The sequence below is a fragment of the Photobacterium sp. ABD4_091 genome (assembly GCF_056160145.1).
On the sequence record NZ_JBSWWQ010000004.1, the window covers coordinates 346,030 to 403,700 of the forward strand.

General features: G+C 44.7%; 46 protein-coding genes and 1 pseudogene (2 of these 47 only partly in view). 19 read left to right on the top strand and 28 right to left on the bottom strand.

The features are described 5' to 3' along the window. Positions 1–747: the 5' portion of a GGDEF domain-containing protein gene (locus ACXAGQ_RS26000; protein ID WP_475257856.1), read on the bottom strand. It extends 393 nt beyond the left edge of the window; only the first 747 of its 1,140 coding nucleotides appear in the window; its start codon is at positions 745–747; the stop codon falls past the left edge of the window. A 259-nt stretch (positions 748–1,006) separates the two neighbouring features. On the opposite strand from ACXAGQ_RS26000, the gene ACXAGQ_RS26005 reads away from it, so the two are divergent. Then, entirely contained in the window at positions 1,007–1,807 is an 801-nt protein-coding gene (locus ACXAGQ_RS26005; RefSeq protein WP_475257857.1) for a LysR family transcriptional regulator, read from the top strand. Between the two features lie 250 nt (positions 1,808–2,057). On the opposite strand, the gene ACXAGQ_RS26010 is transcribed toward ACXAGQ_RS26005, so the two are convergent. From ACXAGQ_RS26010 to ACXAGQ_RS26020, 3 genes are read right to left on the bottom strand one after another with little or no spacing between them, the layout of a single operon-like run. Beyond that, entirely contained in the window at positions 2,058–3,239 is a 1,182-nt protein-coding gene (locus ACXAGQ_RS26010) for an OmpP1/FadL family transporter (protein WP_475257859.1), read from the bottom strand. A gap of 35 nt (positions 3,240–3,274) precedes the next feature. Beyond that, on the bottom strand, positions 3,275–4,336 hold the full coding sequence (locus ACXAGQ_RS26015) for a tetratricopeptide repeat protein (protein ID WP_475257861.1): 1,062 nt from the start codon (positions 4,334–4,336) through the stop codon (positions 3,275–3,277). A 15-nt stretch (positions 4,337–4,351) separates the two neighbouring features. Then, positions 4,352–5,716 (bottom strand): anaerobic sulfatase maturase, encoded by a 1,365-nt coding sequence (locus ACXAGQ_RS26020; RefSeq protein WP_475257862.1) that lies wholly within the window; start codon positions 5,714–5,716, stop codon positions 4,352–4,354. Between the two features lie 260 nt (positions 5,717–5,976). On the opposite strand from ACXAGQ_RS26020, the pseudogene ACXAGQ_RS26025 reads away from it, so the two are divergent. Together ACXAGQ_RS26025 and ACXAGQ_RS26030 are read left to right on the top strand one after the other, a co-directional pair. Next, positions 5,977–6,678, top strand: a pseudogene (locus tag ACXAGQ_RS26025) (formylglycine-generating enzyme family protein); the annotation flags it as partial. A 76-nt stretch (positions 6,679–6,754) separates the two neighbouring features. Beyond that, positions 6,755–8,455, top strand: a complete 1,701-nt coding sequence (locus tag ACXAGQ_RS26030) for an alkaline phosphatase family protein (protein ID WP_475257864.1) — start codon at positions 6,755–6,757, stop codon at positions 8,453–8,455. Positions 8,456–8,551: 96 nt separating this feature from the next. On the opposite strand, the gene ACXAGQ_RS26035 is transcribed toward ACXAGQ_RS26030, so the two are convergent. Both ACXAGQ_RS26035 and ACXAGQ_RS26040 read right to left on the bottom strand, forming a co-directional pair. Beyond that, positions 8,552–9,358 (bottom strand): hypothetical protein, encoded by an 807-nt coding sequence (locus ACXAGQ_RS26035; protein ID WP_475257865.1) that lies wholly within the window; start codon positions 9,356–9,358, stop codon positions 8,552–8,554. A gap of 557 nt (positions 9,359–9,915) precedes the next feature. Beyond that, positions 9,916–11,199 (bottom strand): phytanoyl-CoA dioxygenase family protein, encoded by a 1,284-nt coding sequence (locus tag ACXAGQ_RS26040; RefSeq protein WP_475257866.1) that lies wholly within the window; start codon positions 11,197–11,199, stop codon positions 9,916–9,918. Here ACXAGQ_RS26040 and ACXAGQ_RS26045 point away from each other — a divergent pair. After that, positions 11,198–12,205: a LacI family DNA-binding transcriptional regulator gene (locus ACXAGQ_RS26045; protein ID WP_475257868.1), complete on the top strand. Its 1,008-nt coding sequence runs from the start codon at positions 11,198–11,200 to the stop codon at positions 12,203–12,205. The genes ACXAGQ_RS26040 and ACXAGQ_RS26045 overlap by 2 nt on opposite strands. Positions 12,206–12,549: 344 nt before the next feature. Here the strand turns inward: ACXAGQ_RS26045 and ACXAGQ_RS26050 are convergent, their stop codons facing one another. After that, positions 12,550–13,929, bottom strand: coding sequence for an MATE family efflux transporter (locus ACXAGQ_RS26050; protein ID WP_475257870.1), 1,380 nt, complete (start codon positions 13,927–13,929; stop codon positions 12,550–12,552). 51 nt (positions 13,930–13,980) lie between these two features. On the opposite strand from ACXAGQ_RS26050, the gene ACXAGQ_RS26055 reads away from it, so the two are divergent. After that, a complete protein-coding gene (locus ACXAGQ_RS26055; protein ID WP_475257872.1) occupies positions 13,981–14,877 on the top strand; it encodes a helix-turn-helix transcriptional regulator in 897 nt (298 codons plus the stop codon). Here ACXAGQ_RS26055 and ACXAGQ_RS26060 read toward each other — a convergent pair. Together ACXAGQ_RS26060 and ACXAGQ_RS26065 are read right to left on the bottom strand one after the other, a co-directional pair. Beyond that, positions 14,813–17,107 carry an ATP-binding protein gene (locus ACXAGQ_RS26060; protein ID WP_475257874.1) on the bottom strand — a complete coding sequence of 765 codons (2,295 nt, stop codon included), beginning with the start codon at positions 17,105–17,107 and terminating at the stop codon, positions 14,813–14,815. The two genes, ACXAGQ_RS26055 and ACXAGQ_RS26060, sit on opposite strands and share 65 nt — an antisense overlap. A 39-nt stretch (positions 17,108–17,146) precedes the next feature. Next, entirely contained in the window at positions 17,147–17,989 is an 843-nt protein-coding gene (locus tag ACXAGQ_RS26065; RefSeq protein WP_475257876.1) for a phosphate/phosphite/phosphonate ABC transporter substrate-binding protein, read from the bottom strand. A gap of 302 nt (positions 17,990–18,291) precedes the next feature. Between ACXAGQ_RS26065 and ACXAGQ_RS26070 the strand changes: the two genes are divergently transcribed. Further along, positions 18,292–18,663, top strand: coding sequence for a DUF2237 family protein (locus ACXAGQ_RS26070; protein ID WP_475257877.1), 372 nt, complete (start codon positions 18,292–18,294; stop codon positions 18,661–18,663). Between the two features lie 99 nt (positions 18,664–18,762). Here the strand turns inward: ACXAGQ_RS26070 and ACXAGQ_RS26075 are convergent, their stop codons facing one another. Together ACXAGQ_RS26075 and ACXAGQ_RS26080 are read right to left on the bottom strand one after the other, a co-directional pair. Then, positions 18,763–19,269, bottom strand: a complete 507-nt coding sequence (locus ACXAGQ_RS26075; protein WP_475257879.1) for a prepilin-type N-terminal cleavage/methylation domain-containing protein — start codon at positions 19,267–19,269, stop codon at positions 18,763–18,765. 698 nt (positions 19,270–19,967) lie between these two features. Continuing rightward, on the bottom strand, positions 19,968–20,204 hold the full coding sequence (locus tag ACXAGQ_RS26080) for a zinc metallopeptidase (RefSeq protein ID WP_475257881.1): 237 nt from the start codon (positions 20,202–20,204) through the stop codon (positions 19,968–19,970). Between the two features lie 304 nt (positions 20,205–20,508). Between ACXAGQ_RS26080 and ACXAGQ_RS26085 the strand changes: the two genes are divergently transcribed. Then, the gene (locus tag ACXAGQ_RS26085; protein WP_475257883.1) at positions 20,509–21,921 is read left to right on the top strand and encodes a GGDEF domain-containing protein; all 1,413 of its coding nucleotides are present in this window, start codon (positions 20,509–20,511) and stop codon (positions 21,919–21,921) included. Positions 21,922–22,681: 760 nt separating this feature from the next. Here ACXAGQ_RS26085 and glgC read toward each other — a convergent pair. Continuing rightward, positions 22,682–23,938 (bottom strand): glucose-1-phosphate adenylyltransferase, encoded by a 1,257-nt coding sequence (glgC, locus tag ACXAGQ_RS26090; protein WP_475257884.1) that lies wholly within the window; start codon positions 23,936–23,938, stop codon positions 22,682–22,684. Positions 23,939–24,538: 600 nt separating this feature from the next. After that, entirely contained in the window at positions 24,539–24,700 is a 162-nt protein-coding gene (locus ACXAGQ_RS26095; protein ID WP_475257885.1) for a LysR family transcriptional regulator, read from the bottom strand. A 607-nt stretch (positions 24,701–25,307) separates the two neighbouring features. Between ACXAGQ_RS26095 and ACXAGQ_RS26100 the strand changes: the two genes are divergently transcribed. Continuing rightward, the gene (locus ACXAGQ_RS26100; protein ID WP_475257886.1) at positions 25,308–25,799 is read left to right on the top strand and encodes a VOC family protein; all 492 of its coding nucleotides are present in this window, start codon (positions 25,308–25,310) and stop codon (positions 25,797–25,799) included. 77 nt (positions 25,800–25,876) lie between these two features. On the opposite strand, the gene ACXAGQ_RS26105 is transcribed toward ACXAGQ_RS26100, so the two are convergent. After that, positions 25,877–26,188 carry a hypothetical protein gene (locus ACXAGQ_RS26105; RefSeq protein WP_475257887.1) on the bottom strand — a complete coding sequence of 104 codons (312 nt, stop codon included), beginning with the start codon at positions 26,186–26,188 and terminating at the stop codon, positions 25,877–25,879. Between the two features lie 85 nt (positions 26,189–26,273). On the opposite strand from ACXAGQ_RS26105, the gene ACXAGQ_RS26110 reads away from it, so the two are divergent. After that, positions 26,274–26,843, top strand: coding sequence for a TetR/AcrR family transcriptional regulator (locus ACXAGQ_RS26110; RefSeq protein WP_475257889.1), 570 nt, complete (start codon positions 26,274–26,276; stop codon positions 26,841–26,843). 170 nt (positions 26,844–27,013) lie between these two features. On the opposite strand, the gene ACXAGQ_RS26115 is transcribed toward ACXAGQ_RS26110, so the two are convergent. Then, positions 27,014–27,547 carry a porin family protein gene (locus ACXAGQ_RS26115; protein ID WP_475257891.1) on the bottom strand — a complete coding sequence of 178 codons (534 nt, stop codon included), beginning with the start codon at positions 27,545–27,547 and terminating at the stop codon, positions 27,014–27,016. Positions 27,548–27,835: 288 nt separating this feature from the next. On the opposite strand from ACXAGQ_RS26115, the gene ACXAGQ_RS26120 reads away from it, so the two are divergent. The 3 genes from ACXAGQ_RS26120 to ACXAGQ_RS26130 all read left to right on the top strand — a co-directional run bounded on the left by ACXAGQ_RS26120 (position 27,836) and on the right by ACXAGQ_RS26130 (position 29,380). After that, positions 27,836–28,156, top strand: coding sequence for a PepSY domain-containing protein (locus tag ACXAGQ_RS26120; protein ID WP_475258079.1), 321 nt, complete (start codon positions 27,836–27,838; stop codon positions 28,154–28,156). Between the two features lie 88 nt (positions 28,157–28,244). Continuing rightward, positions 28,245–28,628 (top strand): DUF2784 domain-containing protein, encoded by a 384-nt coding sequence (locus ACXAGQ_RS26125; protein ID WP_475257893.1) that lies wholly within the window; start codon positions 28,245–28,247, stop codon positions 28,626–28,628. Continuing rightward, positions 28,625–29,380 (top strand): alpha/beta hydrolase, encoded by a 756-nt coding sequence (locus ACXAGQ_RS26130; protein ID WP_475257895.1) that lies wholly within the window; start codon positions 28,625–28,627, stop codon positions 29,378–29,380. The genes ACXAGQ_RS26125 and ACXAGQ_RS26130 overlap by 4 nt, the downstream gene beginning before the upstream one ends. A 15-nt stretch (positions 29,381–29,395) precedes the next feature. Here the strand turns inward: ACXAGQ_RS26130 and ACXAGQ_RS26135 are convergent, their stop codons facing one another. The 9 genes from ACXAGQ_RS26135 to ACXAGQ_RS26175 form a co-directional block, all read right to left on the bottom strand. Next, positions 29,396–30,295 carry a LysR family transcriptional regulator gene (locus ACXAGQ_RS26135; protein WP_475258081.1) on the bottom strand — a complete coding sequence of 300 codons (900 nt, stop codon included), beginning with the start codon at positions 30,293–30,295 and terminating at the stop codon, positions 29,396–29,398. A gap of 70 nt (positions 30,296–30,365) precedes the next feature. Further along, on the bottom strand, positions 30,366–31,619 hold the full coding sequence (locus tag ACXAGQ_RS26140) for a BatD family protein (RefSeq protein WP_475258083.1): 1,254 nt from the start codon (positions 31,617–31,619) through the stop codon (positions 30,366–30,368). A gap of 11 nt (positions 31,620–31,630) precedes the next feature. Then, positions 31,631–33,331 carry a VWA domain-containing protein gene (locus ACXAGQ_RS26145; protein ID WP_475257896.1) on the bottom strand — a complete coding sequence of 567 codons (1,701 nt, stop codon included), beginning with the start codon at positions 33,329–33,331 and terminating at the stop codon, positions 31,631–31,633. Continuing rightward, positions 33,324–34,418 (bottom strand): vWA domain-containing protein, encoded by a 1,095-nt coding sequence (locus ACXAGQ_RS26150; protein ID WP_475257897.1) that lies wholly within the window; start codon positions 34,416–34,418, stop codon positions 33,324–33,326. Before ACXAGQ_RS26150 ends, ACXAGQ_RS26145 begins: the two co-directional genes overlap by 8 nt. Further along, a complete protein-coding gene (locus ACXAGQ_RS26155) occupies positions 34,411–34,986 on the bottom strand; it encodes a DUF4381 domain-containing protein (RefSeq protein WP_475257899.1) in 576 nt (191 codons plus the stop codon). Before ACXAGQ_RS26155 ends, ACXAGQ_RS26150 begins: the two co-directional genes overlap by 8 nt. Before the next feature lie 2 nt (positions 34,987–34,988). Continuing rightward, entirely contained in the window at positions 34,989–35,951 is a 963-nt protein-coding gene (locus tag ACXAGQ_RS26160; RefSeq protein ID WP_475257901.1) for a DUF58 domain-containing protein, read from the bottom strand. Between the two features lie 10 nt (positions 35,952–35,961). Next, positions 35,962–36,948: an AAA family ATPase gene (locus tag ACXAGQ_RS26165; RefSeq protein WP_475257903.1), complete on the bottom strand. Its 987-nt coding sequence runs from the start codon at positions 36,946–36,948 to the stop codon at positions 35,962–35,964. Positions 36,949–37,058: 110 nt separating this feature from the next. Continuing rightward, positions 37,059–39,302 (bottom strand): multiheme c-type cytochrome, encoded by a 2,244-nt coding sequence (locus ACXAGQ_RS26170; protein WP_475258084.1) that lies wholly within the window; start codon positions 39,300–39,302, stop codon positions 37,059–37,061. A gap of 139 nt (positions 39,303–39,441) precedes the next feature. After that, positions 39,442–40,989, bottom strand: coding sequence for an arylsulfatase (locus ACXAGQ_RS26175; protein ID WP_475257904.1), 1,548 nt, complete (start codon positions 40,987–40,989; stop codon positions 39,442–39,444). 371 nt (positions 40,990–41,360) lie between these two features. Here ACXAGQ_RS26175 and ACXAGQ_RS26180 point away from each other — a divergent pair, with 371 nt between their 5' ends. The 5 genes from ACXAGQ_RS26180 (at position 41,361) to ACXAGQ_RS26200 (ending at position 48,973) form a co-directional block, all read left to right on the top strand. Beyond that, entirely contained in the window at positions 41,361–42,926 is a 1,566-nt protein-coding gene (locus ACXAGQ_RS26180) for an arylsulfatase (protein ID WP_475240612.1), read from the top strand. Between the two features lie 481 nt (positions 42,927–43,407). Next, a complete protein-coding gene (locus tag ACXAGQ_RS26185; protein ID WP_475257906.1) occupies positions 43,408–44,346 on the top strand; it encodes a LysR family transcriptional regulator in 939 nt (312 codons plus the stop codon). 377 nt (positions 44,347–44,723) lie between these two features. Further along, positions 44,724–46,412, top strand: a complete 1,689-nt coding sequence (locus ACXAGQ_RS26190; RefSeq protein ID WP_475240607.1) for an NAD-dependent malic enzyme — start codon at positions 44,724–44,726, stop codon at positions 46,410–46,412. Positions 46,413–46,687: 275 nt separating this feature from the next. Continuing rightward, on the top strand, positions 46,688–46,900 hold the full coding sequence (locus ACXAGQ_RS26195) for a hypothetical protein (protein WP_475240604.1): 213 nt from the start codon (positions 46,688–46,690) through the stop codon (positions 46,898–46,900). 585 nt (positions 46,901–47,485) lie between these two features. Beyond that, positions 47,486–48,973, top strand: coding sequence for an alanine/glycine:cation symporter family protein (locus ACXAGQ_RS26200; RefSeq protein WP_475240601.1), 1,488 nt, complete (start codon positions 47,486–47,488; stop codon positions 48,971–48,973). Positions 48,974–49,087: 114 nt separating this feature from the next. On the opposite strand, the gene pepT is transcribed toward ACXAGQ_RS26200, so the two are convergent. From pepT to ACXAGQ_RS26215, 3 genes are all read right to left on the bottom strand, one after another. Continuing rightward, on the bottom strand, positions 49,088–50,329 hold the full coding sequence (gene pepT, locus ACXAGQ_RS26205) for a peptidase T (RefSeq protein WP_475257907.1): 1,242 nt from the start codon (positions 50,327–50,329) through the stop codon (positions 49,088–49,090). An 83-nt stretch (positions 50,330–50,412) separates the two neighbouring features. Continuing rightward, a complete protein-coding gene (gene dcuC, locus ACXAGQ_RS26210) occupies positions 50,413–51,774 on the bottom strand; it encodes a C4-dicarboxylate transporter DcuC (RefSeq protein ID WP_475257909.1) in 1,362 nt (453 codons plus the stop codon). Between the two features lie 191 nt (positions 51,775–51,965). Continuing rightward, positions 51,966–52,826, bottom strand: coding sequence for a MurR/RpiR family transcriptional regulator (locus ACXAGQ_RS26215; RefSeq protein WP_475257911.1), 861 nt, complete (start codon positions 52,824–52,826; stop codon positions 51,966–51,968). Between the two features lie 688 nt (positions 52,827–53,514). Here ACXAGQ_RS26215 and ACXAGQ_RS26220 point away from each other — a divergent pair. Continuing rightward, on the top strand, positions 53,515–55,500 hold the full coding sequence (locus ACXAGQ_RS26220; protein ID WP_475257912.1) for a bifunctional metallophosphatase/5'-nucleotidase: 1,986 nt from the start codon (positions 53,515–53,517) through the stop codon (positions 55,498–55,500). A 104-nt stretch (positions 55,501–55,604) separates the two neighbouring features. Here ACXAGQ_RS26220 and ACXAGQ_RS26225 read toward each other — a convergent pair whose 3' ends face one another. Then, positions 55,605–56,540: a LysR family transcriptional regulator gene (locus ACXAGQ_RS26225; RefSeq protein WP_475257914.1), complete on the bottom strand. Its 936-nt coding sequence runs from the start codon at positions 56,538–56,540 to the stop codon at positions 55,605–55,607. A gap of 128 nt (positions 56,541–56,668) precedes the next feature. Here ACXAGQ_RS26225 and ACXAGQ_RS26230 point away from each other — a divergent pair, with 128 nt between their 5' ends. Next, positions 56,669–57,671, top strand: partial view of a B12-binding domain-containing radical SAM protein gene (locus ACXAGQ_RS26230; RefSeq protein WP_475257915.1) — the 5' portion only. 26 nt of this gene lie beyond the right edge of the window; the window shows 1,003 of its 1,029 coding nt (coding positions 1–1,003); it begins with the start codon at positions 56,669–56,671; the stop codon falls past the right edge of the window.

The window sequence follows — 57,671 nt, forward strand, 5'->3', positions numbered from 1 at the left end:
ACCAAGTGGTTGCTGCTTAGTTCCCTGATTCAACAACGCCATATGCTCTTGCAGGTATCGTCGGTTGTGTAAACCAGTTACTTCATCAATATATGAGTAGCCATTGAGGATGATATTTTTGGCGGCTATTTCTCGGTTTTGGATAATAGCCTTAGCCATCCAGGTTTGTTTCTTTTGTTCATGATTGTAATCGCGAACAAAGCAGCGGTAGTTATTGATTGATATATAATTCAACCAAACATACATGGCTCCTAATGAAAAATAGTAGTTTGCATAAAGTACCATACCAGAATGAAAAATCTCGACCATCATATTCGCTTGCAATATATAGATGGTATAAACCAATAAAGAAAAAGAAGGTGGAAATACCAATAATTTGGCAACTAGGGTAATCATTATCAAACTGATAATAGAGATATCTGAGAACATAGAAATTGATAATGTATGTATAGTTGCAACTATACTCATCATCACCAAAATGCTTAATTTCTGATACACAACTGATTGCCCTGAAATCCCCCCAGATAGCAATAACCCCAGACCAAGAACAGGGAATCCGTAGAGAAACAGTTGTTTTACATGTACTCTTTCTATCTCCTTGTCAATAATGAGGCTTTCATCTAACCAAAAGTCTGTCACCTGTGACAACACTATCGATATAATGACAACAGCGATAATGACCTGAAAGAGGTACTTCCCATTATGCTGCTGTATATTTTGTTCTAACTGCGTTCTTCTATAAAACATAAATAAAAAAAATGCCCTTACATCGTAAATATAAAGGCAAATCCCTAGCATATTGGTTATTAGTATCCGTTTAAAAAGAGAAATAAAACTTTTAGAAAAGCCTCATTAGCCACCTCTTCTCATCGATGAAGCCATTATATCAACATCACTATTATCTTTGGAATTACCGTTATTCCAATAAGTTATCACACCAGTCTGCTTTCATTTTACCTAAGATTATTAGATAATCTTGTTATGGAATAATAGAAATTATTGATTTATGAATGATTTGAATGCGCTCCATGTTTTTCTTGCACTAATGCAAACTCACTCTACGACACGAGCTGCCCAAAAACTTGGCAGGTCACAATCCTACGTTTCTAAAGTTTTAGCCCAACTTCGTGAAGACTTGGATGATCCGCTTTTCGTCCGTACCGCCGAAGGACTGTCCCCCACCAGCTATGCTGTTTCCATTGAGCCAAGGCTTCGCTCAGCGTTAGATCTAGTCAGTGTTGCCTTAGAGCCTGAAGAGTTTGATCCAAAATTACTCGACAAAATCACCTTGCATATTATCGAGCCATACCTAATCACTATTGGCAAAGATATTATTGACGCGATCCGCAAGGAAACCGATGCCGTTATCGATATACGGCAATGGAGCCCGCTTAGCGAAACCATGATCCAAGAAGAAGTTGTCGATATTGGCATTCACCTTTTGAACAATAAACCGCAAACTCTACACCAAAAGGCCCTTTTCAAAGGTCGCGCATACTTTGAAGGCAACACCGATGGTGAATACGTTAAGTACATTATTTCGGGTATCAACGAGTTTGAAAACCGCTATGAGATGATCGATCCTTCAATAGAAACCAAAATTTTCACTGATAATCATATTCTTACTACGCAATTAATGGATACCTGCTATACGCTCCGTTATGCACCGGATAAGAACCAACAAACCGATTACGATATAGACCTCACGGTTGCTATTATCACCAAAGCGTCACGCCGACAATCCGAAAAGATCCAATGGCTTACTAACTTGCTGGTACCACTGATAGAGACGTTTGAAGGTTATTAGCCAACATTGTAGCACGCTATTCTTGTTGGAATTTCGGCTATCACCAAAATCGCTTTTATCAAGCATATAATCTCTTCACCTTTTACACAGCTTTTCGATATTAGTGATGAACCATTCAAAACAAGTAAAACGACTTGCACAGCAGCACCTTAAGCAAGTACGAAAGTCAGTATTAACAAGGCACTTTAAAAACATTGAAAAAGCCAAATCATCATGATTTGGCTTTTTTGTATGAAGAGGTTTTTCAGCTTTAGTAAGTAAAACTCACACCCAAGAAGTGAATACGGCTATCGAAGGTACCATTAATGTCATTCAGTCTAGGAAGGCTAAAGCTTCGGTTGATATCTACTTCACCCAAGTCAGCATATTCATAGAACATATCAACAGTCACATCATTCCATTTTGTTGCTGCACCCACCGAGTAACGATATTGTTCGCCAACAGGCACATCTACCCATTGCTTGGTTGGATCATCTTGCGGTGATGTTTCATAAGAGAAGCCTGCTTTCAGTCGCCACTGACTGTTTAGCTGGTAATCAGCACCAAGCGCGAACTTCCACACATCATCCCAATCACGATCGATAGTCACTGGACCAAAAGGGGAATCTAAGCCAAAGTCCATGACGGTATTATCCCACTCACTCCACTGGTGCCACTGCACCGAAGCCAATAAATCCAGTTGTGGGTTTAATGCATAGCTGGCACTGATATCGAAGATAGCAGGAACCGTTATATCAGTACGAAGGCTGTTTATTGGTCCGTTTTCAATAGGCCCTGACACACGAGTACCAAACTCATGATCCAACTTGGTTCGGTAACTAGCGCCTATTGCTAGCTGCTCATCATGTTGATACATCACGCCGAAGTTAGCACCAAACGCCCAGTCAGTGTCCTTATCAATATCAAGTAGACTTGTAGATTGCTCCAAGGACGCCCAGCTCAGCTGAACCCCAGCGCCAACTGACCATTGCGGGTTAATTTGATAACTAATGGCAGGGTTGATCTGCATCGCCGTTAACGTAATTTCGTCTAGTGCCGCCTTTCCTGCCCAATCCGTACCATATGACAAACTCGAGCCGCCAACGGCACCAAGGGCAATGCCGACATGGAGATCATCAGTCACCTGGCGGGCATGGAAGGCGCCAGCGGATGGCAGCACCGAATGGGCTTTGCCATCGCCATTATCACCGTTGTCCCGGTATTTCATTTCGAGATCAAACCCAAGCAAGTTGAACGTCGTGAGGCTCTCACCCATTCCGCTCATTGTCGCCGGGTTGACCCACATCGCCGCTGCCGAACCCGTATAGACACCATCCCCCGCACCCGCTGTGCCCGCATTCGCAGTTACTGCTTCTTGCAGGAAAATGCCACTCGCATTAACCGGCAAAGACAATACTGACACCACTGCCAGCGCTGATTTTAATGGTCGCATTTGCTCCCTCTTTATTATTTATAATTGTGGGACTATTAACCCCGTTTAGATTTTAGTTCGTCTATAACAAAGGCGGGGGCGACTTTACTCAGTGATTCCAAACATGCGTCAGCATTGAGATGATCATTCCTTACATAAATATCACAGACGGCATACAGCTGCTCTGGTGCCCCAGATATTTCATAGGCTTTTTCAAACGAAACTGTTGCTTCATCGACATTAAAAGCTTCTTGCAATACGCCATTCAAATACCAAAAGTAACTATTTTCTGGTGAGAGTTCAGTGGCTTTTCTTATCGCATCTGCAGCTTGTTTTTTTTCATCAAGCCTGACCAAAGTCAGCGCTTGGGAATAAAACAAGTTTGCTTCATCTGGCAATGCTTTTTGTGCCTGCCCCAGTACCTTGTTCGCTTGCTGGTCATCCCCTTGGGCTCGATAGTTATCTGCTAAGCCTAACCAAGCCTGAGGGTTTTTCTTATCGTTATCGAGTAAGGTGTTATAGATGTGGTGTGCTTCATCAAATTCCTGATGCCAGCGATATATATCTGCCAACAGCAACTGGGATGATTGATCGGTCTTCCCTTTGAGGTATTTGATTAACTCCGTCGCCGCCGGCTCCATTAACGCCTGTTGCTTAGCATCCATTTCGCCGTAATTTCGGATCAAGTTTGTGGTTGCGGCCAACTGGACATGCTGGTCACTATCTTGAAGCAACGACGAGAGCAACCGCCAGCGGTGGGCAAACTGATAAGGCTCAGCACCTACTACTGCTGCTTCTCTTACCTGCGGGTTGTCATCTTGAAGGCCACGCGCAACGGCAACCAAGCTATTCTGATTCGGATATCGTGCTAACTGCCGCAAGGCATCGGCTCGCTTTTCATCATCTTGGCGGTGATCCTGCGCGATCATTACCCATTGTTGGATCTGCTTCGCTTGTTTTTGTTGATCTGGCGTTAGCTGCTTATTACTCGATGTTTGATCCATTTGTTGGTCAGTGATATTCGGCTCAAGCAAATTTGTTGCAGCATACGAAGGTATTGCAAACATCGGCAAAGCAAACGATGCGCCTAAAACCAATGCAATCAATGATTTCTTCATTTCCTTTCCCCCTAATTAAAATCGAGTTGGGAATATTGGCTGACGAGATGACATGCTCGGCATGCCTTGTTTGTGCACCGCTTTTTTCAGAACTGTTTTCTTCAATTCGGCATCAGAATATTTTCCGTGGGCGACTGGATGGCCAGTAGTTCGCAAAATAAGCGCCATGGCTTTGTCCGCATGCGAGAAAAACTTCTTCCAGCCGGCACACAAATAGTTAAGGCCTGGCTCGCCTTCTTTGGTTCGAATAAATCGGTTTTTCGGGCACTCACCAAAGCAAGCAAACTTATAGTCACACTGCTGACATTGGCTGGTTAAAGTACGAGATTTCGCAAAACCAAATTTCTGCTGTGCTTCTGAGTAAGCCATAACATCGATTTTTTGATGATGGATATTGCCTACTCGGTAATCTGGGTAGACGTAATGGTCACAGGTGAAGACATCACCATTGGGTTCCATTGCCAAGCCTTTACCGCAGATTTCACCCAGAGTACAAAGTGGATTCTTTCGCCCCATCCAGGTTTCAACACTGGCTTCAAAATACTGAACGAATACTTTGCCGATATCATGCTGTACCCACTCATCAAAGACAGCAATCAAGAAGTCGCCCCACCCTTCGGCAGAAACACACCATGGCTCAACCACTGAGTTCTTGTGCCATGGATTTAAACGCTTGTCGCCTTGGCGCAGCTGCTCGTGCGGGTTCCATTTCTGTGGTGCTGTAGTACGGAATGTCTTCTGCTCGACAATAGGGATGAATTGGATCTGCGGTGACCTTACTTCATCACGTAAGAAGCGGTATACCTCTAACGGGTTCTTGCTCGTTAAGTTGTTCACGCAGGTCAGCGTAGCGAATTTCACTTGGTGCTTGTGCAATAGCTCAACGGCAGCCATGACCTGCTTGAAGGTGCCACGCCCCGCCCTGTTAGTCCGGTAAGCGTTATGCAGCATTTCTGGGCCATCAATGCTGAGCCCAACTAAGAAATTATTCTCGGCCAGAAATTCGCACCACTCATCATTAAGCAAAGTGCCGTTGGTTTGCAGGTCGTTTGAAATCAAGACACCTGATGGCTGGTACTTCTTTTGTAGTTCAACCACCTTACGGAAGTAATCAACACCCAGCATGGTCGGTTCACCACCCTGCCATGAGAAGATAATTTCAGGGGTGTTCTGGCCTTCGATATATTGGCGGATGTAGGTTTCCAAGGTGTCCTCATCCATCATAGGAGAACAGCCTTTTTTATACTCAAGCAAATCCTGCTTACTCAGGTAATAACAATATGTGCAGTCAATATTACACGCAGCGCCAATGGGTTTTGCCATTACATGTAATCGCTTTGATGCCTTGCCGTTGTATTGCGGGCCCTGAGTAATCAGCATATTCCACCTACTTATAAACAATTAAGTCAGCCAATAATAATGCGTGCTACACCCAGGCGCTTGTTATACCCCTTATAACCTTTAGGCATGGCAAAATTTCATACAATACCCGTCCTTAATTCAATGATCTGTTTGTTGATTCACGGAGACCCTTTATGCCATCACCAACACTAAAACGGGCTGCATTTATTACTCTCTCAGGGCTCACCTTGGTAGCAGCTGCAACTTGGATCAACAAGGATCTGCTTGCCAGCGAGCCTCATCCGGTGATGAAGCAAATTGAGGCGGATATGGTGCTAGTCGAAGGTGGGCAATTTAAGATGGGTTCAAACCTGCCAAGGGCCAGCAAGGCAGAGTCGCCAGCCAGAACCGTGTCGGTTGATAGCTTCTACATCTCTAAATTCGAAGTGACGCAGTCATTATTTGAAAGCGTGATGGGCTCTTCAATGAGCTATTTCAGCGATCCTGATGTGCCGGTGAATAACTTAAGCTGGCAGCAGGCAAACTACTTTATTGAGCAACTCAACACCCTAACGGGAGCCAATTACCGCCTGCCAACCGAGGCTGAGTGGGAATTTGCCGCCAAAGGGGGCAACAAGAGCCAAGGCTATACCTATAGTGGCTCAGACAGTATCGAAGATGTGGCCTGGTATGCCGGTAATGCCACAAACCGCGCTCACCCTGTTGGCCAGAAAATGCCAAACGAGCTTGGCCTATACGATATGACCGGAAACGTCGGTGAGTTTGTGATTGATGCCTATGACGAAGGTTTCTATCGCTATGGTTCAACCGACAACCCTAATAACGCGCAAGATTCTAAAGTTGGCCTCGCCCATAAATCAGTACGCGGCGGCAGTTTTGCCTACGATGAAAACTTATCGGAGAGCTACCGACGTGATTTTGCCAGCCAAAACATCATCATGGCGGATATGGGATTAAGGCTTGTCCGAGACGCCAATTAATTTTCCGATAACGAAAGCCGTTAACTTCTCTTCTACACTTCAAATGTTCTTAAAAACAATAACGGAGCCTCTATCAATGAAGATAGCAACAGTACCCCGCCTGTTATGTCTTAGCTTAAGTTTACTCACAGCAAATGCTGTGGCCGCCCCACAACCTTCGCCGAAATTAGTATTACAGATCACCGTTGATGGCCTGCGTGGTGATTTGCTGGAGCGTTATAAACACAATTTCGGTGATAAAGGCTTCCGTTATTTAATGGACGAAGGCGTCTATTACACTAACGCCCATTATCAGCATGGCAATACCGAGACCATTGTTGGCCACGTTTCTCTGGCGACAGGTGCGCCACCGAGTGTCCATGGCATGGTCGGCAACGTATGGTACGACCGTCAAAAAGAGCGCTTGGTTTATAACGTCGAAGATGGTGACTACGCGATGCTGACCCAAGGTGCAGGCGTTAATCAGTCGACAGAAATCGACCCGACCCAGAAAACCGCCAAGCTTGATGGCCGCTCACCGGTTCCTATCCTTTCGACTACTTTCAGCGATGAACTGGCGGTCGCTAGCAATGGCGAATCAAAAATCTATTCGGTATCAGTAAAAGATCGTGGTGCAATTTCATTGGCAGGCCATTCGGGCAAAGCATTCTGGTTCTCTAAAGCCCAGTCTGAGTTTGTCACCAGCAATTACTACTATGATGAATACCCGGCTTGGGTCACGGAGTGGAATGCCCAAGGCTACCCTGCTCGTTACAGCAAACAAAAGTGGGATCTTAGCCTTGAAAGGGAAAAGTACACGCTAAAAGAAGGCCCGCAAGAGCAAAAAGTTGACCTTGCAGGGTTCAAGCGAACGTTCCCGCACCCTTATGGCCCCTCAAGCTTTCAATATTTCAGCACCATGCTGACACTAAGCCCGGCAGGTGATGAGCTCACCGCTGATTTTGCCTCGGCGCTGCTTGAACAAGAAAAGTTAGGCCAAGGCAACTTCACTGACTATCTTGCCGTAAGCTTTTCGTCCAATGACTACGTTATCCATATGTATGGCCCATCAAGCCTTGAAACAGAAGATAACTTGATCCGCCTAGATCAGACACTGGCTAACTTCTTGGGGAATGTCGAAAAGCAAGTAGGCTTGGATAATACCCTGATCGTTCTTTCAGCCGATCATGGCGTACCGGAAGCTGCCCCAACGGTGAATGCACTAGGCTATAACACCGCGAAGTACTTCAATAAAGACACCATTATCAGCGAACAACTGGTTAGCCGGCTAAACAAAGAGTTTGGCCTGGGTGAAGACGCTATTCGCTTGTACTCGCAACCGTATATCTACCTCAACCATGAGGTCATCAAAAACAAAGGTGTCTCACTTGAAGCAGTACAACGGGCGGTTGCAGAAGAAGTCGAAAAAGTAAAAGGCATAGAACACGCCGTTACAAGCACGGATATCATGCGAAATACACTGCCAGATAATCGGGTGATGCGTCTGGTGACAAACAACCACCATCCTCAGCGTTCTGGTGACATCTATCTGGTATTCACCCCTCGCACTTACATCAATGATATGGACGGGCTAACCATCGCATCTACCCACGGTTCACCATGGCGATACGACACCCACGTCCCGGTTATCTTTGCTGGGAATGGTATTGAAGCCAGTAAAGTGACACGCAAGGTCACCCCTTATGATATTGCACCAACCTTATCGAATGCACTTGGCATTACTTTGCCTAGTGGCGCAACGGGGCAAGTGTTGAAGGAAGTGAGTGCTGTTCATTAATAACTTGAATAGAAAACCCGCTTACACAATCCTTTCCAAAAACTTCTAACACATAATTAAAGAGCCTGTAGAGTTCCTCATACTGGCTCTTTCTCCTTAAAAGTTTTTCACATTGAATGGGAAGTAACTAACATCAGTTGTCCCCTCAGAAAAAATCAAGACCGGCTGAAAAACCTTTTGATATGTGCCCTGAACATTTACATTTATAGGGACAGTTCCCATCCCACGAAATTTACCCTGATGCCTTCCATCGATACAACCAGAAGCAGAGCCTTCAATATTGTAAATTGCATCTTCTACCATAGTGACCGTTGCATCGAGAGTACATCCTGTTTCGTCATGTACTACATTAAACTTACCAGCAGAATTAATTGTAAATGATGTTCCATTATTGGTTTGCCAAGTATCTGTCATCGTTTCTTGGGTACGACCTTCTGATGAATACTTAACCACAGTAAATGAGCCAGAGCTTACTAAAAAAAGTCCCTGGTATAATGAGTCACTTATCTTGTTAGCTGAAGTTGGGTAATGGCCTTCAGGTATCATTAAATCAAACTGAATGTGGTGGTCTGAATCGGCAACTCTTCCGAATGCAAAACGATTTTCATTTCCTCCATAGAAGAAACCATCATAAATCACGCCAATAACAGTATCTTTTAAACCAGCTTCATCATCATAACTAATCGCCCATGGTGAGTTTAAGTGGCTTTTATCTGGATCCGTATTTTCACCATTATCACTACCATTAGAACCACTGCCAGTACCAGTGTCAGTACTATTATCTGCTCCTGTAGAACCACTTCCGGAGTTTGGCGTTGAATCACTCCCACCACCGCCGCACCCGACCATTAAAGCTGCAGCGACCATTACGCCTAATAACGATATTCCTTTTAATCTTCCCATTGCCATATTCCCTGCCAACATGAGTTAATGATAAATAGATATATTTTGTGAAATTAAAACTTTAAATTTATTTACTTTTAACGCCAACTTAAAGCACTTAAACAAGTATGCATTCAAACCATATACGCATCAACACTAACATTATATTTTGTTACTTAGGTCATATTTAAATCAATGACTTGCCACAACCAATCATTTTTATTTTACATGTAAAATAAAAAACAAGATCTGTAAATACCCATGCTTAATTGGTATTAAGCACCAATCAATATCATCTTTATCAAAATATAATTTCTTATGTTTGATTTTTTAGATATCATTTAAAAGCAATTAAATACCACCAACAAGAAAAGTGTCACTCCCGTCAACTTTTCACTTATTAGCAATCAAGTCGATGTTACCTCATTAAAAAACAGTAATTTTATATATACATCAAAAGAGCCAGATAACCGTCATTATAGACTTATGGGAAAATAAAGAGCCTACTCAAGCAAGTAGGCTCTTTACATTTGATTTAGACAGAATCGTTTATAGACTCGGTATATGACCATTATTCTTTAGCACTGTGATGTCGGCTTTCTTCTCTCAATTTGGGCAAGTAAGGCGGCTTGGTAATCAGCTTTCTCCCAACGCTGATCTAAAGCTTGCCGCAACAATTGCTTCATTGTTTGCGGCGCGAGATCATCAATCGGTGGATCGGTATCAAGATTTGACGGAAAGGAATAGCCATCTGATGATGCCGTTAATATGGCATCTTTCTCTACCTCTGTTAGCACATCATCATGCCAATCATGAGCGAGAGAGGCGTACACAGTCTGCGAAATCTTTGCAAGATCGATAGTTTCCATCGGCTTACCAAATGCTGATGAAATTTGGAGTAAGTTAGCGATGCGATGTAATTCAGCGGTATCATTTTGTCCTGCAGCATGGATAACAGCAGGATTGAAGAAAACAGCATCCCCTTTTTTAAGCGGAAGTTGTACGTAATTGCTTTCAAAATACTGTTTAAATTCTTCTTCACGACAAGATATATACCCTAGAGGGTAATGTTGAGAAAAAGGCAGCAACTTCGTCGGGCCAGATTCCAATGGCATATCACTGTGGGCGATAGCACCTTGCAAAGTGAGCATTGCTGACATCTTCTGAGCGTGGACGGGATAGTTTCTTAATGCTTCTGGATGCTGAAAGCCTAAATGGTAATCCCGGTGAGATTGTTGTGCTCTCCCACCCGGTCTAACGATGTTCACTTGTGCTGTTACTTGATAGTTTGCCCCCAACCAAGCTTCTGAAACCAGTTTGAGTAATGGATTTTTGTAGTATTCAACAAAAACAGCAGGCGAAATGCTGGTACTTTTTTGGAAGGCATTCCAAATGCGTCCGTTTGCCATCGCACCCGCTTGAGCAAAATGATCACCTTCTCCATACCCCTTCTCAGCGTCGAGAATCGATTCAAAAATATCACTCATGTCATCAACCACGGTGGTATTTCCATAGAGTCCTTGGATCACCACGATTCCGCCGCCATTTAAGAACACATCAGCCATTTCTTCTTTCACGCCTTGCCAGTTTTCTCGGCTAATGCTTCCACCGTCATAGATGACAATACCTTGCTGGCTCGACTTTGCATGGTGGTAGGTATTGATTGATTGCGGCTTACAGCTATCGATAAAGTCCTCTAGCTTGACTGTTTCCTTGCTCGAAAAGTGCGGGTATTCACGTTTCATAAGTGCCTCCTGCAAAATGGTAGTGACAACTATGTTAATCATTTGTAATCTCGAGATAAGAGAAAAAACCATCAAAAGTCCATCAAGGAAATCTTCACCGGTAAGGACAATCTTCATGAAGAAATTTACCGTCAAGCAAATTGCGGCTCAGGCTGGATTTAGTACTGCCACTGTAGACCGCGTTCTTCATGGCAGAAGCGGCGTACATCAGCAAACCAAGCAGCGTATTGAGCAGGCAATTTCAGAACTGGAAGAGCAATACAAATTGGATGCTCTTAAGGGACGAACATTTTATGTCGATGTCATCATGCATACACCGTTGAGGTTTAGTCATCTTGTCCGGGAGGCGTTGAATCGCATAGCTGTTCAAATGTCCCCAATTCGCGTCCGGTTGCGTTATTTCCTGTATCAAGATATTGATATCGATACTTTGGCGTCGGTTATCTATGAAGCAAAAGAGCGCGGTAGCCATGGTGTGCTACTTAAAATGCCTGACCATCCAAAGATAGTGAAAGCGGTGAACATATTACATAAAGAAGGTATTCCGGCCGTCACTTTGGTCACAGACATATCCCAATCCAAGCGATTGAACTACATAGGAATTGATAATACTTCCGCAGGGGAAACAGCCGCTTTTTTATTGACTCAGTGGTTAGGTAAACAAAAGAGCGGTATTTTGTTGGTTCAAAGCAGCAATGCATTCCGAGGCGAAGAACAAAGAGCAAAAGGGTTTCGCCATTTTTTAGAAAGCTATCCAAATTTACCAGTTACTACAATAAGTGAAGGGTATGGACTGAATGTAGGCACTAAAAAACAAGTAAAAACAGTGCTAAAAAAAGACTCGAATATTAGCGCGGTATACAGTGTCGGAAGGGGTAATCGCGCCACTTTAGATGCATTCAAAGAAATGAATCGCCCTATTGATGCGTTCATAGGACACGATTTGGATGATGATAACCGCTACCTCCTGAGAACTCGAAAAATACAGGCTGTCATTGATCATAACCTTGATGACGATGCTAGAGCCGCTTTTTTCAGCGTATTTGCACCATACGGTCTCATGCCAACATTTTCGTATACTTCCAGTCGAATCAATGTGGTCACCCCGTTTAATTTACAATAAACCGTCTGTTTAGATGAGTTCGATGAGTGTGGCTTGCTGTATATACCCTTCCGAATGCGCATTATTTTCAACACCGATGAATAATAATGAGCCCACTTCGTAAAGTGGGCTCTCTTTAAATCAGATAACTAGACTTAAGTTGTTCATTCACCTAAATTACTTTACCTAATTGAACTCAAGTTCAGTTCGTCTGCTCACTTATTCCAAGCAAACTGTTCAAACACCTTATCGACTGGCGTATGCGCGATATGGTTAGCAAACATAGCGGTAAAAAGGTTAAAGAAATGGAGTGATCCGTACATTTTTGAAAGCTATAAACACGTTATAGTGCCGGTTGCCTTTGCTCACACTGCTACGGTCAAGTTTTGTAGCCAGTATTTTTGCCTATAACGCTTCACGCACAGAACAAGCTTAACGATTTCTTCAGCCATCATTATTGTTAGTACCCAAGTGAAAGGCCATTTCAAAACAAATGCGGCAAAAGCAACTAAAGGGATCCCCACAAGCCACATCGCGACGAAGTCCATACGGAGGCAAAACTTATTTTCTCCCCCCGCCCTTAAAATACCGTTAATCAGTATTAAATTGAGCATTCGTAGCCCTATCGTTAAGCCAAGCAAGGTAATAGCCGGTGCTGCTAACGGGGCTAAATTAGGCTGGTCTAAATTCAGAAATGACAACAATATCGATTTATTCATCAGTATTAAGGCTGAAGCTATCACCCCCATAAACAAAATTGATCGGATATAAAAATTTGCGACCACACCCGCCTGATTAAAGTCATCTCTTCCAAGTGCTTGTCCAAGCATGACAGAGCACGCGACCGAAACACCGAAAAATAAGGAATAGCATAGCCCCTCGAATGGCCCCATCATGCTGAAAACAGCAAGTTCAGTGGTACCCAAATGGCCATAAATCATTTGGTAGCATAATGTTCCCAGTGCCCAAAACACGGTATTGGCCATTGCTGGGTATGCCAACACCCGAAAGCGCTCTCTTAGCGCCTGTGACGCTCTTACAAACTTGCCGGATAACAACCAGTGGTTACGGCTAAACAGAACAGCTAGGGTCAGTAGGATTTGAATCGCACGTGATACTGTCGTTGCCAAGGCAGCGCCGATAACACCAAGCGCTGGAATGCCAAAGCCCCCTTTTATGAACCAAAAATTCAAAGCAATATTAAGCAAAATCGTCGTGGTGCCTAACACCAAAGGAATAACCACTTCATCACTCGACCTCAAGGTCGTTTCACATATCATCAGCAACAGTGTCAGCAGCAAAATCGGCGCCGTGAACCACAAGTAATCTCGCCCGAGCGCCATCACTTCGCTATCCTTGGTCTGAAGCAGCATGATAGCGTCTGCAAATACCGTAATCATGATAGCGATGGGCAGTAACAATTTAGTGCCTTCAATAAAAGCCTCACAAACTACCTGCTTACACGCGACGACTTCCCCCTTCCCCCAATATTGAGCTACCAGTGTGCCAGTCGCTGTGCAAATTCCGGCCGCAATCATCATGGCAACGAAAATCCATTTCGAGGCAATTCCAACAGACGCTGTAGCAGCTGCGCCTAAGTCACTGACCATCAACACATCTGTCAAGCCGAGAAAAGCGCCTAGCGCACTTTGTATTGCGATTGGCAACGAGAGTTTAAAAGCCCTTGAGAGTAAAGAGTTTGAGTTCCCCGCTTTACTGAAATTTCCACTGTATAACTTGGTCATGCTAATCTCCTATCTATCAGCAAACTTTATGCTTTACAGGCCAAACTCCGAATGCTCAAAAACGACCAAAAACTAGTTAAATCCGTCATTGATGTTGATAACACCCTGTACAAGTGGCAAGACCGTGTCGAGTTATCCGAACAATGCCAAGAGCGCTTTTTGGTTCAATCAAACCTGCCGGAATTGGCAGAAGAAGGGATCGTGATGTGTGGTATGGCAGATATGCGGGAGCATTACCTTGTAGAGCGCGAGGGCGGAGAGCATCATACATTATTGGTGTGCGTTGACGGTGAAGGTGTCGTCACTAACCAAAGCATGAGGTGCCATGTCCCTGGCGACCACCTTGTTATTTTGCCTGCCGGGACGGCCTTTAAATTTGAGCTTTCCTCAAATTCAGAAAACTGGCGCTTTATCTGGATTACAACACCGCAGTTACCATGTTGGCAGCACCTTACTGAGGAAGGACAACGAATCATCCCCTTTCAGAACTGTGAGCAAATTTGGTCATTATGCAGTTTACTGTTCCTTGAATCGGATAATAGAGCCAGCTTTAGAACGCTCTACATCAGTGAAATCACACGTTTACTCTCGAAAGCGAGCAAGCCAGCTAACAACAGCCTGTTAAGGGTAGAAAGCCAATTCAACCGGATTGAATCACAGCTGCATCACAATTGGTCGATTGCTAACATTGCCGCTGCGTGCCATATCAGTGAAGAGCACCTTGGCCGGCTTTGCCGCCAACTATATGGGTGCAGCCCACAGCAAAAGTTAATCAGCTTAAGAATGCAAAGGGCCCAACACTTGCTCGCCGCCCAAGGTGATAATATTTCTACTATTGCCCTGAGGGTTGGCTATAAAGACCCTTATGCATTCTCGAGCCGCTTTAAACGCTTTGTTGGTATTTCGCCAAAAGCTTATCGTCAAAAGCACCCCACTTCGCAATCATAGCCACCAGCTCATTTTTCTTTACTGGCTTAGTTAAATAGTCATCCAATCCGCGTTGGTGACAGTTCTCTTGTTCTTCTAGCATCGCATGAGCGGATAAGGCAATGATAGGGCACCAATTGGATTGACCACTTTGCTGCATTTCTCTGATCTCACTAGTGACAGCGTAACCATCTTTGTGCGGCATCGAAATATCAGTAATAACCATATCAGGCTGATGCAGTTGATACAGTTCAACAGCTTCGACGCCATCTTTGGCAAAAATCAGATTTAGTTTGCTGTTGGTCAACATCGCTTCTACCAACATACGGTTTACCTGACTATCTTCTGCGACCAATACAGTTAATGCCGGCAAAGTGCTCTCATCTGCCACGTAGGAAAGTTCTTCCTTATTATCCCCCTTCATTGAGCTGGCAACATAAGGGGCTTGCTGCTCAAAACCAATAGAAAAGGAGAACGTTGAACCTTTGCCTTCTTCTGACTCTACCTGCAACTTACCGCCAAACAACGCAACGAGATGATTGCAAATAGCCAGGCCCAGGCCGGTTCCCTCAAATTCACGGGTGGCTGAGTTATCAACCTGCTCAAATTTATCCATGATAAACGGTAGACGTTCTGCTGGTATACCTATCCCTGTGTCTTCTACCGTAAACAGGAAAGTTGGCGTTTTACTTGAAAGATCTTCTTTAACAGACAATTTAACGTGGCCTTTTTGGGTAAACTTCACTGCATTACCCAATAGATTTATTATTATTTGGTTCAGGCGCCCTTTATCACCAATCACCTGACTATTGATATCAGCCGCCATATCCAGTATCACAGGTAAACCTTTATTCTTGGCTTGGTAAGCGCTCAGTTCTACGGCTTGTTCTAATACCTCACGCAAATCGAATGGCGCATCACTGAGAGTCAATTTTCCTGCTTCAATTTTGCTGAAGTCCAGAATATCGTTAATGATAGACACAAGGTTGTCTGCTGATTGATTAATGATTTTTAGTTTCTCACGATGCTCAGGAGTCACTTCACTATCTAATAGCATTTCACTGAGCCCCATAACCGCATTCATTGGGGTTCTGATTTCATGGCTCATGTTGGCCAGAAATTCTGACTTGGCTGAATTGGCTTTTGTTGCCTGATCCAACGCTTCTTCGAGCCGTTTATTGACTTGGCGGCGCTCAGTGACATCTCGCTCAACAGCAATAAAGCGAACGACCTCTCCCGCTTCATCCAGTACAGGTGAAATATCCATCTCAACCCAGTAAGCCTGCCCTTGCTTGGTATAATTTAGCAGTTCGACTTTAATCGCTTTCTTTTCAGTCAATGCATCAGACATCCGCGTAACGGTTTCGCTATCAGTCCCTTTTCCTTGCAACAACTCACCAGGTTGCCTCCCCAATACCTCTTTCGCTGAATATCCGGTAAGGGCTTCAAAAGCGGGGTTAACCCAGGTAATACAGCCTTTGGCATCGGTGATGATAATGACATCACGGGCATGCTCTGCAACTTGAGCAAGCTCTGTGACCTTCTCTGTCAATGCGATTTGCTGTTGGTGTTTTTGCGCTAAGTCTGCCTGTGCCTTGGCGAGCGATAATGACATCTGGTTAAATGCTTCACCAACCCTGGTAACCTCATCATTGCCCGTAACGGCAATTTGACCGCCAGGCCCAATTGCACCAACTTGCTCCACCCCTTTTTTTAGCTGTTCCAAGCGCCGTAATAAATACGTACCAAGGGCAAACGAAAAGATAGCAACCAAGGTCATTTCTATTAGGGCAATCAGCAAGCTCATTCGTGTGGCTTGAGACATCAAGGCTTGAAGGTCGTTGACCCTTACCCCCATTTCGACCTTACCGTAATACTCACCAGCGACCACTATCTCGCTAGAAACATCATAAACACCATCATGGACTTCAGATGGTAAGTTATGGGTTGTGACATTTTGATAGTCACCATGGCTGGCTAGCTCCCCCCCCTTACGATCGGTGATACGAATATAGGCTAAATTATGTTCAGCGGTAATTGATTGGGCAAAACTGTCCAAATAGGCCAAATCTGTTGCCAATACTGCATCCCGAGAAGCACTCGCAAACACGCTGACTAGCTGTTTGCTACCTGTTTCAAGACGAGTATCGTTAGAATTTTTAAGCCACTTCAGCCCGGTAAAGATCAATACAGCCAACACCAAGGCTTCTATTAGTGCGATACCAATTATCGTTTTTGTACGTAGTGTCATACCTAGCCCTACCTATCCCCGCCTAATCAGTGTTGATTCCTATAATTTGATATCGAGTGCGACCACATCGTCCCAGTCACTGTCTTTTGCAGGCTCTAGCCCCTTTATGCTGAGCTTTTGAAATGCCGCTTTTGCATCAGAGCGCTGGTTCAAAACACTTAGGCTCTGCTGCAATGCCGAGACGATAGCTCCATCCAGGTCTTTGGCGAACGCAATGGCGTGAGGGGTATAGCTTTTGGTTTGGTATATAACGGTGAGTTGCTGCTTGATTGGCGCATCCAAGCTGTTGTAAGTCCGCATTACCCCGCCACCAGCGGGATAAAGGCCTTTTGATACAGCCATGTAAACGGAATCGTGAGAGCCCACATAATTGGGTGAGATGGATAGCCCCTTCTGGCGTAATTCTGATTGAGTCAGGATAGATGCGGCAAAGGCGCGTGGTGCTGGGAAAGCAAGGGAAGCATTGTCAAAATCCTCAACCCTTCCCTGCCATTCTTTTTTCGCCACCATGATCCCTGTAATCCGCTTGTCTTTCGCCCGGGCAAGCGCAGTATATCCAGGGCTCTGGTTAACCAGGGTGAAATGGTATGGGTTCATGTAAGCAATGTCGTACTCACCTGCAGCTAAGCGCTGCTCAAAGGTGGGAATATCTCTCGCGGTAGCAAAACGAATATCTAAACCGGTCACTTCACTCCACGCCTTTAGCAGTGGACCCCACTGCTGGGCAAGCTTAGCGGCTGATTGCTGTGGTACAACACCAAATACTAAAAAGTGTTTAGCATCAATTTCCTCTTCTGAACTTGCTAACACGCTACCTGAAGCGAACCACATCGCTAAGGCGAAAACTGCAAATGTGGTTTTGCTTTTCAAATTGATTCGCATCTTGCCTACCCCTCGACTACCTATGCTCAGATTTCTTCCGCATCAAGGCGAGTTCATAGACTTAACGCCCCACTACGGTTGATACAGAAAGATAGTCAAGAAAGGTGCCAAGTTTAGGCAGTGCGAAATGGAGATTGAACGAGAAGGATATGAAAACAGAATTGTATATCCTAAAGTCCCTATAAAAGTAGAGTATTGCCAGGCAGAAATTTAACGCCTCTTATTTCCTTGATGGCTGCCAGTAACTATCAACTACACTTTGATTGTTTAGCCCACAAAAGAGTGTATAACAAGGTGTGACCATGACTGGTAAAACTAACGTGTTAGGCGGCCCCTTGGCTCTCTGTAACTGCTCGCCAACGACCGGTTTCTATAGGGATGGCTATTGCCGCAGCGATGATAGCGATGCTGGCCGTCATGTCGTATGTGCTTTAGTAACGGAAGAGTTTCTCGCCTTTACCAAAGCACAGGGCAATGATTTGTCTACGCCAAAGCCGGAATTTGGCTTTCCCGGGCTTGCTCCCGGTGATCGCTGGTGCCTGTGTGTCCAGCGTTGGAAAGAGGCATGGCAGGTAGGTTGTGCGCCACCAGTTGTATTAGCAAGTTGCGAAGTAACTACCTTGGATGTAATCCCTATTGATGTATTAAAGCAGCATGCGGTTGATGCACATTAGATATCGCAGCTTGAAGTAAGAGGTAGCTACTATCCGTGTCTCACCCATCCTCTCGCTCAAGAAATATGATCGCGCAAAGCAAAAACCACGCAATGTTAATCAGCAGCCTCCATATACTTTTGAGATTTTGTAACCTAGCAATGTTCCAGTTATATCCCCATCGACATTAGTTTCCGGCTTAGGCTGCCTAATCAACAGATAGCATCTTTGCTTGGCAAGCTTATCTAAGTCTTCCCTCGATTCAATGTCATCCCTAAGAGACACAAATAGGCTGTTATCTGAAAGGGAATGCATGCTATAGCCACTAACTTCCATCGCCTTTTCTATATCTTCTTTTTTCGAGCTCATATGACCCAGAATGACATACAAATCGGTTCCTGGGATCTGTGCTCTTTCCAAGGTATATTCCATACCATGCATGATAGCCTTGGCTCGTACCATTTCATCAGCAGCCCTGAATGCTCCAGCAAAGCCATCAAGTGCCGCCATACGGGAGTCTGAAGAGACATTTAAAAAGCGTGGAGCAGCAGTAACTGCGATAATGCCGAGAACGACGATCACAACGACCATCTCGATTAATGTAAAACCACGGGAAAGACGCCCCATAAAAAGCCCTTAAATAAAAACAATAAAAGATATACCACCTAATGCATAATGGTTGTGCTGCTGAATTATATGAACTACTAATAATTTTGCCAGTCAATATCTGCTTGTTTTATGTATGGCTTTGTAAAGCATTAATATTTTGAAAAACTCGCAAATTAAATGTGATTTTCATGGCAATGAAAACAGGAGAAAAACGTTCTTGATATTGCACTCTTTTGTTTCAACCACTATCAGTTTGGTGATCACATTTTGGTGAGTATGGATGGGTAACTCGATGTTGGACAAATCTGTGTTTGATATTTCAGTAATTTAGAGGATAACGGGTAAGATGAAGTATGGAAAAATAACGTTTGAACTCAAGGGCGGCACAAAAAGTTGTGCCGAGCGCCACGAGGCTTTGGGCGTTTCCTAGAGCGAATGGTTAGTGCGCCGCGCCCTATTTCAGGGAACAGCCGCTGATACGATGGACGGGCAATAATGTGATATTTTGGCGCTTGGAGCAGTGGCCAGATCTCAATCGACGGTTAGTGCCGTTGAGCCTTCGACGCCACCGCCATAAATAGTTTTATGCTCGCCATTATTCACCGGAGTCAGAGGTATACGTGCTTATACCCGTTAGACAAAGTCAGGGTTAGTGATAAACGGCTGTATGGAGGGGCTAACATAGCACTCGCTAAACCTCTGGCATCAAGCAAATATTACAGACGGAGCAACGCGACCCATCGCCCAAAGTTTAACAAGCTGGTCAGCGAGGCAGCGACATAGGCCTGCGCCGTAGCATTGAGAATTTTTTTCCGCATACTCCAGATCACCATCATGCTGGTAGCGCCTTTCTGCAGGTTCGGCAGAGCCTTGCCATAACTGGCATCGAACTCAACCGGAAGAGTCAACAGGTGCACCATGGTACTTAGTGCCATTGAAACAATGCCAATCATTATCCTTCCCGCTTGCGGCCAGCAAGCTGACCGGTTGAAGTATATTACTATTTTTAATCAGTTAGTTACAACGTCTGGAACGTTAAGCCTTACTTGATCTTGAAATCATGGAAGCTGAAATCTTTGCCGATGAAAGCAGCTTTTGGCCGCTGGTTCAGATCACAATAAATTTTATAAAATACCACCGTTTTAAGTAACAGTTCACACTTTATTCTATTATAGAAAAAAAGCTACATTCAAGCTGGTTGGTAAATATATAAAAGCTATAGTTATTGTTAAAAAACCATTTATTTGAGTATTGTTCATGACTATAAAACTACTGCTAGAACAAGAACAAAAATTACTCTATGTAAAATATTACGGAAAAATCGATTTGATTCAGTTATGTTCTGATGTTGGCAAATTAGTATGCATGAGCGATTACAAGATGGACTGGGACGGCATTTCTGATTTTCGCGGTGCAAATTTGGACTTAGACGTCAAAGATATGCTCGAGTTCGCGGAGTTTGTTAATAATATGCCAGGTGCCTCTACTGGTAAATGGGCTGTATTGGTTGACAAAAAACATAGTGTAGATGTCATCAAACCCTGGGAGATACTTTCTCAGAAAACACATGAAGCACTCAGGGTTTTTCTTAGTGAACATCAAGCCAGAAACTGGTTGCTTCAGGGTGAGGTTACACAAGAAGCACAAGAAGTTCTCCCCCGAGCTGACCGCATGACTGCTGAGGACGCGGTTACCCATACTAATGGGATCACTCATGAGTTCGATATTAAAAGTGCTTTATCACTCTTCAACTTCAGCAAAATTGGCATGTGGCTAATGGACAACGCTCGGGATTTGATTCGGGTTAATCGACAGTTTATTGAAATGTGGGATAAGCAAAGTTATTGGAGTGAATGCAGCTGGATGAGTTTCAGCCGTGAAGTGTTTCCACTCATAATTGAAATCAGTGAGTTGGAGCTGACAATGTTTAACAAAATACTCAGAGGTGAAACCGAAATAGATTATTTTGTCATTCGGCATTGTATAAAGCAGAATAGCGGATTCGTAAGTTACCTAGAGGAGAGAATTGAAGTCAAAAGCAGAGACAGCAATAACTGCCCAGTCATTGTTGTCGGTGTGTGTATCGAAATTAACGACTATAAGAAAATCCAGCTGGAAAAAATTGAGGCGGAACAACTTTCTAAAATAGATGGTCTAACTGGTCTTTACAACAGGCGCTACTTTGATTCACTGCTGGAGAATGAGTGGAAAAATCATTTACGTAGTAAGCAGCCATTATCGGTGATCATGTGCGATATCGACTATTTCAAACAGTATAATGATACCTATGGGCATCAGCGTGGTGATGATTGTCTCAAATCGATAGCCAAGAATATTAACATGTTGCTTCAACGTCCATCAGATATCGTTGCGCGTTATGGCGGCGAAGAGTTTGTAATTCTTATGCCAAATACTCACGCCAAAGGAGCACTCTATTTGTCCGAGTTGATCATAGATCATGTCGAGAAACTTTCCATCCCACATGAGACTTCAAAGATTAAACCTCTGCTATCTCTGAGTTTAGGCACGGCAACAGTTGTCCCAAGCCTTAAACAGACTCCGGATTTTGTTGTCACACTTGCAGATCGCGCACTTTATCAAAGTAAAGCCAATGGGAGAAATAAAGTTACTGTTGCTTGCCCATCCATGATGATGTCTCCATTAGAGTGAAAACAACATCATAAGTTTGGGATTAGCTCAATTGAATAAGGGATATTGCACGTAAAATTATCAGGATATGAAGTGCTTGTACAAGAGGTCAAATTAATCATATCTTAGTAAGAAGCACCTTCAACACTATTATCCATCACATTAACAGCAACTGTGCATTTTGGTACAAAGTCATTCCCTATAGCAATAGATGATGTTGATAAAATCAAAATAAAACAGGAGATTAAAATTAGTCGCACATTATATTCCGCTTTGAAATATTCGCATTATAACGAGTTGACTCCTTCCTCCTATGATTTTAAAAAACCAAGCGACTTTCTCAATAAACAGTCATGTGATAAAGCCATCATTAAACACACTTAATGAGATGGTACGCCCCTCCCTACAGCTAAACTTGAACTGGTCTAGCTTTTAAAGGAAAGCTAGCGTGACATTCTAGCTAGGAAAGTCATGGACAGAATGTTAGCACCAATAGTTATTTGGAATCTTACCGAGTGATCCTAAGCCTGCTTAGTTAATTCAATTGGCTATTGGCTTTTAATTTCGGGTGAAAAATCGACACAAGCCTAGTAAAGGTTGGGAGCTGACTGTTGTATTGCCATTGAATCGTATTGGTTCAACTATTGGTATTTGCGTTTTCGGTATTGATGCCTTGTTGGGGGCAGCGTAGCTCCATTTTAGTGATACATTAACACTTTAAATGTAGAGCTCAATTATACGCAACATCAAACTGAGGTTAAAAAGTAAAATCAAACTTCCACTATAGTGCCTTGAGCATGTCTTTTGTGACTAATGTGATCCCTTTATCAGATACTCGAAAACCATTAGCTATATCTTTATCTCTATCATAACCAATCGTTAAACCAGCCGGAATATGACAATCAGTGTCGACTATCACCTTCCGTAATTTGCAATGTTCACCAATATCACAGCCTCTCATTAAAACTGAGTATTCGATAAGGCTGTGGGAATGGGTGTGCACATTTGAATATAAGAGAGATTTACGAATTGTCGAACCCGATATAATACAACCGCTCGAGACCGTACTATCCAAAGCTGTCCCTCTTCGGTAGTCATTATCAAAGATAAATTTTGCAGGAGGGAGTTGCTCTTGGTAAGTCATTATGGGCCAACTTCTATCATAGAGGTTGAACTGTGGTTCAGGTTCAACTAATTCCATATTAGCTTGCCAAAATGAGTCGATAGTTCCTACATCACGCCAATAAGGTTGTCTGTTACTATCCGGGTCCTTAAACGAAAAAGCATAGATGTTGTGATTATCAATTATTGCTGGGATCACATCTATACCAAAATCATGGCTAGATGATGTATTGGCATTATCTTGATTGAGCTGTTCAAAAAGAAAATCTATGTCAAAAACATAATTGCCCATTGAAGCAAGACAAATACCTGGCTTACCAGGCATTTCTTTAGGCTCTGAGGGCTTTTCATTGAATTCAATGACTTTGTTATTTTCGTCTACTGTCATCACACCAAAACTTCCAGCCGCATCATACACACTTGCTTCAAGGCAGCATACAGTCATATCAGCTTTATTTTCAACATGTTGTGCAAGTAGGCGGCCATAGTCCATCCGATAGACATGATCACCAGATAGGATCAGTACATATTTTGCACCTGTTGCCCGGATGATATCAGCATTTTGATTAACGGCATCTGCAGTACCTAAATACCAATCATTACTATGCCGCTGTGAAGCAGGAAGAATTTCTACAAACTCTGACAAATCGGCTTTGAAGTGTCCCCAGGCCCTACTTATGTGCTGTATGAGTGAATGCGATTTATATTGGGTAGCTACCCCAACACGACAAACACCTGAATTGAAGCAATTAGACAATGGAAAATCAATTATTCGGAACATCCCACCGAAATAAACCGCTGGTTTAGCTCGCCATTTTGTTAACTCGAATAAACGACTCCCCCTACCTCCAGCTAAAATAACGGCATAGGTTTGTTTAGTCAGGTTACTGATATGGCGATCATATTGATTTTGCATGGTTAGTTTCTTACTATGTTAGTATAGCAATCTAAACAATAAAATTAATATAGACGATTATAAATGAATAGGTTATCAAACCTAGAGCAAGTAATAAATATTTAACCTTTCCACTTGAATTATATCCACCCAAATTATTAAATTTTATTCGTTTTGACACAGGTGTCATCAATTAGCAATGAAATCTCTATAAAGTTTAGTCATCTGATGAAGACTGAAAAATAAAATTGGTAAAATTATGTCTAGTTTCATTAGGTTATACCTTTCAATAAATGGTGAGATGATTTGCATAGCTACGAGACAAACTGATAATGATTTAGAGTTGTCACTATTTTGGAAGATAAGCCATAGCTCAAAAACAGATACAGAATATTATTTCGCACTTTGATTAATGCTATCAATTATATTTAACATTCCGTATTTTGGTAGCAATTAAATCAAGCCGTTTGCAGCGGCTTTTTTTTAGTTAAATTATTTTTTGGTTGAATATTCTAATTCTAGATATTCAACCAGTATTATACTGGGTGGTGCACACCTATCGCTATTTTTCTCATCATTTCAGCCGTAGTTTCATCACCACCTAGACAATTCTGTATACATTCATTGATTTGTCGTGACAAACAGTTGGACACCAAGCTCTTTTTCAAACCGCTTAATGGCCAAGCTTACGCCGGGTTGAGTTATGTTGAGTTCTTCAGCTGCTTGTGTGTAGGAACCATTTCGGTAAACAGCGACAAAAATTTTGGCTAGATTTAATTCCATTAAGAAACCTGTTAGAATGTCCAGTTTTACCATGACAACTATTGTAAAACTGACCTTTTTAACTGTTTTAGTGCATCTAAGTAAGAGCTAAGAATAAGTTTAACTATAGCATTGATGTTGACCAGATTAATGCTGCAATTTCAGGATACTAACCTGTTTCGCAATTTAATAAAATAGAGAGGATAGTGATTTTGAACAAAGCAAATAATAACATTATTGCGCGCTACACAACTTCCAGCTAATAGCAAGAGTTGGGAAGTTATCGTTAAATTAACCTACTACCAGCCTTCTAACCCAACTAAAAGTTAGTAATTTATTGCACCATGATGATCACTTCACTGACGTGAAACAAAATAAGTCAATTAACGCTTAAGTAAACTAAATCGTTAGCAAACTGAAACAAGGGATGGGGCAAGGCTGTGTTACATCCTTATCAGCATGCCTCTGAACAAAATCAAACGATAAACACTCTTCGCCCCAACCTAACGATAAACTTTTGTTATTAAAATTATAATTTTTGATAATTTTTATTAATTAACCTACAACCCTATACTTCTCTCCATCGAAGCGATACACGAAACAAATTAAAAAGTATTTGGAGAAAGTTATGAAAATGAATCACGTTGGCGTCATGGTTGGCGATATGGACAAAGCGGTTGAGTTCTACACTAAAGCGCTAGGCCTTCGCGTTGTTATGAACAACACTAAAGTTATCGAAGAGCGTGAAACTGCAATCGGCCGTATGTGTATTGCCGTATTCGGTGAAGGTTTCAAGGGCTTTAACATTGCGCACTTAGTCACGTCAGACGGTATCGGTGTTGAACTGTTCGAAATGAAAGATCGCCAAGAGCGTCATAACGTCGATTTCTCTCGTCTTGGTATCTTCCACTTCTGTCTGCAAGTCGCTAAAGAGCAATTCCCACAGACAATCGCGCGTATTGAAGAACTTGGCGGTAAAGCTCGCATGGATATCATGCGTTACCACCCAGAAGACGACACGAAACAAGCGCAAATGATCTACATGGAAGACCCGTTCGGCAATCTATTTGAGCTTTACTCGCACACTTACGAAGAAACTTACGCAACTGATTACGAGTAATAGTTATCAGGTAGCAAAAGAGCCCTGCAACCTTAACCAGTTGCAGGGCTCTTTTAGTTGAAATACATAACTTGTGTTTAGCGCGAGTGGCTGTGGAATACCGTTTTTGAAGCCACTGACATGTCCATATCATCCGAAGCGACAATGTTCACCGAGCGGCTGGCATTTAAAGACAGCGGGATAAATACCCTGCCCCGCTCGTCAGTAGTAAATGACGTACCATTGAGCTGAGGAACATTGGTTACATTTACTGTTAACCCTGATGCTGGCGCAGATTGGTCTGTCGCTTTGACATGAATACCGGAACTTGAATCGGTGATATTAAGCTCAACGGCTGAGACTGACATTGAAGCGACAAATAGTGTTGAAAGCGCGATTGACTTAAGCATGTTGTATTCCTTCTATGGCTGACTCTTCTTGATATCGAAACTAAACCGTTTCGTTTTTTGTTTTCTGGGTTGGAGGATAAAGGGTATGAGCCGTCAAGAAGAGAAGAAGCGTCGTGCGATTGAAGCCACGCTGGCGCTATGTGTGAAACACAGTTACCACGGAACCAGTATGGATACCATCACGGCTGCGACAGGCATGTCGAAAGCAACGATTTACCGGCATTTTGGTTCCAAAGAAGCGTTAATCGCCGAGGCGTTGGCACTTTACAGCGAGCAGACACTCTCCCATTTAACCCAGCTATTTCATGATCCTGAGCTATCGCTGGAAGAGAAGTTAACGGCTCGCTTTAAGACACTAGAGGCTCTGGTCGAAGCCAGTGATTTCAATGGCTGCATCTACCAACAGGCCTTTAACGAGTATCGTAATGAGGATGAGCGCATTGCTGATGTGTGTGTCTCTTATAAACAAGAGCGAATCCGCCTGGTCACCGAACTGCTTCTGGCCCACGACATTAAACAAGCCAAGGAGAAAGCCACTCGGGCTGAGCTGGTGTTTAACGGCCTGCTAGCCTCGTTAGAAATGGGAGCCGATCCGAAACTAATGCCACTCGCCAAGCAAATGTATTTTGAGCAGCTGCAGTTAACGAGTTCTTAAGACGAGCGTGTGTCTCTGCTTAGTGCGACCATAAGTTATTTACCTATGCTAAGCATGCCCAAGAAAAGTGCACGTCATTACGCCTTTGATACAATAAACGCCTGGGCCACTTTAGGCGGCTCAGGCGCAGTAATCAATATTAGGCGCAGCAAACAAAAAATGACGACAGGCTAGAAACGGCGATCCAATGCCAGTGTTACTTGTTGGGTACTATCTATCTCATAGTTACTGCTATTAATATCTGTATCCAGATAGCGGTAAGATATATCGACACTCCAGTTTTGCGGCAAGCGATATTGCAACCCTACTTGTCCACCCCAGGTAAAATGAGTCCGCTTTCTGTTGTCAAATTCATTGTTGTAGAACCCCATCGTAGGGCCGACAAATCCGGCCAAACGGCCATCAAAAGCGAACGGCATCATGTAGTCATACGATAACGTCATCTGGTGCATATAATGCTTATACTTTTCACCTTCTGCAGTGACATCATCGTCCTTGTAAGAATAGGCGGCAGTGATACGGTGGTTTTCTTCAATTACTGCCCCGGCTCGAAGCTGAAAATGAACACTCTCACTGTCTTTTTCTACGGTACGTTTAATCTCGTCTTGCTGCCAACCAACACCAGCGCCAACAAAAAAATCCGTTGCCAACACTGGTGTCGCCACAGCTATCGAAATAATGCTAATCAAAGTAAAACTTCTCATTATTCACTCCTTTCTCTGCTGTAACATGGAACAACAATCCCATCTTACTAACCTGACAAAGAAGATCTTTGCACTAGATCTGAGTTTTTACTCTAACCTCAACCAAGCGTGCATTGTTCAGTATTTGTACAGGAAATGACAGATTCATTATCAATAAACTCAGCTAATTGGAAACTAGAACGTCAATTGAGCTCTGAAAGGTTTGAGTTCTTGGCGTTTACCGAGTTTGATGAGCTAAGATTTTCACAGTTAACTAAAACTGTGGTATTCAATATGAACAAACAAATTATGGGTGTTGCTGTTTTCGTGATGGTTGGCGTATTCAGTATTTCAATCTACGCCGCGACAGATGCCAAACTAATTAGTGAGCAAGACGCCATAAAAGCTGCACTGGCGGATTTGGGTGTGGAAGTATTGGGTATCCGTTTTGACGAGCCAGACACCCAGTGGGATGTATTCGTTAGACTAGGCGACAAAGCATACGAAGTCGAAGTTGACGCAACAAGTGGAAAAATCATTGCTTCAGAAGAAGAAACGTTGTCGGAGATACAAGCTGAGCTCTCAGGTGATCTTTCACATGAAGGTGTTGAAGGCGACGTGGACAAGTGATGCCAGCGATACTGTATATTGCATACCTTATACCACATAGCTTGTATCGCATAAGTTATATCGAATAACACAGATGGCATGACAGCTTATGATGTATCGCATCCTGGCAGATCTGGTCGTCATATTTCACCTATTATTTATCATCTTCGCACTGCTCGGGGGCTTGCTGGTAATATGGCGTAGAGCCATGATATTCGTCCATATTCCGGCAGGAATCTGGGTGTCAGTGATCAGTTTCAAAGGCTGGATTTGTCCTTTGACGCCATTGGAAAACCAATTACGCCAAAAAGCAGGTGGAGATGGTTACCCTGGTGGATTTGTCGAGCACTACCTCATTCCCGTGATTTATCCTTCAGGGCTAACCTTCGATGTCCAAGTTGTACTGGGTTTTACCGCTTTGGTGATCAATATCGTTATTTATGCGTTCGTCTATTATTGGTATAAACGCAGGCAAGGCAGGACGCATGAATGAAAAGTATCATGATTATCATAGTGGTAGGCTACGCCCTGTTCTTCCTTACTTTTTGTTCCTTACAACGCCAGTTTCTTTACTACCCCCAGCCTGCAAGTGATGCTTACGGCAAGATGAATACCAGTTTCATTGTTGATGGTATTGAACTCTATGGTTGGGTGCTCAATGAAAGGCAGCCAAGGGCATTAATCTATTACGGTGGTAACGCTGAAAATATTGAAGCCAATATCCCCTTCTTCAAGATGCTAGTACCTGACTATACCGTTTACCTGATCCCTTACCGTGGCTACGGTAACAATTCAGGCTCACCCACTGAGACCACTTTATATAGCGACGCTGCAGCGATATTTGAGTCGGTACAAAACCAACATGAATCAGTATCCCTGATGGGTCGAAGCCTTGGTTCGGGAATTGCTACCTACGTGGCGACTAACCGGCAAGTCGATAAGCTTATTTTGGTGACCCCCTTTGATAGCATTGAAAATGTTGCCAAAGAGATTTACTGGATGTTTCCCGTATCCTTGATGATCAAAGACAGATACCGCTCGGCGGATAGAGTGAAGGATATTACCGCTAAAACCTATATCTTCATTGCTGAAGAAGATCGCGTAATATCCCGGGCGAGAACCAATCAGCTGATCGCCGAATTTGGCGAGCAGCTCGAAGAGGCCGTTGTTATCTCAGGTGCAGGCCACAATACCATTTCACAATTTCCTAGCTACATTTCTGGGCTAAAGCGCGCATTGGACTAGCGAAAGGACTTTGCGCTAATTGTCTTTAACTACTTTGAACAATAACTGTCTCAGCCAACGGTGACTGGTTTCAGATGTTCGGCTAGGGTGCCAAATTGCGCAAAGGTCATAAACATCTTCGCCAAATGGCAAAGGTAGCGCCTTGATATCATAAAGATCAGAAAAAGCTTCAATAGTCGATTTCGGTAAGATTCCAATCATGTCTGAATCGGCAATGATCGGCAGCATTTCCACTGCACCTGGTGCCCTAACGATAATATTGCGCTGATCAAGCTCCGGAATATCTTCTGCGTTCAATAAGCTTCGACGGGCATGCCAGCGAGCCACTACCACATGATCTTCTGCCAGAAACTGTTCAATATTTACTGAATCAATCAACCGGGGATGATGCTTACAACACACGACACTGAGTTCTTCAGAATAAAGCACTTGTGATTTCAGCAAGCTGCGACCACGTGGCGGCAAATCAATCACCAAATCATAGCGTTGTAATCGTAGATCAGACTCCATGTCCTCAGTGAACAAGGGATGGATTTCGAATGCAATATTCGGTGCTTCCAAACGCACCTGCTCAATCAAACCAGGCACAATGCTGTAGCTAGCAACCGAAACGCAGGCGATCGAAAAGATCCGCCTAGATGTTTTCGGATCAAACTCCCTCGAAGCAGAAAGCGTCGAGCTAAAGTTCTTATACGAGGCTGCCAAGGCTGGATATATATCGCTGGCAAAAGCGGTCGGCTCCACCCCGTTGGCGTTGCGGTGAAATAAAGGATCATCATAAATGTCACGCAAACGCTTTAGCCCTTTACTCACTGCTGGCTGGCTCACATCCATCCGAACAGCCGCTTTGGAAAGGCTTTGCTCCTCATACACAGCTACAAAAATAGGAATAAGGTTTAAATCAGTGCTTTTCATCTGCTCTGTCATTTATCATCATTGTTATGCTTCTAATCATAGTCATTAAGTTTCAATAATTTAATGGAAACTAATGCTGCTTGTGACCCTTGTCTAACTTAGGTAACGCTTTGGGTAACTTGAATCGAGTAGATGATTTGTGCTGGTTACTGATCATTCGCCACATCTTATGAAAAATATGCGCTTTTCCTTCACCCGATTGAACTAGATGACTGGTGGTCACCCAAGCTTTATCGTTTCCAGCTTTGCTCATCTCTAATTGATCAGTTGATACACGCAAATGTCTGTACAACTGTGCCCTGGCCTTTGACCACTCACCTTTCCTCACCTCTAGCCAAAACAGCAGCCACGGTGGTGTCGGGTGAGATTGATAATACCGCTTGCCGGCAAAGAACATACCCAGCGCTATAGTCAGTACAGCAAGCATAGTGACTAAAGTGCGTAGGTTAGCCTTCACAAAAGAAGCCGGAGTATGGCGAGCATGAAATTCTTTTCCTTCAAGGGTGACTGTTTCAAGCTTATTGGTTTTGGCATTCCACCATTGGAACTGGTGCTCTGGTAATTTGAAATCTCCACCTTGCTGTATCACATAGACGGTTTCTTCAACCCGGCTTGATTGGTAGTCGCCCCGTGTCTGCGAGTCATCCAATCTATGAGGTTGAGGGTATGCCTGAAAATAGGTCGATGACTCACTTTTTAACAGGTTCGGCAACAATACCGAAAGGCTATTCTGAGCCTTAACAGTCACTTTACGTGTGATGGCATCGCCAACTTTCAAATCGTCACTTGATTGTGTCCACTCTTGGTTTACATCGACATTTGTCGCTGTAAACCATGGCGTATCCTCACTGAGCAAACCGGAAGGCAAGCTAACGTTAAAGGCCAATGGTTGGGTATATAAACGTCCCGCAACATTGCTGCCATCTGGTGCTGAAACCTGCACACTTACCGCAAGCGGAGGCACGGTATAAGAGCCCGATTTAACCGGGTACAAGGTGATTTCCCACCGTTGTCGAGACCACGTCTGGCCACCTTTTCGCTCGGTATAGTTGGTAGCGAGTTGATTACGTTGTTTAGCAATGACATTGGGGATCTCAACCGACTCAATACGGGTACCCCCGGTAAACCAACGAGGCGTGGCTACTTCGACATACAAAATGACCTGCTCATTAACACTAAAGTTAGGTAATTTGTCATTCCCATCGCTCAACCATGCTTTGATTTCTACATCGTTGCTCTGCTGGAGTGTCTGAATAGTGACAGCGTAACTGGGCATGCTCAATAAAGAAAAAATTAGAGCTAGCCATACTGGCAATGAGGTCATAAACCCTGTTCTCATTGTTTCACCTCACCGGTCGAATCGCTGTTACTTGAATCATTGAGTTGGATCTGAAATTTAGCCCGCAAGAAATACTTAGGGTCGGCTTCTACCCGCCTCAGCCATTTGTCTGCCAGTTCATCACTGCCTAAGATTTCGCTGGCATTCAACGTGTCTTTGATCATGAGCTCTGCGGCGGTTTTTTCATCTGCCCCGTCAGCCGTTCGTGGTTTGTCATCACTTAACTCAAAAGATTCTTCTGGCCCATCCGTTGTTCCCGCTTGGCTTTCACTGGTTCGGTTGATTTCCTCTACAATGCCGCCGATCACCTTGAGGTTGTGCTCAACATCTGGTCGTAAGTTTGGCTCTAGCGACTTTTTATCAGCCAAAGACTGCAGCAAGTCTCTAGCCGCCAGATACTCACGCTGCCTCGCCAATGCACTCGCCGCGTTATACAAACCGAAGTCACTGTCCATTTGCAGAAATGCGCGATGCGCCTGTTTATATTCACTGGCATAGTAATAAGCCGTCCCTTTCCATAGCGGATTGACAAAATGCTTCGCGGCCTCTGGGTAGTCCCCTTTATTGAATAGTCTCTGACCTTGCTGATCCGGCGTTAACCACAAATCCCACCACCATTGCGCTGTTTTATCCCAGGCAGTGACCTCCGCGGCAAGCTCTGTTGTTGGTGCTTTCGATGCAACGATTGTTTCAGCTTTGACAACAGGTGCTACCAATAGGCTTCCACTCAAGGTCATGACCACGCACCATTGCACCAGCCAGCCTTTGCGGAACCACAGCAGCATGACCAGGGCAACCGGCAACAACAGTTGATACCCCATATCCTGCCATGGCATTGCTGACTCACCATTCAGCTGCATATTTCTCTCAACTGAGCGGTTAATCTGCTCTATGTCGCTACTGTCTACAGTAGCAGCAATGAATCGGCCACCAGTGTCACTGGCAAGTTGCCTTAATGAATCAAAATCCGCAGGCGCATCGCTGACAACATCACGGTTACCCGCGCCCAGTATCATCAATTGATATGGTTTGTCGGCAAAATAGGCTTTGAAAGCCGCGGCAGTATTGGGGTTAACACCGTCAGACACCATCAATACTGTGGAGCCAGGTCTCCCTTGCAATAATTGGTCAATAAGCGGCAAAGCCTGTTCAGCAAACTTTCCCTCAACAGGCATAATTTCAGGGGAAATCGCTGCTAATATAGGCTCAAACACCTTGGTATCTTGGGTCATTGGCATCGCAACATGGGCAGAGCCTGCGTACACTACCAAACCTGTGCTGCCACCTTGGCGCAGTGCTAACAAGTCACGGACTTTATGCTTTGCCCGCTCTAACCGGCTAGGGGGTAAATCTTTCTCAAGCATCGACTCACTACTATCGAGCAACACCAGCATTGAGGCTTTATCCTCACCGAAGGGTGAAGCTTGGCGCTGCCATGTTGGCCCGGCACAGATCACAATCGCAATTGCAATAATGGCCATTAGTAATTTAAGCGGCAGTTGCTTGCTCCAGCCTTTTTCTCCTATCGTCAGCACATTGCGCAGGTGCTCGGGCAGCACATCTTTCCAAGATGGCTGGTTATCTTCACGCCAGCGAAGCCACAATAAAAAACCCATCGGAATAAAGGCCAGCAACCACATTGGTCTGATGAAATGAAATTGCGATATCACCTGCTGTAGGTTCAAGCTATCAAGCATGGTTACCCTCCGAGCCTTTTTCCTCCGAGCTCAGGCGCTGCTGGCTGGTTCTGCGTCTATTGAATGTTGCCAACGAGAAGGCAACCAAGTACATCACAACAACGACCGCAATCAGATAATGGTGAATGCTTTGCTTGGGACGATAAGTAGATCTTTCATAGAGTTGTGGCTCAAGTTTACCAATCTCCTCATAAGCAGCAGAGAGTGCTTGACGGTCGAGGGCAACAAAAGCCTGCCCGCCAGATTCTTTGGCGACACGGTTGATGGTGTCCATATCGAGCGCTGTTTCGCCAACCGTTTGAGGATCCCCCATCGCAATCATATGGATCCGCACCCCTTTAGCCTTGGCAACCTTAGCCGCTTCAATCGGTTCAACAAAACTATCGGTATCATTACCATCGGTAAGCACAATGGCGACTTTCTCTCTATCTGCGTCACCTTTTTCCTGGTGGCTTTGATCAAACACTTTAATTGCCAGCCCCATCGCATCACCTAAATGGGTACTCTGACCTGCCATAGCCACTTCGGTTTGGTTAAGCAACGCTAGCCACACAACCTGATCGGCCGTAAACGGTGTTTGCAAGAAAGCCGCATCGCCAAACAGAATCAAGCCCAAGCGATCGCCCTCTCGAGTTTTGACAAAATCTACCAATACCTCTTTCACGGCATCAAGACGGGAGACTCTCTGGCCTTTTTCGGAAGTAAAATCCTTTTCAGCCATTGACCCTGAAAGATCTACCAGCACCATGACATCACGGCCAAAGCTCTCCCTTACTTGCGGAGCGCCCAAAATCGTTGGCTTGGCTAAGGCTGTGATAATCAGTACCCAGGAAATCACCAAGGTCAAACGTTGCCACCAAGATGGCGATAGCTGATTGGCCCCTGCAGAGGGACTTTCGCCCAACGCCTCAATTAACTGGCTGAAAAATGGCACTTTAATCGCACTTTGCTTGGTGCGATAAGCTGGAACAAAATAGACAACCAACAGTGGTAACGGCAGTGCCAGAAACCACCAAAGATGAATAAACTCCAAGTTAGTCAGGGAAAAGTTAATCAGAGAAAAATTAAACAGAGAAAAGTTAAACATGACGCCCTTCTCCCTGCTCTTTACGTCTAGTCACTAATTTGGCAATAAAGCCGCCTTTGGATTCATGGTACCCATGTTGTCTGTGCTGAGATGGGTGACTCTTCACCCAGTACACAGCTTTACGCTGCAAGCGAGTTCGCTCTTCAGCATGCAATACTGTCGATGGGTCAACCAAAGACTGTGTCCATTTCTGGCCGAGGTCATCGTCAAAATCCTCTTTCCCGTCGCCTAACTGATCAAGCTGTTGCAAGAATGATTGGCCAAATAGCCTTCCAAAAGCGGGATCCAAGTACACCAACACAATCTTCAAAATTGAGTACAAGCCATCTTCAAAGTCTCGGTCATTGGTGTTGAGCTTGTTTATTGCCGCAATGGCCTCGTTGCGGTAACGGTTATGCCACCAAAATAGCAGGCGGCGATAAGCAAGAAAGGCAGCCAGAATAATCAAAGCGACAGCAAGAATTTTCCAGCCAATTGTCTGCGGCACCCAACTAACACTGTCAGGTACCGTAATATCATGAAGCTCACGCAGTATGTAGGTGCTCGGTGGTGTATGTTCGATACTCATTGTTATTGTCTCCCAACAAGCCGTTGGAACTGGCTAATGTGGGAGCCCGAAGTATCCAGTTCAATAAAAGGAAGGCTTTTCAACGCCATTAAGCGAGTAAGAGACTGTCGGGTAAGCAAACTACGCTTCGCTAAACTCGCACTGGCATTGGTGATTTTTTCTTTGGAGTCGAGGGTCAGCTGATACTGCCCGTCTCCGACGACCCAGCTCGACTTGGCTAGATCTCCGGGCAAAGTCTGCTCAAGAGGGTCATTAACCATCACGGCCAGCACATCGTTATGCATTTGAAACTGCTTGAGCAAGTCAAGGTGTTGCTCCTCGCAATCACGCCAGTCGGTAATAAACACTAAGGTCGACTGGGATAAGTTCATTCGTTTAAGCTGCTCAAGCCAGAGTGAAAAGGTTACCTTGTCACTATTACGGGAATCGACATTAAGTTGCTGGTTAGCTTTGGCTAATAGTTTTAACTGCGCCATAAAAGCATGTTGAGAGCGTTGTGATTTACTGTGGTATAGCTTCTCTGCTGAAGCGACAACGACGCCTACCCGATCGCCGTCTTTGAGCACTCGCCAACCACACATAGCTGCGATTTCAGCAGCAATGACAGATTTCATTACCTGAATCGACGAAAAGAACATCTGGCTACGCTGGTCAACGCAAATAACAACATTTCGGTCTTTTTCTTCGGTATAGCTGCGCACATGGGGCTTGCCCGTTCTCAGGGTTACTTTCCAATCGAGGTTACGAATGTCATCACCCAGTTGATAATGACGCAGCTCTTCAAAGTTAAGCCCGCGGCCGCGAAACAAAGAATTATGCCGACCCGACAGTACGCTGCCGGCCTTCAAATGCGGCAATAGACTAAACGTATTGATCTGGGACTGCAGACGCACCAAACGTGAATAATCACAATAAATACGGCTATCTAGCCCGGCGGGCTGAGGGGCAATATTGGGTTTTGCCATAATGCCCCCGCTATCCAATTTCTACATGGTCAAGCAGTTCTTCAACTATCCGCAAGTGGCTAACACCATCAGCAAGGGCGTCGTAGCTTAGGGTAAAGCGGTGGCCAAGCACCATAGGAGCCATGGCACGGACATCATCCGGCAGCACATGGTCACGACCTTGAAGCCAAGCATAGGCTCGCGCGCATTTATCCAGCGCAATAGAAGCACGTGGGCTTGAGCCGACCTCAATCCATGTAGCAAGGCTAGAATCTGGGTAACGCTCTGGTTTACGGGTCGCCATGACCAAAGCAACAATATAGCGCTCGACGAGATCTGAAACCGCGATATTCGGCAGCTGACGCCGCGCCTCAAGAACAATACCCGTTTCAATATACTGCTGGGCTTGATCTTCGGTGTGAGACTCACTCGCCCCCACCTCTTCACCTCGAACTAACCGGATAATATCAAGCTCTGCGTCATCTTCGGGGTAATCCACTGTTACCTTCATCATAAAGCGATCCATCTGCGCTTCAGGTAGCGGATATGTCCCCTCTTGCTCAACGGGGTTCTGTGTTGCCAGCACCATGAACAACTCGGGTAATTGATGGGTTGTATCGTCAACTGTGATGGTTCCTTCCGCCATCGCCTCTAGAAGTGCTGCTTGCACTTTTGCCGGCGCTCGGTTGACCTCATCAGCAAGGACAATACTGTTGAAAATGGGACCAGGCTGAAAGTGAAGCTGGGGTTTACCATCAAGATCTTGATAGATCTCAGTACCTGTCACATCAGACGGCAGCAAATCAGGCGTAAATTGAATACGGCCAAAATCCGTTTTAAGCAGTGCAGCCAAAGACTTTACCGATCGGGTTTTCGCCGTACCAGGTAAGCCTTCTAAAAGAATATGACCATTGGCCAGCAAGCCAATCACCAGCGCTTCAACCACATGACGCTGGCCGATAACACTTTTCTCTGTTTGTTCAATCAGCTGATTAATCGCTTGCTGTGCTTGGTTCATAGATCCCCTCATCCAGTTAGTTTTTAGACCTGTATCGTACCTATAAGCCCGATAACTAATGGTTATACTGGCCATTACAGCTCAAGCCTTTTCATCGTTTCAATTTACTATCACCCCCTGATTTGAGCTTTCAGCTGACTAACCACTTCAGGCGGCACCATCTTGCCAAGCTGCTGGGTACAGCCTTCAAACGCCGTAGCAACTTCACCTATTTGGTAATTTCTCGCTAACACTTCACACTGGGCGTATAAATGCTGAGGGTTACCACTCAATTCATAAGCAGTATTTATTGCCTTGCTGGCTGCCAGTACATCGGTTTTCTCCAATGCTAACCCGTAGACATACCAATAGTGGGAATTCCCCTCTGCCATTTCAGCGGCTTTTTTCAGCAAAGACTTGGCTTGTTGCATCTCGCCAGCACGTAAATAGGCCAACCCTGCACTGTAAGGTAATGCGCTATCTTTTGGCTGTGCTTTCATGCCTTGCTGCAGCACTGCTAAAGCTAGACTTTCTTTATTCTGTCTACGGTATAAGTCCGCCAGATTGACATAGCTATTAGCGAAATAAGGCTCGATTTCTATTGCCCCTTGATACCAAGAGATGGCTTCATCAACATCCCCCATCGCGCGATAAACGTTACCGAGGTTGGTTCTGCCAAACCCTCTATCCGCATTGAATTGTTGGATCTCGATGTATTCTTGCAATGGTTTGTTCAGGCTGTCTTTTTGCAACAAGCTCATCTGCGGCCAATGTACGACCAACGCTGCAGCCGTTTCAGTCCGCACCGACAAAACAGGATCCGATAACAATGGAGATATAATCTGCCAACGCTCCGGCCAACCGTAACCCGCCGAGCCTTCTATGGCACCTAACCGTATCAGCTCATTGTCGTGCTTAACCGCCCTTGCTAAAGCCACCAAGGTGTTCTGGCCGGTATTACCCGCCATACGAGATAGCGCAGAGGCACGGATAATATTGCTTAGGCTCGAATCTTGCGCGGTATAAGAAAGTGCATCAGGTGCCGCTTGGTGGCCAATGCTATCGGCATAGAAAGCCACCCCGAAATGCTGCTGGTTTCGATACTTGGAATTTGGAAAATGCTTAGCCAGCGCTTTGTCCGCCCATTGATTGGTTTTATCGTCATGGCATTCGGTGCACACATTAGGGGTGTCTATATGCTTGCTGATATCCGGACGGGGGATATGCCAGCTGTGATCCCGCCGAGGATCAACCTGCATATACGTCGTCTCGGGCATATGGCAGGTAGTACATTTGGCCGCTTCCGTCCCTTCAGAGTGAAGAGTATGCTTGGGGGTAGTATATTCAGGCGATACATGACACTGGCTACAGACAGCCTCTTCCGGAATTTTTAATTTTGCTGAGTGTGGATCATGACAATTAGTACAGGTGACGCCTTTCTCAGCCATACGGGATTGCAAAAAAGATCCATACACATAGTCTTCGTCATAAATCTGGCCGTCATGATAATAAAGCTCTGGGGTGATCAAACTCAGCCGGTACTTATCTAAAAATGCGCCTGTTACATGATCGGATGTCTCATTAAGTTGGGTTCGCCGACTATGGCATTGGGCACAGGTTTGTACTTGGTCCGTGGGTACTATCGAGGCTGGCTGGAGGGTTTTGTGCCCCTCTTTTGCAACCCATTGTTTAACCGATACAGTGAGATCACGTTCGAACCCCATCAACTCACTAGCGTGTGAAGTTGGCATATCGCTTTCGTTTTCTTTGACATAATCCACGTGGCCGCCCGCAGGGCCATGACAAGCCTCGCAACCGACATTGATTTCAGACCATGTCGATTGATAACTATTCGTTTTGGTGTCGTAGTTTTTCTTTAGGTTGGTTGAGTGGCAATCTGCGCACATAAAGTTCCAGTTCTGCCCGGCATTGGTCCAATAAAACTCATCAACCGGGGTCGCCTCGGGGTATAAGTGAAACCAACGTTGGCCGCCTTTTTCTGGCGGGCGGGAATCCCAGGCAAAAGGAATTAGCTGGATACGACCATCGGGAAATTCGACCATATACTGCTGTAACGGGTAAACACCGAAGGTATAGCTAATTTTGAAGTCAGAGAATTGCTGATCGGCACCCGCGATATTCACCCAATACTCATCGCCCTTTTTAAAAAAGCGATTTGTTTTTCCGTTATGTTCGAGTTTTTTGTCTGAGAAGTTCGCCATGACAGATTCAGGCGTTGCATGTTTCATCGCCATTTCATGGTGTGAGCCTTGCCAGGCCTTTACTTGCTCTGCATGGCATTCGGCACAAGCTTCACTGCCGATAAATTCTTGAGGCTTCGCAATTGTGACCCCAGGTAATAAGACAGTAAACATGCCGAAAACGAGCAGCCAGTTATAAAAGCTTAATTGAAACAACCGTGCCATATCCATCCTTGAAGAATTATGCTCCCTAACTAAAAATAGAGTATGAAAGTGAATAGAGGGCTCCGCAGAGCCCTTGATATTAAAAAGTTTACTTGTTCTGAGGCTGCTGGAGCTTTTCCATCACCTGATCAAGTGAGAAGCTTGCCGCTTTCTGCCTTGGTGGGAACTCCTTGAAGGTTTCAAGGAACTTAGCCACATAGGCTTGAGCTGGTACTAGCATGAAGGCACGATCAAGCATCCAGTCGTAGTAGGTGTTTGAGGTAATATCAGCAACCTCGTAGGGATCCATCCTCAAGTTGAAGATTTTAGGTACACGCAGTGGAGTGAAAGGTTCAGCCCAAATACGTAATGTCCCTTTAGCACGCTGCTCCAAGAATACGATCTTCCAGTTGTTGTAGCGAAGTGAACTCAGATCACCGTCATCGGTAAAGTAAAACACTTCTTCTCGAGGCCCTTTATCCACTTCACCGGTTAGGTATGGCAGGAAGTTGTACCCGTCGAGGTGAACTTTAAAATTCTTATCGCCTGCTTGGTGACCTTCAAGTAGCTTCTCTTTGATCTTGTCATCACCGGCTGCTGCGAGGAAGGTTGGCATCCAGTCCATGTGGTGCATGATCTCATTGGATACACTGCCCGGCTCAATTTTACCTGGCCAACGTACCATGGCGGGTACTCGGTATGCCCCTTCCCAGTTAGTATTCTTTTCACCACGGAATGGCGTCAAACCGGCATCTGGCCACGAGTTCATGTGCGGGCCGTTATCAGTCGAATAAAAGACAATGGTGTTATCCTTGATGCCAAGATCATCCACTTTCTTAAGTAACTCACCGACATGGTTATCGTGCTCAACCATACCGTCGGCATAAAAACTGATCCCGGTCTTGCCTGAGTTCGCTTCTTTAACATGAGTACGGAAATGCATACGAGTTGCATTCCACCATACAAAGAATGGCTTCTCGGCTTTCACTGCGCGATCCATGAAGTCCAAAGCAGCCTCAAGTGTCTCATCATCAACGGTTTCCATCCGCTTACGAGTCAGAGGACCTGTATCCTCAATCTTGCCGTCAGCATATGATTTGATGACACCGCGAGGGCCAAACTTCTTACGGAAGTCAGGGTCTTTAGGGTAATCAACATTCTCCGGTTCTTCCTCAGCATTGAGGTGATAGAGGTTACCAAAAAATTCATCAAAACCATGATTAGTTGGCAGGTGTTCATCTTTATCACCGAGGTGGTTCTTACCAAACTGACCTGTCATATAACCCAGCGGTTTTAGCAGCTCTGCAATAGTGGCATCTTCCGCTTGCAAACCGAGATCAGCACCGGGAAGTCCCACTTTACTCAGCCCTGTTCTCAATACAGTTTGCCCGGTAATAAACGTCGAACGGCCAGCGGTACAGGATTGTTCACCGTAGTAATCGGTAAACATCATCCCTTCCTTGGCAATACTGTCTATGTTCGGAGTGTGATAGCCAACCAACCCAAATGTGTAGGCACTGACATTGGTTTGCCCGATGTCATCACCCCAGATAACTAAAATATTGGGTTTCTCTGCTGCGATACTACTGCTTGCAGCACCGACCAGCAGTGTTGCAAGTATCATTATTCGGCTTTTGAAGCCTTTTCTCGCTGTCATATAAACCTCAGTCACTAAGTTAAAATGGCGTCCTGCAACAAAAATTAATAGCTCACAATGGGTAGTTCCGCGACCTGCACCACTCAAAATTAAGTATTTTTCTGCGATTAAAATAGTCCGAAGCCGTGCCTTAAGACCAACTTCGCCTGCGGAAACAGGTGTGATACTCATCACGGTTAACGTCGATTTTACTTCACTCTCATTTGATTAAAAGCGTTTATAAAACATCATATTAGCTAACGTAATTAACCAAAGGTTATAACCGCTATAAAGCGACAAAGCCCCTTAGTTGCCAGTAACTTAGCGCCCAACGACAAATAAGCACCTTTCGTGCTGATTAAAAAAACGCTCTTAATTTGAACGGAGTTATTATGGCAAACCAAGTAAGTAAACTGGCTGTCGGTCTTGGGGTTCTCGCAACGTCAAGCGCTGCTGTTGCAGCAGACAAACCAAACATTCTGGCGATTTTCGGTGACGATGTGGGTTACTGGAATATCAGCGCGTATAACCAAGGCATGATGGGTTACGAAACCCCCAATATTGACCGTATCGCCAATGAAGGTGCATTGTTTACTGATCACTACGGTCAACAGTCTTGTACTGCTGGTCGCGCATCCTTCATCACGGGTCAAGAACCTTTCCGCACCGGCCTTTTGACCATTGGTATGCCAGGCTCCACACACGGTATCCCTGATTGGGCACCAACTATTGCTGACTTGCTAAAAGAGCAAGGCTACATGACCGCGCAGTTTGGTAAGAACCACTTGGGCGATCAGGATCAACACCTTCCAACCGCTCACGGTTTTGATGAGTTCTTCGGTAACCTCTACCACCTTAACGCGGAAGAAGAGCCTGAAACTTACTACTACCCGAAAGATCCTGAGTTCCGTAAGAACTATGGTCCTCGTGGCGTGATCAAATCTTACGCTGACGGCAAAATTGAAGATACCGGCCCGATGACCCGTAAGCGTATGGAGCACGCAGATGAGGAATTCCTTGAAGAATCACTTGCCTTCATGGAAAAAGCAGTAAAAGCCGACAAGCCTTTCTTTATCTGGCATAACACCACCCGCATGCACGTTTGGACTCGCCTACAAGAGAAGTACCAAGGTAAATCGGGTATCAGTATTTACGCTGACGGCATGCTAGAACACGATGATCACGTAGGTATCTTGCTAGACAAGCTTGACGAGCTAAAGATTGCTGACAACACCATCGTTATTTACTCTACGGATAACGGTGCTGAGACCGTAACTTGGCCTGATGGTGGTGCAACCCCATTCCACGGTGAGAAAGGCACTACCTGGGAAGGTGGTATGCGTGTTCCTCAGCTTGTTCGCTGGCCGGGTGTGATTGAACCTGGCTCTCGTATCAATGAAATGATGGCGCACCAAGATTGGCTACCAACGCTTATGGATGCTGCCGGTGTGCCAGATGTGAAAGAACAGCTGGCTGAAGGCTACACAGCTAATGGTAAAGACTGGCGTGTACATATCGATGGCTACAACTTTAAGCCATTCTTTGAAGGTAAAGAAGACAAAGCACCTCGAGAGTCTCTGCTGTATTTCTCAGCCAACGGTGAGCTGAACGCAGTACGCTGGCACGACTGGAAACTGAACTTCGCCGTGATGGAAGGTAACATTTCTGACGCTATTCGCTTTGAGCAAAACTGGCCGCAGATCATCCACCTCCGTGCTGACCCGTTCGAAAAAGCTCCACACGAATCGGCTATGTACATGCGTTGGATGGCTGACAACATGTGGTTGTTCGTACCGATTCAGGACGTAATCGGTGATTTCTTCAAGACGCTGCCAGACTACCCAATGCAGCAAGGCCAGTTGATGAATCCTGCTTCAATCAATTACCAATCATTGGGTCTACAAGGCAAGATGCAACAACTTGATGCCCTGCAGCAGAAAGTTGAAACGATGAAATAATCATCCTTCCTTTTGGATAAAACTAAAGCGCCCGTCATTCTATGAATGCGGGCGTTTTCTTGTTGAGGATTTAGGCTGGGAAAGTTGATAGTTCTCTACAAACCTTTCCTTCACACCGCGAAGATGTTTGGCGCTTTTCCGTTGCACAATTTCTCTAATCCTTTTGCTATCCAAACTCAGAGCCTGAACTCCTCGTTGCAGTAGCTGCAGCGGTATACCTGCTTGTAGAACAAGCGCTGCCACCAGCGCCTCTTTACCCTGACAACAATCTTGTGCTTACAGTCATCATTCATTGCTTTCAATCACCATAAACCATCATAAAAATGCCATAAAAGTGTCATAAATCGAGCGGGAGTATATGGAGTTGTCACCTGCCAATAAACCAGCAAAATTAAAACGGATCGTTCCAATATTCAGAACGATCCTTATGTGGTTGTTTGATACACTAGCTCAGGGAACAACGAAATAAGCCAAAAACGAAATGAAGACTGAAGACATTAAACTGTTTCACAAAGTAGCTGAGTTTGACTCGCTAACAGAAACGGCTAAGTGGATGGATTTACCTAAATCCAATATCAGCCGCCGCATTAAGCAACTGGAGAGTGATCTGCAGATCAAACTCTTTCACCGCCACAGCCGCCATATTACGCTTACCGCTGCTGGACATGACTTTTATAAGTCATCCACCAAGCTCATGAATGAACTGGATCAAACAATTAGCAAGCTACAACGCCCAAAGAAAGAGCTAGATGGTCGGTTAAAAGTCATGATCTCGCCAGTCATGATGAATATTGGGAAGCTGGTCCTGGAGTTTATGCAATTGCACCCTGCCATCAATGTTGAAATCATCAGCTCCAGCGATGAACTGGACCTCATTAAGAATGACATTGATATCGCATTCAGGGTTGTGAATACTCCAACAGAAGAAAATCTGATTGCTCACAAAATTCGCGAAGAACCATACGGGTTATATGCTTCACCTCAGTACTTATCGAACAACGGTACTCCAGACGCTTTGGATAAACTCGCTGAACATAATTTCATCACGTTTCGTTTTAGTAATGGTGAAGTATTTAATAAGCTGACGCTGGAAGAGGGTCAAACGCTCCATCTCACAAGTAACTTAACAGTTAATAGTGTTCCTCTGCTCATTGAAAGCGCTATCCAAGGTCATGGCATGATATTGATTTCGCAAAGAGTAGGGAATTTATTCGCACAAAAAAAACTACTCGAACAAGTCATCCATAGCTATTCACCAAATTATAATTTCGGCTGGATTGTACATCCGCCACGCCAATACTTATCTTTAGTCACTCAAGAATTTATCAACTTTATTCTAGACCGGATCAAGCAGTTGGGCTACGACGATAATGACGCCATGAATGTTTTCAGGCTGCCTATTTCACCACCAACCAAGTGAAACAATAATAAAACAAACACACCCCAACCCAGCAACAACAGAAAGACATTTGCCGCAACCTGTAAACACAAATAACATAATGACATCATTATAATATGTGCAAATGTAACGGCGGGATAAGCCACCATTTTGAGCAACAAGGCGACATACAAAAGCAAAGCAAAAATAACCACTAAGACACACAAGCACCACTTATGTAACAAATTATTTTTTACCGTGTTAATGACCGTAAAAAACCCCTCTAAAACTTGATCTAGACCTCGAAATTTCTGCGCTTTCCCTTTGAATAATCAGCAAGGTAGATCTACGATTAGCGCCTAAATGGAAAATCTTACGATAGCCCATTCCCTTACTACCCATGAAACAGAGTCTATTGCATGAATAACGATAAACGCCCCCTCTATATCCCTTACGCTGGCCCTGCGTTACTAGAAACTCCCCTACTAAACAAAGGTAGTGCATTCTCTGTCGAAGAGCGTATGTTCTTCAACCTGGAAGGTTTGCTTCCAGAAGCTATCGAAACCATTGAAGAACAAACAGAACGTGCTTACAAACAGTTTTTGAAATTCGAAAACGACATGGATAAGCATATTTACCTACGCAATATTCAAGACACTAACGAAACCCTTTTCTACCGTTTGGTTGAGAACCACATCTCAGAGATGATGCCGATCATCTACACACCAACTGTTGGTGCAGCATGTGAAGATTTCTCAAACATTTACCGTCGTGGTCGTGGTCTTTTCATCTCTTACCCGAACCGTGACCGCATTGAAGACATGCTAAACAATGCATCTCGCCACAACGTAAAAGTGATTGTTGTGACGGACGGTGAGCGTATTCTTGGTTTGGGCGACCAAGGTATCGGTGGTATGGGTATTCCAATCGGTAAGCTTTCTCTTTACACAGCGTGTGGCGGTATCAGCCCGGCTTACACCCTACCTGTTGTCCTTGATGTTGGTACTAACAACCCACAGCGTCTATCTGATCCTATGTACATGGGTTGGCGTCATCCTCGTATCTCTGGCCAAGAGTACGACAACTTCGTTGATGAGTTCATTCAAGCAGTTAAGCAACGTTGGCCCGATGCCTTGATTCAGTTCGAAGACTTTGCTCAGAAAAACGCTATGCCTCTACTTGAGCGTTATAAAGACAAAGTATGCTGCTTCAACGATGACATCCAAGGTACAGCAGCAGTGACTGTGGGCTCACTGCTAGCCGCTTGTAAAGCTGCAGGCAGCAAGCTATCTGAGCAGCGTGTCACCTTCCTGGGTGCAGGCTCTGCTGGTTGTGGTATCGCTGAAGCGATTATTGCGCAGATGGTCTCAGAGGGTATTTCTGACCAACAAGCACGTAGCCAGGTATACATGGTTGACCGCTGGGGTCTGTTGGTTGATGACATGCCAAACCTGATCAATTTCCAGAAGAAGCTAGTTCAGCAGCGCTCGACCATCAACGAGTGGGATACAGAAGACAACAACATCTCCCTACTGGATGTAATGCGCAATGCCAAACCTACAGTTCTGATCGGTGTATCTGGCGTTCCTGGCCTATTTAGTGAAGAAGTGATCCGCGAAATGCATGCACATTGCGAGCGTCCAATCATCTTCCCACTGTCAAACCCGACTAGCCGTGTAGAAGCAACGCCTGCAGACATCATTCGCTGGACTGACGGTAACGCACTAGTGGCAACGGGTTCACCATTCGAACCTGTCGTTCACAACGGTAAGACATACCCGATTGCCCAGTGTAACAACAGCTACATCTTCCCTGGTATTGGACTTGGTGTTCTAGCCGTGGGGGCTCGTCGCGTAACTGACGAAATGCTGATGGAAAGTAGCCGTGCGCTAGCAGAGTGTTCACCACTAGCTATCAACGGCCAAGGTGCCCTACTACCGCCTTTGGAAGAGATCCAGGACGTTTCTCGCCATATCGCGTTTGCCGTTGCTAAGAAAGCTGTTGAACAGCGTAAAGCGCCTAAGAATACTGATGAGCGTATTAAAGAGAAGATCAACGACAACTTCTGGAATGCAGAATACCGTCGTTACAAGCGTACTTCTTTCTAATTTATTTAGGGCGGCATTAAGCTTTCCCCTATTTAAAGCCATCATATCTACTAAGACCCGCCAATAGGCGGGTCTTCTTTATACATTCTTTATGGTAATTGCAAACTTGCTTTACCGCTATATTAATATTTTCCGTGTTTCCTCCAAAAAAATCACTAAGTCGATACTCAATAATCCACAGTGCAATTACTATATTTCAATCAAACTAAGCAATAGTTTGATGTTTCATAAAGTACGAACAGTTTGTATTCATTAGTAAAGGTATTGGTAATAGTATGCAGGATCTGCCAATTTGCTCTAAATGTGGCCAAGATGAAGAGTATCTCGTTTCAGAAACTGGGGGATATGTGTGCATCTGTGGCCATCAGTTCGAAGGGCAAGAACTTGATGAAATCGAAAAAGACACCAACCTTTCTACTCGGCGAGAAGTAAAAACCAACGCTTACCAAGCCACTTACCAGCATCGTTCAACGTCCCTACTACACTAAACGTCTACACCCAAGTTACCCATATAAAGATCTGTCACTGGTTAAAACCGCTTTTAATGAGCGGTTTTTATTTAACTAATTCATGAAAAATTATTCATCACAGCCATCCAATCCTTTCACAGCCATTCTCAAATGTTAAGAATAGTTGAAATTCACACAACAACCCACGGTTAAATATTCTACATTATTTAGTTAACACAGAGTAAAAACCAAAAATATCACCAATTATACACCGTTCATTAAGCACCTGTAAGAAACCTAGCAACACAAAGATAAATATATGAAATTAATGAGCTAATTTTACAGAATAAAATACTGCAAGCTTGAGTTGCGCAAATCTCATTGAAAAAACGTGATGTATATCACGCTGATGTAGGCGAATTTCGTGCTAACTTACCGCCCCGTCTACAGATGAAACACCTGATTCTATGTTTCACAATTGTAACTTCAACAAGTTACACATGGCTGGATTCTTCCAGTAAATAACAAATATAAATTCAGAATCATATTCATGAACTGTCATGTAAATGGACGTTTCAGTTTGCTCAACCAGTAATGGTTGAGTGTCATATACAGGAAATTAGTATGAGTGTTACAAACGAAACTTGGTTGACCTCGCTGAACGATGGCCTAGAAGCCGTCATCGGCGCAATTAACGGTGTACTTTGGGGCCAACTCCTTGTTTACCTACTGGTAGCAGTCGGTATTTACTTCACTTTACGTCTCGGCTTTATCCAAATTCGCCAGTTCCGCCATTCTGTTGATGTCCTAAAAAGCGGTAAAGATGTTGATAACGGTATCAGCTCTTACCAAGTGTTCTGTACATCAATGGCAGCACGTGTAGGTACAGGTAACATGGCGGGTGTTGCTGTTGCTCTAACCGTAGGTGGCCCAGGTGCTATCTTCTGGATGTGGTTGATTGCCCTATTTGGTATGTCTACTGCATTTATCGAGTCAACACTGGCACAGATCTACAAGACCAAAGACGTTGACGGCCAATACCGTGGTGGCCCAGCCTACTACATGGAAAAAGGCCTAGGTATGCGCTGGATGGGCTCACTATTCTCAGTGTTCCTAATCATTGCATTCGGTTTGGTATTCAACGCAGTACAAGCAAACACCATCACAGATGCACTAAGCCACTCTTTCGGCTTTGACGAAACCATCATGGGTGTTGTGATTGTTGCCTTCTCTGCCTTCTTCATCATGGGCGGTCTTCGCAAGATTGCGGCAGCATCAGCGAAAATCGTTCCAGTAATGGCTATCGGCTACCTGGCAATTGCAATGATCATCGTGATCATGAACATCACTGAGCTTCCAGCCGTTCTTGCTCTTATCGTTAAGAGTGCATTCGGCTGGCAAGAAGCGGCAGCAGGTGGTGTGGCTTACACCATTGCTCAAGCGATGCAAAGCGGTATCGCACGTGGTCTATTCTCGAACGAAGCAGGTATGGGTTCTGCAGCAAACGTTGCAGCAAGTGCGACACCAAACCCGAACCACCCAGCGTCTCAGGGTTTCGTTCAGATGCTAGGTGTATTTGTTGATACCATCGTTATCTGTTCTGCCTCTGCAGCAATGATCATGCTAAGTGGTGTGATGGATCAGCCAAACGCAGCGACAGGTATCAGCCTGCTTCAGCAAGCGCTAACAAGCGAGCTAGGTAGCTGGACAACTTACTTCATGGCGGCTGCGATTCTGCTGTTCTGTTTCTCGTCAATCATCGCGAACTACAGCTACGCAGAAACTAACGTAATGTTCCTGAACGGTAACACTAAGAAAGGTCTTTTCGCCTTCCGTCTGTGTGTACTTGTGATGGTAATGTTCGGCTCTGTTGCTTCACTTCCTGTGGTTTGGAACCTAGCTGATGCCTCTATGGGTATGATGGCGCTAATCAACATCGTTGCTCTAGTGATGCTATCTAAACTGGCTATCAAGGTTATCAAAGACTACGAAACACAGCTTAAAGCAGGTAAGACTCCAGAGTTTGACCGTTCTAAGTTCCCAGAGCTAGATGACCTAGACGGTGCATGGCACCCAGAAGGTACTGAGCCGGTAGCTGCTACTAGCAAGTAATCTTCTCTGAAGCTACAAACGAAAGGGCCAGCGTGAAAACGCTGGCCCTTTTCATTTATCTTAATGAAGGCCCTATTAAGGCCTAATTTCTTCACTCAAGACTCATAAATCAATTTACTTCGTGAGTTTTTCAGCCGTAATTCGAATTACATCTACCACAACATCACTTGCCGCCTGAAGCGATTTTACTGGCAAGTATTCGTAGATAGAGTGGAAGTTGTGAGCGCCGGTAAAGATATTCGGACATGGCAAGCCTTTTTGCGACAGCACCGCGCCATCGTAACCGCCTCGCATTGGAACCGCCTTCATTTCGATATTATTTCGCTGATAAGCCTCCTTGGCGATATCGATAGGGAACCCCGCCTCACCTTCTAGGCTATTGGCCACGTTCTCATAGCGGTCGGACAGCTCGATGTCGATATGGCCTTCACCCCATAGTGTTTGGCAGCTATCGGCTAGTTGTTGCAAGAAAGTCATACGATGGGCATAGCCTTGCTTGGTAAAATCACGGATATCCATTTTGAGTACCGTTTTGGCACTGTTACCAGCCATCTCTTTGACCCAGTAATAACCTTCCCTTCCCTCGGTATACTCCGGTGCCTCGCCCGGTGGCAACATAGAAATGAACTTATGGGCCATTAACAACGAGTTCTTGAGCTTTCCCTTGGCCGACATCGGGTGTGCGGATTGGCCAGTAAAAGTCACCACCGCATTACCCGCATTCCAGTTCTCATGAACAAACTCACCGATGCCACAGCAATCCAGGGTATAACCAAAATCAGCGCCGAAACTTTCTACATCAAAGGCCTTAGCACCGCGCAAGCCTTGCTCTTCATCTGGCAGGAATGCCACTTTGACTGGACCATGCTCAATCTCTGGGTTTTCAGTTAACACCTGAATTGCGTTCATGATAGCTGCAATTGCCGCTTTATCATCTGCCCCCAGCAAGCTGGTACCGTCGGTAACGATAATTTTCTGCCCCTGATATTGACTGATTTCAGGAAACTCTGCTTGCTTGAGCACTATCTGTAATGCTTCATTCAGTACGATATCGCCACCTTGATAAGAAACAATCTGAGCCTTGGTGTCATTGGTTTGCTCGGCGCTGGTATCTAGGTGGGCAAAGAAAGAAACAGTGGGTAAGTCTTTATTGGTATTGGAAGGCAATGTCGCGGTAAGAATCGCGGTATCTCGAAGAACGACCTCTTCCATGCCTAAGGTTTCAAGCTCTGCTTTTAGTAGCAGAGCCAGTTCCATCTGCCCTTGGGAAGAAGGCATGATGCCCGCGGCGCCTTTTTCACGGCTGGTTGTTGTATTAATTTGGGTATAGTTGATAAATCTATCGACAATATTCATGTTTCAGCTCCGATCTGAATCGAAAATACGGCAGAGTTCTGCTCTGCCGTATGATTGTTAGTAGTTTTAATTGTTCACCGCGCTTACACGATAATTTGTGAGCAAATCATCACAGTCAGCAAACCACCAAGCATTGGAATCGCAGTACGTTTTGCCAGTTCAATTGGCGAGACATTGGCAACCGCTGCACAGGCAATGACAACACCGGCAACCGGTGATGCTGAACGCATCAAACCCGCAGATAGCTGCATTGGTAGTGCAACGTGTGCCGCTGCCGTACCTACTTGCGAAGCTACATCTGGAGCAAGGTTTGAGAAGCTAAAGAATGCCGCATTACCCGAACCTGATAGCATGGTGATCGTAATGATAATACCCACCAGCATCACAACCATGGCTGAATAGCCAAGCCCCATATTCGCTGCAGAGTTTAGCAACAAATCGATAAAGCCAATCGCGCTAAGGCCGACTACAAATACTTGAGCGGCGATGATTAGTGTTACCACACCAGCAAAAACATTGCCCATACCTTCCAGGTACACCTTCAGAGAAGCCGCAACAGTCTTTCCATCACGGGTGTAAATGAAGTCACACACCATAGACACGAACAGGGCAATGAACATCGCTGTGACTACGTCCATCTTAATTGATGTGATTGCGAACTTGCTGAATGTCAGGAGTAACATCAATGGAAGAACAGGTAGAATTGCAAACCACTTCGGCGCTTCGCGCTGCTCTTTAGAATCCAAGTTGAATTCGTGGGTGACACCATTCTCTTCGTCTTTACGATCGAAGTATCTCTGACAGAAGAAGTGAAGGATCGCAATAACCGCCATAGCTGCTAAAGATACAGGCAACTGGTAGCTTGCAAAGTAAGTCGCTACATCAATGCCAGACACTTCTGCTGCTTTGTTCGCTGCGGATGAAGCAGGGCCGAGATCCAAACAACCTGTTGTCGCAACAACCGCTGCCGCAGCTGCAGGGTTACAGCCTACGCCCACCAATACCGGGTACATAGCAACCAACAGGAGTAGTGCTAAGCCAGTTGCACTTGGGATGAAGATATTAATCAACTGACCAATAATGTAGGCCATTGCCAGCACTAGATATGGGTTTTTCACATAAGATAAAGGCTTAGTGGCAATCTGCACCATGGCATTGGCCGCACCGATATGACCCATGTATTTAGAGAAGCCACCCACAGCCATGATAATCAAGCCTAGCTTGGCAAGCGTGGTGGATGAGATAACTTTAATCACTTCAAAGAAGTCGACAACGACGGAACCGGTATGTGCCCCACCCTTTGGCATGAAATCGGTATTACCGCTTATCACCCCAAGGGCAATCATCATCAGACCGGCCAAAAATAACACAGCCTGTGTGTTATATTTTTTGACAATGAAATATCCAACACCAAATATAGATGGTAGAGCTAAGTATGTAATCATTTATAACCCCTTCAATGGAGATGCAAAAGTGTTTAATTGGTTTGAGAAATAATGTTTAAATTAATAAAACAAAAAGCAAAGTTTAATTATCTACACTTCGAAACTTGGTAACATCGAAGTGCGATAAAATAGAGCACAACCATACAGGCTGATAATCAATATTAATAAGTTAATAATTTATATATGTTGAACTAATTTTTGAATACACTGAACTCGTCAAATAACCCTTCTATTCGTTTAAATCGATTATCTTTTTCTTGATGCATAGAAAGCCCTTTGATAAACGCCTCTATCAAAGCAAAACCCGCAGCCCGGTTATTAAAAAAACCGCTACCAGCACTTTCAACAATAAACTGAACATCACAATAAGAGACAAATGGGTTCACCGGTTGGTCGGTCACCAGGATGCTATGGCCCCCGCACTCATGGAACCAACGTACAAGTTTAATGGTGATTGACGAGTAACGATGATACGAAATAGCCAGCAGCACATCATCTTCCGTGACATCAACCAGTTGATGAGGCAAGGTAGAGATATCCGCTTTCAATAGCACAACATCTTTACGTAAGTACCTAGCCAATAAATAAAAGTAAGTTGCCAAAGCTTCAGACGAGGCGCTTCCCATTACATAGAGCTTACCCTTGGCCTGTCGCATCAACTTCATCGCTGACTCAAAATCTTGTTCGGACAGGCTATTAAAGGTTTTGTCCACGTTATCGAGCGTTTCTTGGTAATGGTTTGCCAACAAACCCTCGACAGTATCTTGTGATGGCTCGTGAGTATGATATTCATAGCGCTCTATTGGCGTTGTTAAAGTTTGTGCCAAATCATCTGACACTTCCTTTTTAAATTGAATAAAACCACTAAACCCTAAGCGCTGTAAAAATCGTCCTAACGTTGCTTTTCCTACCCCAATTTGTTTACAAAGCTCATCAATTTTAGCAAACGGCAACATGGTATAATGCTCCATAAAATACGCGGCAATTCGTTTCTCTGCTGCCGTATAGGAGTCGAATTTATTGACCGCATTAATGAACTCTTGTTTATTCATGGGGTTTATTTCCCGTTTTTTTCTTTCTGTGGGAAATTTTCCACTCATCGATGAAATAGGCAAGGGAATACGATTTTCCCAGCATTTTTTTGTGATCAGTCGCTTAAGCAATACACTCCATCATCAATGATTAATTTTTTATTTATTATCTCGTCACACGCCATTAACACAGAACTCATATACGTTATGATTATCTACTTTTGGGTTACTGATTTTCGGGTTACTATCAACCCACCCATTAAAAAGCATTTAATATTCAAGTTATATTTTGAGCTAAATCAATATACGGTCATTGTGAAATTTTATTCACGGGACATTTTTCCCAACATAGGCATACTTCATAAAATCAATTATTCGGTTGCTTATTTTAGAAGCAAAAACCTGCCCAGACATTCACCATGAATATATATGGAATAGTTAGTTACAAGTGATTGTATGAATATCACAGTTGAGCTTAATCAATTATAATCCTTTATATTCAACAACCTACTTTAAAACAAAGCAACCGTTTAACACAATCGTTTGCATACTGTGTCTATCGCGAATTTATCTGTCTCCGTTTTGTAATTGCCCCCCTGTTTTATCTCGTATATAGTGCGCAAGCCTTAATCAAATAAGGCTTTTCTAAGTGGTTAAATACTATTCATAGTATTCATCCATAAACAGATAATTATAAATAGGTTATCCCATGAAGTTTACTAAGCCTCTTATCGCGCTTTCTGTCGCAACGGCGCTTGCTGGTTGTGCTCAGTCTACAGTTGAAACAGGTGACTCTTTTACACTAACTGTCGCCCACATCAACGACACGCATTCTAACTTTGACCCTGTTAAGTCCAGCTTCTGGGCACGAAACAAACTTGTTTACAACGAGTTCGGTGGTTTCCCTCGTTTGCAGACCATGGCTGATGAGTATAAGAAGGCGGCTGAAGATAATGACCAAAGCTTCTTGTTCCTTCACGGTGGTGACGCATGGCAAGGCAGCGCATACTTCAAACTGAATGAAGGTGCAATGAATGCTGAACTACTGAGCCGATTAGGCATTGACGCTATGGCACTGGGTAACCACGAGTTTGATCTCAACAACACAAAACTCAACCAGTTCATCGGCGACATCAACTTCCCAGTTCTTGCAGCAAACATCGACACCAGCCAAGATGCCGACCTGAAAGACCAAACCAACCTCAAGCCTTACGTTGTTTACGCTTTCGACGGCAACCAAAAAACTGAAGTCACTGACCTAGACAATCTTCCTCAAGGCAAAGATATCGTTGCAGTATTCGGTATCGCGCTAGATGACATGCCAAATATCGCGCCAAATACCGGCGACGTGATTTTCCACGACATGGTGGAGTCTTCTCAAGCAACCGTTGATATGTTCCAAGCCAAAGGCATCAACAACATCATCGCAGTTACCCACATCGGTAACGCAGTAGATGTTGACGTTGCTTCACAGGTTAACGGTATCGACCTGATCGTCGGCGGTCACTCACACACCCTACTGGGCGACTTCACCAACCTTGGCCACGACAACGGCGGCGAATACGCGCAAATGGTTCAGAACCCTAATGGTCAGAGCCAGACCTGTGTTGTTCAAGCGGGTGAGTACGCACAAGCGATTGGTCAGCTAGACGTTACCTTCGACGCAAACGGCAAAGTCACCAACTGTGCTGGCCTGAACGTATTACTAAGTAACGACGAGTACTTCCACTCGCCGCTACGTGAAGCAGGTAGCGAATTTAGCGCCGATGAAACTGCCAACGTAGTTAGCTTCATCGAAGGTGAAGACAACATCACCATTACCGAAGAAGAAGCGGTAATGCGCCAGATCATCGACACCAAGTACAAGCCTGCCGTTACCGAGGCTTACGGTAAAGTCATCGCCCAGGTACCAGAAGAAATCAACCACGAACGTCGCCCAGGTGACGGCGGTACAGATGTACACGGCTCTGACGTTGCCCCTATTCTTGCTGCAGGCCAATACTACTGGGCTAACTCACCAGAAGTTGTGGCGGTTACCGGCATGAAAGTTGATTTCTCGCTGATCGGTGCTGGCGGTATCCGTACCAACATCGAAGCGGGTGAATACCGTGAAGGAAACATCTCTCTAGAGCTTCTACCGTTCTCAAACTTCATGTCTGTGGTACCTGTGAAAGGTAAAGACATCATAGAGCTTATCGACGGTACCGTATCTGCGACCCTTCCAGAAGGTTCTCACGCAGGTAAATTCCCATACGGTGGCCACATCCGTTACCAGTACACAGAAACAACGCCTTTCCAGAGCGGTAAGCTGGACTACGTTGAAGTGATGACGGGCACTGCGGATGCACCTGTTTGGACACCAATCGAAGACAACAAGACCTACAACGTTGCAATCAACAACTACAATGCAACCGGTAACGATGGCTGGACACCACTGTTCACAGCCCAGCAGAAGTCTTCAGGCCGTGTTGATCTTGCCTACGTTGACGACAAGCTAACAGGCTTCAAAGTGAAGAACATCGTTGAGGCTGATGGCCGCTTCAAGGTGAACTACGAAGGCGAAGCGCCAAACTGTAAGGCTGACAACGTTCGTTGTAACACCGATGCACAAGCTGTTATCGACTACATCGCTGAAAACATGCCAACACTTAAGCCGCTTGACTACAACGTAGTGACGTTTAACCGCGCAAACTAAATTGTTCTCTCGGTAAGTAAAACGAAAAAAGGATGGCCTGCTCCATCCTTTTTTGTTTGCTCTAGAGTGGTTAGAAGTCTCTCTGCTTCCTGTCTTTTTTGCCCCTACTTCAGAACGCTTTTATCTAACAGCTTGGCATCCACCAGCTGCAGTAACACCTCATGAGTTTGCTCGCGAAAGAAATCCCGCAGCAACCTTACCGTCGGCGTAATTGACTGGCGGCTAGGACATATCAGCCATAGCTCTGTCGCAGTGGGCTTGTACTCAGGCATCAGGTTTATCACCCGCTCATTGAGCAGCTCATCGGCCATATCCAAGCAGGATTTGATCGCAATCCCCTGCCCTGAGACGCACCATCGCCTAACCAAATCACCATCATTTGACGAACGATTTCCTTTGAGCCTGACCTTTTGCGTTTCACCATCATGCTCAAAACGCCATTCGTCTTGAACAATATCGCGCAGCTGGTAGAAAAGCCCATTATGATTTTTGAGCTCATCCAGCGTTTGCGGCGTACCGTTCTGTGCTAAATAAGCAGGAGATGCACACATCAAGCGCGGCACATTACAAACTTTGAAACCATACATACTGGCGTCAGTTGGGGCTCCGTATCGCAGCGCCATATCGACCGAATCCCGGTAAAAATCGATATTGCTGTCACTGATATTACTACGAAGTGCCACATTGGGATGGTTGACTAGAAACTCATCAAGCCACGGAGTGACAACGTTTCGGCCGAGATCTGATGATAGCGAGATCCTGATTTCGCCTTCGATATCATCCAGATCTTCACGGACATTTTGCTTCGCGCTTTCGAGCATTTGCAGGGCTTGTTCACACTGGGGTAAATAGCGCTCTCCAGCAGGAGAGATCTTAAGCTGCCTGGTAGTACGGATAAACAGCTCTGCACCGAGTGAAGCTTCAACCCGTTTAACTGCCGCACTGGCCGTAGCCACCCGCATATCTAAACTGGTTGCTGCCGCAGTAATACTGCGAAACTCCGCCACCTTCAACACCACTTCAAGATCTTGGATCAGCATACACTTGCTCCGAATTTACTTATTATCAAATATTGTTTGATAATATATCAATTTCAACCCTGTTTTTAAGAAAAGTCATAATGCTTATGATGCTGGTCTAGTAAATACATACCAACCGGATAATGAACATGCAGTCTATTGAGTTTCAACAAGGGCCAATCCGTCCACCATCGGAAGCCGACAGCTTACTGATCAGAACAACCCAGGGTTGTCCTTGGAACAAATGCAGCTTTTGTACTCTGTTTGACGGCATGGCGTTTTCCATCCGCCCTGTTGAAGATATCAAACGTGATATCTGGGCAGCGAAAGCCTTTTACAAAGGACGGAAGTTCGATAGCTGTTTTCTCCAAGACGGTGACTCATTCGCGATGGATACCGAGGATTTGCTCGATGTTTTGTATACCCTCAAACAGGCATTTCCAGAGCTGAAACAGATAAGCTCCTATGGCCGCGCACAAACCATGACGAAGAAGTCACCGGAAGAAATGAAAGCCATCTGCGATGCTGGCTTGAACATGCTTTACTGCGGCATGGAATCGGGCTCTATCGATGTATTGAAGAAAATGAAGAAAGGCATTACGCCTAAATCTATTCTCAAATCGGCAGAGTATGCCAAGCAAGCGGGCATGAAAATGATGACCTTCATTATTCTTGGCTTGGGCGGAAAAGAGCTCTCTGAGCAACATGTAAATGAAACAGCAGCCCTGCTCAACCAGATTGATCCCGAGGAAATCCGTATTCTGTCTCTGGCGGTCAAACCGGGAACCGAACTCGATACTATGGTCAAAGATGGCTGTTTTACTCCCCTTACCGAAATTGAAATGGTGATGGAGCAAAGGAAACTGATAAGCCTTTTGGAAGGTCTTAAGGGTAATTATGGCAATTACCATTCCATCAACTTGCTGATGGAGCTAAATGGTAAACTGCCTGAAGATAAGCCACAGTTTCTTGCGACAATCGATCGCTTCATGGCGCTAGAGCCAAAGCAACAGCAAAACTTCATTCTCGGTCGCAGAGTTAACTATTACAGCCAGCTGGATGATATGAACAACCAGCTTTACTTTGATACGGTACAAAGAGAATTCAACAGAATTGCGCAATCTGGCAATGCGAATATTGACGATATCTTTT

What these genes read in the sequence shown, in the direction of transcription:
- ACXAGQ_RS26005 (WP_475257857.1), top strand. Translation starts at nt 1,007, where the DNA reads ATGAATGATTTGAATGCGCTCCATGTTTTTCTTGCACTAATGCAAACT.
- ACXAGQ_RS26010 (WP_475257859.1), bottom strand. Translation starts at nt 3,239, where the DNA reads ATGCGACCATTAAAATCAGCGCTGGCAGTGGTGTCAGTATTGTCTTTG.
- ACXAGQ_RS26015 (WP_475257861.1), bottom strand. Translation starts at nt 4,336, where the DNA reads ATGAAGAAATCATTGATTGCATTGGTTTTAGGCGCATCGTTTGCTTTG.
- ACXAGQ_RS26020 (WP_475257862.1), bottom strand. Translation starts at nt 5,716, where the DNA reads ATGCTGATTACTCAGGGCCCGCAATACAACGGCAAGGCATCAAAGCGA.
- ACXAGQ_RS26030 (WP_475257864.1), top strand. Translation starts at nt 6,755, where the DNA reads ATGAAGATAGCAACAGTACCCCGCCTGTTATGTCTTAGCTTAAGTTTA.
- ACXAGQ_RS26035 (WP_475257865.1), bottom strand. Translation starts at nt 9,358, where the DNA reads ATGGGAAGATTAAAAGGAATATCGTTATTAGGCGTAATGGTCGCTGCA.
- ACXAGQ_RS26045 (WP_475257868.1), top strand. Translation starts at nt 11,198, where the DNA reads ATGAAGAAATTTACCGTCAAGCAAATTGCGGCTCAGGCTGGATTTAGT.
- ACXAGQ_RS26040 (WP_475257866.1), bottom strand. Translation starts at nt 11,199, where the DNA reads ATGAAGATTGTCCTTACCGGTGAAGATTTCCTTGATGGACTTTTGATG.
- ACXAGQ_RS26050 (WP_475257870.1), bottom strand. Translation starts at nt 13,929, where the DNA reads ATGACCAAGTTATACAGTGGAAATTTCAGTAAAGCGGGGAACTCAAAC.
- ACXAGQ_RS26055 (WP_475257872.1), top strand. Translation starts at nt 13,981, where the DNA reads ATGCTCAAAAACGACCAAAAACTAGTTAAATCCGTCATTGATGTTGAT.
- ACXAGQ_RS26060 (WP_475257874.1), bottom strand. Translation starts at nt 17,107, where the DNA reads ATGACACTACGTACAAAAACGATAATTGGTATCGCACTAATAGAAGCC.
- ACXAGQ_RS26065 (WP_475257876.1), bottom strand. Translation starts at nt 17,989, where the DNA reads ATGCGAATCAATTTGAAAAGCAAAACCACATTTGCAGTTTTCGCCTTA.
- ACXAGQ_RS26070 (WP_475257877.1), top strand. Translation starts at nt 18,292, where the DNA reads ATGACTGGTAAAACTAACGTGTTAGGCGGCCCCTTGGCTCTCTGTAAC.
- ACXAGQ_RS26075 (WP_475257879.1), bottom strand. Translation starts at nt 19,269, where the DNA reads ATGGGGCGTCTTTCCCGTGGTTTTACATTAATCGAGATGGTCGTTGTG.
- ACXAGQ_RS26080 (WP_475257881.1), bottom strand. Translation starts at nt 20,204, where the DNA reads ATGATTGGCATTGTTTCAATGGCACTAAGTACCATGGTGCACCTGTTG.
- ACXAGQ_RS26085 (WP_475257883.1), top strand. Translation starts at nt 20,509, where the DNA reads ATGACTATAAAACTACTGCTAGAACAAGAACAAAAATTACTCTATGTA.
- glgC (WP_475257884.1), bottom strand. Translation starts at nt 23,938, where the DNA reads ATGCAAAATCAATATGATCGCCATATCAGTAACCTGACTAAACAAACC.
- ACXAGQ_RS26095 (WP_475257885.1), bottom strand. Translation starts at nt 24,700, where the DNA reads ATGGAATTAAATCTAGCCAAAATTTTTGTCGCTGTTTACCGAAATGGT.
- ACXAGQ_RS26100 (WP_475257886.1), top strand. Translation starts at nt 25,308, where the DNA reads ATGAAAATGAATCACGTTGGCGTCATGGTTGGCGATATGGACAAAGCG.
- ACXAGQ_RS26105 (WP_475257887.1), bottom strand. Translation starts at nt 26,188, where the DNA reads ATGCTTAAGTCAATCGCGCTTTCAACACTATTTGTCGCTTCAATGTCA.
- ACXAGQ_RS26110 (WP_475257889.1), top strand. Translation starts at nt 26,274, where the DNA reads ATGAGCCGTCAAGAAGAGAAGAAGCGTCGTGCGATTGAAGCCACGCTG.
- ACXAGQ_RS26115 (WP_475257891.1), bottom strand. Translation starts at nt 27,547, where the DNA reads ATGAGAAGTTTTACTTTGATTAGCATTATTTCGATAGCTGTGGCGACA.
- ACXAGQ_RS26120 (WP_475258079.1), top strand. Translation starts at nt 27,836, where the DNA reads ATGGGTGTTGCTGTTTTCGTGATGGTTGGCGTATTCAGTATTTCAATC.
- ACXAGQ_RS26125 (WP_475257893.1), top strand. Translation starts at nt 28,245, where the DNA reads ATGATGTATCGCATCCTGGCAGATCTGGTCGTCATATTTCACCTATTA.
- ACXAGQ_RS26130 (WP_475257895.1), top strand. Translation starts at nt 28,625, where the DNA reads ATGAAAAGTATCATGATTATCATAGTGGTAGGCTACGCCCTGTTCTTC.
- ACXAGQ_RS26135 (WP_475258081.1), bottom strand. Translation starts at nt 30,295, where the DNA reads ATGAAAAGCACTGATTTAAACCTTATTCCTATTTTTGTAGCTGTGTAT.
- ACXAGQ_RS26140 (WP_475258083.1), bottom strand. Translation starts at nt 31,619, where the DNA reads ATGACCTCATTGCCAGTATGGCTAGCTCTAATTTTTTCTTTATTGAGC.
- ACXAGQ_RS26145 (WP_475257896.1), bottom strand. Translation starts at nt 33,331, where the DNA reads ATGCTTGATAGCTTGAACCTACAGCAGGTGATATCGCAATTTCATTTC.
- ACXAGQ_RS26150 (WP_475257897.1), bottom strand. Translation starts at nt 34,418, where the DNA reads ATGTTTAACTTTTCTCTGTTTAATTTTTCTCTGATTAACTTTTCCCTG.
- ACXAGQ_RS26155 (WP_475257899.1), bottom strand. Translation starts at nt 34,986, where the DNA reads ATGAGTATCGAACATACACCACCGAGCACCTACATACTGCGTGAGCTT.
- ACXAGQ_RS26160 (WP_475257901.1), bottom strand. Translation starts at nt 35,951, where the DNA reads ATGGCAAAACCCAATATTGCCCCTCAGCCCGCCGGGCTAGATAGCCGT.
- ACXAGQ_RS26165 (WP_475257903.1), bottom strand. Translation starts at nt 36,948, where the DNA reads ATGAACCAAGCACAGCAAGCGATTAATCAGCTGATTGAACAAACAGAG.
- ACXAGQ_RS26170 (WP_475258084.1), bottom strand. Translation starts at nt 39,302, where the DNA reads ATGTTTACTGTCTTATTACCTGGGGTCACAATTGCGAAGCCTCAAGAA.
- ACXAGQ_RS26175 (WP_475257904.1), bottom strand. Translation starts at nt 40,989, where the DNA reads ATGACAGCGAGAAAAGGCTTCAAAAGCCGAATAATGATACTTGCAACA.
- ACXAGQ_RS26180 (WP_475240612.1), top strand. Translation starts at nt 41,361, where the DNA reads ATGGCAAACCAAGTAAGTAAACTGGCTGTCGGTCTTGGGGTTCTCGCA.
- ACXAGQ_RS26185 (WP_475257906.1), top strand. Translation starts at nt 43,408, where the DNA reads ATGAAGACTGAAGACATTAAACTGTTTCACAAAGTAGCTGAGTTTGAC.
- ACXAGQ_RS26190 (WP_475240607.1), top strand. Translation starts at nt 44,724, where the DNA reads ATGAATAACGATAAACGCCCCCTCTATATCCCTTACGCTGGCCCTGCG.
- ACXAGQ_RS26195 (WP_475240604.1), top strand. Translation starts at nt 46,688, where the DNA reads ATGCAGGATCTGCCAATTTGCTCTAAATGTGGCCAAGATGAAGAGTAT.
- ACXAGQ_RS26200 (WP_475240601.1), top strand. Translation starts at nt 47,486, where the DNA reads ATGAGTGTTACAAACGAAACTTGGTTGACCTCGCTGAACGATGGCCTA.
- pepT (WP_475257907.1), bottom strand. Translation starts at nt 50,329, where the DNA reads ATGAATATTGTCGATAGATTTATCAACTATACCCAAATTAATACAACA.
- dcuC (WP_475257909.1), bottom strand. Translation starts at nt 51,774, where the DNA reads ATGATTACATACTTAGCTCTACCATCTATATTTGGTGTTGGATATTTC.
- ACXAGQ_RS26215 (WP_475257911.1), bottom strand. Translation starts at nt 52,826, where the DNA reads ATGAATAAACAAGAGTTCATTAATGCGGTCAATAAATTCGACTCCTAT.
- ACXAGQ_RS26220 (WP_475257912.1), top strand. Translation starts at nt 53,515, where the DNA reads ATGAAGTTTACTAAGCCTCTTATCGCGCTTTCTGTCGCAACGGCGCTT.
- ACXAGQ_RS26225 (WP_475257914.1), bottom strand. Translation starts at nt 56,540, where the DNA reads ATGCTGATCCAAGATCTTGAAGTGGTGTTGAAGGTGGCGGAGTTTCGC.